At 42.3% G+C, this 57671-nt stretch carries 44 protein-coding genes (1 of these 44 running past the window's edge); 24 read left to right on the top strand and 20 right to left on the bottom strand.

Features of this window, described 5'->3' with window-relative positions:
- On the bottom strand, positions 1 to 527 hold the 5' end (the start) of the coding sequence (trhP, locus tag L884_RS0119700) for a prephenate-dependent tRNA uridine(34) hydroxylase TrhP (protein WP_028769098.1). 850 nt of this gene lie to the left of the window's left edge; 527 of the gene's 1377 nt are visible here — the first part of the coding sequence; the start codon lies at positions 525 to 527; its stop codon lies off the left edge, out of view.
- 282 nt (positions 528 to 809) lie between these two features.
- Between trhP and L884_RS0119695 the strand changes: the two genes are divergently transcribed.
- Together L884_RS0119695 and L884_RS0119690 are read left to right on the top strand one after the other, a co-directional pair.
- Positions 810 to 1652 (top strand): HDOD domain-containing protein, encoded by an 843-nt coding sequence (locus tag L884_RS0119695; protein WP_028769097.1) that lies wholly within the window; start codon positions 810 to 812, stop codon positions 1650 to 1652.
- Between the two features lie 110 nt (positions 1653 to 1762).
- Positions 1763 to 3247 (top strand): putative bifunctional diguanylate cyclase/phosphodiesterase, encoded by a 1485-nt coding sequence (locus L884_RS0119690; RefSeq protein ID WP_028769096.1) that lies wholly within the window; start codon positions 1763 to 1765, stop codon positions 3245 to 3247.
- A 114-nt stretch (positions 3248 to 3361) separates the two neighbouring features.
- Here the strand turns inward: L884_RS0119690 and L884_RS0119685 are convergent, their stop codons facing one another.
- Positions 3362 to 3838, bottom strand: coding sequence for an acyl-CoA thioesterase (locus L884_RS0119685; RefSeq protein ID WP_051435705.1), 477 nt, complete (start codon positions 3836 to 3838; stop codon positions 3362 to 3364).
- Between the two features lie 398 nt (positions 3839 to 4236).
- On the opposite strand from L884_RS0119685, the gene L884_RS0119680 reads away from it, so the two are divergent.
- The 6 genes from L884_RS0119680 to L884_RS0119655 all read left to right on the top strand — a co-directional run bounded on the left by L884_RS0119680 (position 4237) and on the right by L884_RS0119655 (position 13503).
- A complete protein-coding gene (locus L884_RS0119680) occupies positions 4237 to 7296 on the top strand; it encodes an EAL domain-containing protein (RefSeq protein WP_028769094.1) in 3060 nt (1019 codons plus the stop codon).
- Between the two features lie 154 nt (positions 7297 to 7450).
- Positions 7451 to 8788 (top strand): DEAD/DEAH box helicase, encoded by a 1338-nt coding sequence (locus L884_RS22445; RefSeq protein ID WP_037411336.1) that lies wholly within the window; start codon positions 7451 to 7453, stop codon positions 8786 to 8788.
- Positions 8789 to 8988: 200 nt separating this feature from the next.
- Positions 8989 to 9294: a hypothetical protein gene (locus tag L884_RS0119670; RefSeq protein WP_028769093.1), complete on the top strand. Its 306-nt coding sequence runs from the start codon at positions 8989 to 8991 to the stop codon at positions 9292 to 9294.
- Positions 9295 to 9550: 256 nt separating this feature from the next.
- Complete coding sequence (locus L884_RS0119665; protein ID WP_028769092.1) at positions 9551 to 10702, top strand: CobW family GTP-binding protein; 1152 nt, start codon at positions 9551 to 9553, stop codon at positions 10700 to 10702.
- A gap of 175 nt (positions 10703 to 10877) precedes the next feature.
- The gene (locus L884_RS0119660) at positions 10878 to 12194 is read left to right on the top strand and encodes an MATE family efflux transporter (RefSeq protein WP_425423502.1); all 1317 of its coding nucleotides are present in this window, start codon (positions 10878 to 10880) and stop codon (positions 12192 to 12194) included.
- 178 nt (positions 12195 to 12372) lie between these two features.
- Positions 12373 to 13503 carry a TonB family protein gene (locus L884_RS0119655; protein WP_051435704.1) on the top strand — a complete coding sequence of 377 codons (1131 nt, stop codon included), beginning with the start codon at positions 12373 to 12375 and terminating at the stop codon, positions 13501 to 13503.
- A 409-nt stretch (positions 13504 to 13912) separates the two neighbouring features.
- Here the strand turns inward: L884_RS0119655 and L884_RS0119645 are convergent, their stop codons facing one another.
- The 6 genes from L884_RS0119645 to nadK all read right to left on the bottom strand — a co-directional run bounded on the left by L884_RS0119645 (position 13913) and on the right by nadK (position 23122).
- Positions 13913 to 14482 (bottom strand): LutC/YkgG family protein, encoded by a 570-nt coding sequence (locus L884_RS0119645; RefSeq protein WP_028769089.1) that lies wholly within the window; start codon positions 14480 to 14482, stop codon positions 13913 to 13915.
- A 4-nt stretch (positions 14483 to 14486) separates the two neighbouring features.
- On the bottom strand, positions 14487 to 15860 hold the full coding sequence (locus L884_RS0119640; RefSeq protein WP_028769088.1) for a lactate utilization protein B: 1374 nt from the start codon (positions 15858 to 15860) through the stop codon (positions 14487 to 14489).
- A gap of 8 nt (positions 15861 to 15868) precedes the next feature.
- Entirely contained in the window at positions 15869 to 16612 is a 744-nt protein-coding gene (locus L884_RS0119635) for a (Fe-S)-binding protein (RefSeq protein ID WP_028769087.1), read from the bottom strand.
- Positions 16613 to 16993: 381 nt separating this feature from the next.
- Complete coding sequence (locus tag L884_RS0119630) at positions 16994 to 19813, bottom strand: FAD-binding and (Fe-S)-binding domain-containing protein (RefSeq protein ID WP_028769086.1); 2820 nt, start codon at positions 19811 to 19813, stop codon at positions 16994 to 16996.
- A gap of 103 nt (positions 19814 to 19916) precedes the next feature.
- Positions 19917 to 21560 carry an L-lactate permease gene (locus tag L884_RS22440; RefSeq protein ID WP_051435703.1) on the bottom strand — a complete coding sequence of 548 codons (1644 nt, stop codon included), beginning with the start codon at positions 21558 to 21560 and terminating at the stop codon, positions 19917 to 19919.
- A 683-nt stretch (positions 21561 to 22243) separates the two neighbouring features.
- Positions 22244 to 23122, bottom strand: coding sequence for an NAD(+) kinase (nadK, locus tag L884_RS0119620; protein ID WP_028769085.1), 879 nt, complete (start codon positions 23120 to 23122; stop codon positions 22244 to 22246).
- A 100-nt stretch (positions 23123 to 23222) separates the two neighbouring features.
- Between nadK and grpE the strand changes: the two genes are divergently transcribed.
- Complete coding sequence (gene grpE / locus L884_RS0119615) at positions 23223 to 23825, top strand: nucleotide exchange factor GrpE (protein ID WP_028769084.1); 603 nt, start codon at positions 23223 to 23225, stop codon at positions 23823 to 23825.
- An 83-nt stretch (positions 23826 to 23908) separates the two neighbouring features.
- On the opposite strand, the gene dxs is transcribed toward grpE, so the two are convergent.
- Genes dxs through xseB form a run of 3 tightly spaced genes read right to left on the bottom strand, consistent with a single transcriptional unit; the run spans position 23909 to position 26917 of the window.
- On the bottom strand, positions 23909 to 25774 hold the full coding sequence (gene dxs / locus L884_RS0119610) for a 1-deoxy-D-xylulose-5-phosphate synthase (protein ID WP_028769083.1): 1866 nt from the start codon (positions 25772 to 25774) through the stop codon (positions 23909 to 23911).
- A gap of 21 nt (positions 25775 to 25795) precedes the next feature.
- Positions 25796 to 26677 (bottom strand): (2E,6E)-farnesyl diphosphate synthase, encoded by an 882-nt coding sequence (gene ispA / locus L884_RS0119605; protein ID WP_028769082.1) that lies wholly within the window; start codon positions 26675 to 26677, stop codon positions 25796 to 25798.
- Positions 26678 to 26917, bottom strand: coding sequence for an exodeoxyribonuclease VII small subunit (xseB, locus tag L884_RS0119600; protein ID WP_028769081.1), 240 nt, complete (start codon positions 26915 to 26917; stop codon positions 26678 to 26680).
- A 443-nt stretch (positions 26918 to 27360) separates the two neighbouring features.
- On the opposite strand from xseB, the gene pomA reads away from it, so the two are divergent.
- From pomA to thiI, 3 genes are all read left to right on the top strand, one after another.
- On the top strand, positions 27361 to 28128 hold the full coding sequence (gene pomA, locus L884_RS0119595) for a flagellar motor protein PomA (protein WP_028769080.1): 768 nt from the start codon (positions 27361 to 27363) through the stop codon (positions 28126 to 28128).
- A gap of 4 nt (positions 28129 to 28132) precedes the next feature.
- Complete coding sequence (locus tag L884_RS0119590) at positions 28133 to 29101, top strand: flagellar motor protein MotB (RefSeq protein WP_028769079.1); 969 nt, start codon at positions 28133 to 28135, stop codon at positions 29099 to 29101.
- A gap of 199 nt (positions 29102 to 29300) precedes the next feature.
- Complete coding sequence (gene thiI, locus L884_RS0119585) at positions 29301 to 30755, top strand: tRNA uracil 4-sulfurtransferase ThiI (protein WP_028769078.1); 1455 nt, start codon at positions 29301 to 29303, stop codon at positions 30753 to 30755.
- Positions 30756 to 30898: 143 nt separating this feature from the next.
- Here the strand turns inward: thiI and L884_RS0119580 are convergent, their stop codons facing one another.
- Positions 30899 to 31132, bottom strand: coding sequence for a hypothetical protein (locus L884_RS0119580; protein WP_028769077.1), 234 nt, complete (start codon positions 31130 to 31132; stop codon positions 30899 to 30901).
- A 181-nt stretch (positions 31133 to 31313) separates the two neighbouring features.
- On the opposite strand from L884_RS0119580, the gene L884_RS0119575 reads away from it, so the two are divergent.
- The 4 genes from L884_RS0119575 to rlmM all read left to right on the top strand — a co-directional run bounded on the left by L884_RS0119575 (position 31314) and on the right by rlmM (position 34629).
- The gene (locus tag L884_RS0119575) at positions 31314 to 32225 is read left to right on the top strand and encodes a transcriptional regulator GcvA (RefSeq protein ID WP_028769076.1); all 912 of its coding nucleotides are present in this window, start codon (positions 31314 to 31316) and stop codon (positions 32223 to 32225) included.
- An 88-nt stretch (positions 32226 to 32313) separates the two neighbouring features.
- Positions 32314 to 32931, top strand: coding sequence for an alpha/beta family hydrolase (locus L884_RS0119570; RefSeq protein WP_245603175.1), 618 nt, complete (start codon positions 32314 to 32316; stop codon positions 32929 to 32931).
- A 35-nt stretch (positions 32932 to 32966) separates the two neighbouring features.
- A complete protein-coding gene (locus tag L884_RS0119565) occupies positions 32967 to 33353 on the top strand; it encodes a DUF423 domain-containing protein (protein ID WP_028769074.1) in 387 nt (128 codons plus the stop codon).
- A 193-nt stretch (positions 33354 to 33546) separates the two neighbouring features.
- Positions 33547 to 34629 carry a 23S rRNA (cytidine(2498)-2'-O)-methyltransferase RlmM gene (gene rlmM / locus L884_RS0119560; RefSeq protein ID WP_028769073.1) on the top strand — a complete coding sequence of 361 codons (1083 nt, stop codon included), beginning with the start codon at positions 33547 to 33549 and terminating at the stop codon, positions 34627 to 34629.
- 100 nt (positions 34630 to 34729) lie between these two features.
- Here the strand turns inward: rlmM and L884_RS0119555 are convergent, their stop codons facing one another.
- Positions 34730 to 35740 carry an isocitrate dehydrogenase gene (locus L884_RS0119555; RefSeq protein WP_028769072.1) on the bottom strand — a complete coding sequence of 337 codons (1011 nt, stop codon included), beginning with the start codon at positions 35738 to 35740 and terminating at the stop codon, positions 34730 to 34732.
- A 253-nt stretch (positions 35741 to 35993) separates the two neighbouring features.
- Here L884_RS0119555 and L884_RS0119550 point away from each other — a divergent pair, with 253 nt between their 5' ends.
- Positions 35994 to 38789 (top strand): S9 family peptidase, encoded by a 2796-nt coding sequence (locus L884_RS0119550; protein WP_028769071.1) that lies wholly within the window; start codon positions 35994 to 35996, stop codon positions 38787 to 38789.
- Positions 38790 to 38940: 151 nt separating this feature from the next.
- Positions 38941 to 39579: a MarC family protein gene (locus L884_RS0119545; RefSeq protein WP_028769070.1), complete on the top strand. Its 639-nt coding sequence runs from the start codon at positions 38941 to 38943 to the stop codon at positions 39577 to 39579.
- A 126-nt stretch (positions 39580 to 39705) separates the two neighbouring features.
- Here the strand turns inward: L884_RS0119545 and L884_RS0119540 are convergent, their stop codons facing one another.
- From L884_RS0119540 to L884_RS0119520, 5 genes are all read right to left on the bottom strand, one after another.
- On the bottom strand, positions 39706 to 40092 hold the full coding sequence (locus L884_RS0119540) for a DUF3192 domain-containing protein (protein ID WP_028769069.1): 387 nt from the start codon (positions 40090 to 40092) through the stop codon (positions 39706 to 39708).
- A gap of 110 nt (positions 40093 to 40202) precedes the next feature.
- Positions 40203 to 40961 (bottom strand): flap endonuclease Xni, encoded by a 759-nt coding sequence (xni, locus tag L884_RS0119535; RefSeq protein WP_028769068.1) that lies wholly within the window; start codon positions 40959 to 40961, stop codon positions 40203 to 40205.
- Between the two features lie 18 nt (positions 40962 to 40979).
- Positions 40980 to 42332, bottom strand: a complete 1353-nt coding sequence (ppnN, locus tag L884_RS0119530) for a nucleotide 5'-monophosphate nucleosidase PpnN (RefSeq protein WP_028769067.1) — start codon at positions 42330 to 42332, stop codon at positions 40980 to 40982.
- Between the two features lie 75 nt (positions 42333 to 42407).
- Entirely contained in the window at positions 42408 to 43964 is a 1557-nt protein-coding gene (locus tag L884_RS0119525; RefSeq protein WP_028769066.1) for a GGDEF domain-containing protein, read from the bottom strand.
- A gap of 322 nt (positions 43965 to 44286) precedes the next feature.
- Positions 44287 to 46464 (bottom strand): tetratricopeptide repeat protein, encoded by a 2178-nt coding sequence (locus tag L884_RS0119520; protein ID WP_028769065.1) that lies wholly within the window; start codon positions 46462 to 46464, stop codon positions 44287 to 44289.
- A 126-nt stretch (positions 46465 to 46590) separates the two neighbouring features.
- On the opposite strand from L884_RS0119520, the gene L884_RS0119515 reads away from it, so the two are divergent.
- The gene (locus L884_RS0119515; protein ID WP_028769064.1) at positions 46591 to 48396 is read left to right on the top strand and encodes a M61 family metallopeptidase; all 1806 of its coding nucleotides are present in this window, start codon (positions 46591 to 46593) and stop codon (positions 48394 to 48396) included.
- Between the two features lie 47 nt (positions 48397 to 48443).
- On the opposite strand, the gene rdgC is transcribed toward L884_RS0119515, so the two are convergent.
- On the bottom strand, positions 48444 to 49355 hold the full coding sequence (gene rdgC / locus L884_RS0119510) for a recombination-associated protein RdgC (protein ID WP_028769063.1): 912 nt from the start codon (positions 49353 to 49355) through the stop codon (positions 48444 to 48446).
- Positions 49356 to 49646: 291 nt separating this feature from the next.
- Between rdgC and L884_RS0119505 the strand changes: the two genes are divergently transcribed.
- The 4 genes from L884_RS0119505 to L884_RS0119485 all read left to right on the top strand — a co-directional run bounded on the left by L884_RS0119505 (position 49647) and on the right by L884_RS0119485 (position 54368).
- Positions 49647 to 50597, top strand: coding sequence for a porin (locus L884_RS0119505; protein WP_028769062.1), 951 nt, complete (start codon positions 49647 to 49649; stop codon positions 50595 to 50597).
- A 336-nt stretch (positions 50598 to 50933) separates the two neighbouring features.
- On the top strand, positions 50934 to 51623 hold the full coding sequence (gene phoB / locus L884_RS0119495; RefSeq protein WP_028769061.1) for a phosphate regulon transcriptional regulator PhoB: 690 nt from the start codon (positions 50934 to 50936) through the stop codon (positions 51621 to 51623).
- A 290-nt stretch (positions 51624 to 51913) separates the two neighbouring features.
- Entirely contained in the window at positions 51914 to 53212 is a 1299-nt protein-coding gene (gene phoR, locus L884_RS0119490) for a phosphate regulon sensor histidine kinase PhoR (RefSeq protein ID WP_028769060.1), read from the top strand.
- Positions 53213 to 53396: 184 nt separating this feature from the next.
- On the top strand, positions 53397 to 54368 hold the full coding sequence (locus L884_RS0119485) for a PstS family phosphate ABC transporter substrate-binding protein (protein WP_028769059.1): 972 nt from the start codon (positions 53397 to 53399) through the stop codon (positions 54366 to 54368).
- Positions 54369 to 54419: 51 nt separating this feature from the next.
- On the opposite strand, the gene L884_RS0119480 is transcribed toward L884_RS0119485, so the two are convergent.
- A complete protein-coding gene (locus L884_RS0119480) occupies positions 54420 to 55301 on the bottom strand; it encodes a collagenase (protein WP_028769058.1) in 882 nt (293 codons plus the stop codon).
- Between the two features lie 142 nt (positions 55302 to 55443).
- Here L884_RS0119480 and L884_RS0119475 point away from each other — a divergent pair, with 142 nt between their 5' ends.
- Positions 55444 to 57228, top strand: a complete 1785-nt coding sequence (locus L884_RS0119475) for a M1 family metallopeptidase (RefSeq protein WP_028769057.1) — start codon at positions 55444 to 55446, stop codon at positions 57226 to 57228.
- The last annotated feature ends 443 nt before the right edge of the window (positions 57229 to 57671 follow it).

Raw genomic sequence — 57671 nt, 5'->3', positions numbered from 1 at the left:
CGACCTGAGTACGCCATACATAATGCGCCATGTACAAACACTTCAAGTTCGATATCTGGACAGCGTTGGCGGATCTCTTCAATTTCATCCAGTGATAACTCACGGGATAAGATGACACGTTTAATGCCTTGTGATTCCCAAAACTTTACAGATGCCCAGTTAATCGCATTGGCTTGAACTGATAAGTGAACTACTTGATCAGGAAAGGCTTCACGTACCATCATGATTAGACCTGGATCTGACATGATTAATGCATCTGGCTGCATTGCAACCACAGGCTCCATATCTTTGATGTAAGTCTTTAACTTAGCGTTATGTGGTGCAATGTTGCTAACCACATATAGCTTTTTATTAAGGCTATGGGCTTCCTTTATACCAGCAGCTAGGTTTTCCATTTTGAAGTCGTTATTACGTACGCGAAGACTATATCTTGGCTGGCCGGCATAAACAGCATCAGCGCCATAGGCAAAGGCGTAACGCATATTCTTTAATGTACCAGCAGGGGACAATAGCTCAGGTTTAAACATAATAGCTTCTCTGTTAACGGATAAGGATTCGACAATGGGTTACACATTACAAAATGTGCTTGCTCTTGCAAGAAAGTCAGCCGCATATAATAAGTGTCTTTGGGGCGACCAGAATCGTTTATTATAAGATATTGTGATCCAGATAACACTTTTTAGGCGCTTTTTAGACTTTATTGCCTCCTGTTTAAGTATTGATCCATTAATGTTATTTTGCATGCAGCTAAATCGAGCAAATGCTCGACATGAGCTGCTGCAGTTTAATACGCAATTAAAGGAGTAAAGATGTCTACAGAGCATCAAGTATTGGTCGGGTTGTTAAAGAAGTTGAAATCAGATGCTTTAGTTTTACCAACCTTGCCGGAAGTGGCGATGCGTGTGCAAGAAGTCGTAGCAGATAAAGATGCAAGTTTGAAAGATGTTGCCAATATTATCGGCCAAGATGCTGCCATTTCAGCGCGGGTTATCCGGATTGCTAATAGTGCGTTGTATAGTCGAGGGATCCCTGCTGATAATGTCAACGCAGCGATTAATCGCATTGGCTTAGTACAGATTAAATCCATTGTGACTTCAATCGCGATGGAGCAGCTTTTTATCTCAACTAATCAGATGGTTTGGGAAGTGATGGACGAGGTATGGAGTGCCTCTATTGATGTTACCGCTGCGGCATGCGCCATGTTGCAGCAATATAAAGCGCAAAACCCCAATACTCGACTAGACTTTGACACTATGACCCTTGCTGGGCTAGTGCATAATATTGGCGCGTTGCCGGTGCTTACTGAAGCGGAAGCGCAGCCTGATTTATGTGCCAATATAGCGCTTTTACGGACTTTAGTTAAGAAGCTTCAAGGGCCTATAGGGCGAGCGGTATTACAAAGTTGGCAATTCTCGCCGGATGTGATGGAAGTGGTGGAGCGTTGGGCCGATTTAACCTACACATCAACAGATGTGAGTTATTTAGATTTTATCCGTGCGGCTGCATTTTACACTGGCAAGTTACGAGCTGGCGCTGATTTTGACCAGCGGATGCAAGGTTTTATAGAGCGTGGGCTACCTGTTAGTAATGAGCAGCTTAATAGCGAAGAGTTTATTGAAGCTTATCAATCAATTAAAGAAAGTTATCTGTAGTTTATTTTCTCGACAAAGGTTTAATCTCGGTTATATTACTAAGTAGCGCAGTTTTAAGCTGCGCTTTTTAGCAGTGTAATTTTTAAATTTACTTAGGGATAAACCACTCTTTGGATAGTTTTTGGCTCGTCTTTATAAGCTGTTTATTACTTATTATCTTGTTAATAGTTGTATTGTTGCGCCATAAAAAACTGTCAAACGAACTTGATAACCTCTGCAACTCTTTAGCCAAAGATGGAGAGCAAAGCAGTCTTACTGGTGTCAATATATTAGTTAAGTTTGCCTTTATTAAGCAGCAAGTTGCAGAGCTGATAATTAAAGGTCGTCAAGTGGAGCAAGATAAGTTAACTGAGTTAGATAACCGCTTGAGTATGAAGCGTAAACTGGCACAACTTATGCCCTTAGATAAGGGCAGCCTAGTGTTACTCGATATCTATCGCTTTCGCTATGTTAACGACTTATTCGGCTTTAATTTTGGTGATGAGTTATTGAAGCAGATGGCTGCAAGAGTAAAAAGCTTGTCGCCTGATGGCTCGTTAATAGCCAGAATGAATGAAGATGAGTTCCTTATTTATTTTGAAAGTCCGATGCTCGCATCACAGCTACAGCAGTTAATAGACAAGTTACAATTACCTTATGATATTTTCGGCAGCATAATCACCACCCGGGTGCAAATGGGCCACTTAGCGCTAGAGCCTTTTCATAGTGACATTAGTACCATGCTACGTCGACTTGATTTAGCTCTTAAAAAAGCCAAGACCCATGATATTGCCTTGGCTGAGTATGTACTGGGTGATGATGTTGTGCAGCTGCGTGAAGTTTCTATTATCAATAGCTTAGCAAAAGCACTCCGTGATGGTGAGCTATACATGGTGTACCAGCCTAAGCAGAGTTTGCCACAAGGTAATTGTCAACAGGTTGAAGCGTTAATGCGTTGGCAACACCCTCAATTAGGCTCTATTTCTCCCGCAGAGTTTATTCCATTAGCCGAGTACTCCGGCATGATAGATATTGTAAGTCAATGGGCGCTAGATGAAGTATTTGCGCAGCAATCACTTTGGCAAAAGATGGACATAAGGCTTCAAGTTGCGGTTAATTTATCGAGCCAAGATTTACGTAACGCAGGGCTTATTACCGGGATCAAAGCAAGGTTAGAACAGTACGAACTTACAGCCGACTCATTGTCTATTGAAATTACAGAAAGTAAGTTAATGCAAGATTTAGACGGCGCAGTAGCAACGATTAACGAACTTAGAGGGTTAGGAGTTGATGTGGCTATTGATGATTTTGGTACCGGTCATTCTTCATTGGCTTATTTGAAATACTTGCCAGTAGATGAAGTAAAAATTGATAAGGCATTTTTAGATGGTTTGACTATAGATAGCAGAGCGCATCACATCATGGAGACCAGTATCCGATTGGCTAAAGGGTTAGGCTTTAAGGTGACGGTTGAAGGTGTAGAAACCTATGATGTCATGCAAGTGTTGTCGACAATGGGTGTTGATAAAATTCAGGGAGATATTTTTTCTAAACCGATAAAAGCACAAGAATTAGAAACCCGTTGGCATCAATTGAGTACAGCCAGCTACCAGTAACGTTAGTATTATTGGTAGTAGGCAACTAAGCCTGCTTTAAAGATTTCAGGCTTAGTTACATTCATATTAGTTACATTAAAATACGAGCAATGAACTTGCTATCCTAGCCTTTCTTTAGAATATTACCGGTTCAGAAAACGCCTCGCCTAAACGCGCAATAAGTTGCTGTGGCATAGGGCTTAATTGGCGTTTTTTATTCATGCAAACCATCTCTATTTGCGCGGTTACCGCAGGCTTTTTAGCATTCGGCCGCCAGATCTCTTGAAACCAAACCGTACGGTATTTACTCTCAAAATAGAAACGCGTACGCACATCGATAATATCGGCAAACTCCACACCGTCATGGCACTGCATATCAGTACGGTACACGGCAAAACCTAAATCATGTTCATCCCACAGACTCGCTAAACTATTGGCACCGATAACGTGTTCACGCGCTCGTTCAAAATATTTTAAAAAGTTTGGATGATAAACCACGCCTGAAAAATCAGTGTCTTCATAATAAATTTGTACGGGGAAGTGGTAATTCTTGCTGTATTGAATAGGTTTTGCTTCATTTGTTTTAGTGTTTATAAGGGATGATTGCGGCATGAGAATAGGGTTTGCTTTTTAAATGAGGTGAGTCGTTTCAATACAGTCTACCTTAATTCCTAGTAAAAAGAGATCGGCTCAGTGCTCCTGTTACCAACTAAATACAACATGAGTTATTGCTTAAGTCATTGATGAAAATTTTGTTGCAATTTTTTAAGGTAAGACTTTGAGTTTTGATGATTTATTCTCTATCTTTAGGTTAAGCTAAAGTACCCTTTAATGAAAAGGGGGGGATGATGCCGCTTGTTTAGTGGTTTCAGTTTTTCAACAAGGTTTATGACAAGGTGTTTTAGGCATAAATTGGCGCATAATTTAGTTACTCAAACATTGGCGAGTATCGTCTGCCATTTTCATAGCCTTGTTATTAAAAGTTATTTCTCAAGGAAGATTTGCGTCTAATGGAACAAGGTTTATTACTTTCTTTTATTCAGAATTCGGCATTACTACTGGCGATAGTGCTGATCTATGATGCATTGCCTCGGCGATATAAGCATAAGAAAGATGTGATGGCCCGTGTTGGAGTTGGACTACTTGTTGGAGGCATTACCATTGTCTTGATGCTGATGCCTTGGGAGTATAGTGAAGGGGTCTTTTTTGATTCACGAACAGTAATCCTCAGTATATGCGGTATTTTCTTTGGGGGGATAGCCACGTTTGTTGCCGTGGCAGTGAGTGCTGTATACCGGCTAGTTGAAGGCGGCGCAACGCTTGTGCCTGGGATTGGCGCTATCGTCACATCTGGTTTGCTGGGTTATGTATGGGGCCGTTACCGTAAAGGAAAACTGAGTGATGTTGGTTTTAGTGAGTTATTCTTTTTTGGACTGTTCTGTAACGCTATTATTTTGCTTTGGGGATTAAGCTTACCTGCGGAGTTCGCAATAACTCTTTTAAAACAAGTCACTATTCCATTCTTAGTTATTTTTCCTATCACTACAGCTTTGCTCGGGCTACTGCTATCTCGGCGTATTGAAATTAGACGAGATCAGAAAATCAAACTGCAAGATCACCTGTTATTTAAGTCTCATTTCCAGTCTGGAAATATGGGGATTGCGATCACCGATAAACAACATCAATGGATAAAGGTGAACCCCAACTTGTGTGAAATGCTCAACTATAGTGAATCCGAATTGTTGCAACTATCTTGGCCAGAGCTGATGCAAACTCAAGATTATTTCATTTTTAAGCATCACTTTAATCAGATGCTTGATGGCGAGATCAACGAGTTCGAATTGGATATTCGCTTAAAAGCAAAACATGACGTTATGGTATACACCCATATGACTGTTGCCTGCCAGCGCTCGCAAACCAAAGTGGATTTAGTGATAACCGGTTTACTCAATCGCACGACTCAAAAGCAGGCTGAACTTGAAAAGAATGCCAGCCAAGAACAACTTAGACTAGTTTTAGCAAGCAGCGCGCTGGGTTTTTGGGATTGGGATATTAGTAAAGATGAAATCGAGCGTAATGAGCACAGTGCAGCAATACTAGGCTGCGATTTAGACAGTTTAAATCGTAACCCTAAATTATGGGTAAATGCTATTCATACTGATGATCGTGTGACAGTGCTGAAATCGATAGATGCTCATCTCAATGGCGAGACTGAACAATATCGGGCCGAGTACCGGATTCAAAATCAGTCTGGCGACTACCTATGGCTGTTAGATACAGGCAAAGTGATGAGCCGAGATGAAAAAGGTCGGCCATTGCGGATGTGTGGGATCTATACCGATATTACTGAGCAAAAGCGCATCGAAGAGTCATTAACACTAGCGGCATCGGTTTACAATAACAGCAGCGAAGCGATGAGTGTGCAAGATGAGCAAGGCTTTATCATTAATATTAATGCGGCCTTTACTAATATTACTGGTTATAGCGAAGCCGAAGTTAAAAATAAAAATATCAGAGTGTTGCAATGTAACCGTAATAGCCGCAATGCATACCGGCAGATGAGTAATGCCGTTGAGGAATTAGGCTGTTGGCAAGGTGAAGTATGGTTGAGGCGCAAAAATGGCGAAGAGTTTGTTGTGTGGTTAACGCTAAATGCGCTGGTGGATGACAAAGGTAACTCTAAGCGCCGGGTGGCCTTATTCAGTGATATTACTGATAAAAAGCAAGCTGAACAGATTATCTGGAAGCAGGCTAATTACGACCCGCTGACAGGGTTACCTAATCGTCGTATGTTACTCGACTGCTTGTCGACGGAGATGATAAAAGCCGATAGTCGTGAGCAACATTTTGCATTGATGTTTTTAGATTTAGACTACTTTAAAGAGGTGAATGATACTTTAGGGCATGATATGGGCGATCGTTTGCTCTCTGAAGCCGCTAAACGGCTAAAAGCTTGTATTCGTGAAACTGATGTTGTGGCTCGCTTAGGCGGGGATGAGTTTACTGTCGTATTGTCTGGGATCACTGATATTAAAGGTGTCGATAAAGTCGCTAAACATATTTTAACCCGCCTTGCGGAGCCATTTAATCTTGGAGATGAAACCGCTTATATCAGTGCTAGTATCGGCATTACATTATACCCAGATGATGCTTCCACTATCGAAGGTATGTTAAAGCATGCTGATCAAGCTATGTACGCTGCTAAAGGCGAAGGGCGTAATCGGTTCCATTACTTTACGCCTTCAATGCAGCGTGATGCCAAGTATAGGATGCGCTTAATTCAAGATCTACGCCATGCCATAGCTGAGCAAGAGTTCGAGCTTTATTACCAGCCGATTGTTGGCTTACAACAAGATGAGTGTTTAAAGGTTGAAGCTTTGATCCGTTGGCGTCATCCAAAGCGTGGTTTGGTGTCACCGATTGAGTTTATATCGGTAGCAGAAGAAACGGGTCTTATTATTGATATTGGTAATTGGGTATTTCAGCAAGCGGCAAGGCAAAGTGCACTGTGGCGGGACCGCTTTGGCGTAGAAGTACAGATAAGTATCAACAAATCACCAGTTCAATTTCGTGATGAAGGGGAGTGCTTTGATACTTGGGTGTCGTTACTCAACAACCTAGCCCTGACCAATAATAGTATTTGTATCGAAATCACAGAAGGCTTATTACTTGACGGCAATGAAGCAATAGCGGCAACCCTTGAGCGGTATCGCGATGCGGGGATCCAAGTATCGTTAGATGATTTTGGTACAGGCTACTCATCATTGGCATATTTGAAGCGCTTTAAAATAGACTTTTTGAAAATTGATCAATCATTTACTCGAAACTTAGATAGCCAAAATAGTGATTTTACGTTGTGCGAAGCGATTATTGTGATGGCACATAAGTTAGGGATGAAAGTGATTGCTGAAGGGGTAGAAACTGAATATCAGCGCAAGGTATTAGCAGAAGCTGGCTGTGACTATGGTCAGGGCTATCTATTCTCGCGGCCTTTGCCTGTAGAAGAATTTGAACAGCGCTTCATTGAGACCGCTGTGATGCACAAAAACAGCGAAATAAGCGATGCTTGATTTTAACGATTCTTCAAAATGATATTGCCTTAGTATCGCTAGACTCTCGTCTAGCGATTAAATGTTTATACTGATTGGTATTATCTCGCGGTGTATTTTGCTAGACTCCGCGCTCACTTTTATTCCCTGTATTGATATCAGTATTGAGCCGACCATGAACTTTGATGCATTCGATTTACACCGCAAAATTTTAGATGCAGTTTCTGCGCGTGGATACCAGCAATTAACACAAGTGCAGTCGCAAGTGCTGCCGCTTGCTATGGCTGGTAAAGATATTATGGCTTGTGCACAAACCGGGACAGGTAAAACAGCTGCGTTTGCATTACCACTGCTTAATCGTTTAATTCAAGAGTATGGCTTTTTTGGTGCAGATGAAGCTGAGTTGACTCACCAATCAAGTTTAAAAGTGCTTGTACTTACGCCTACTCGTGAGTTAGCGATTCAGGTCGCCGAGAATATCACTGCTTATGCGCAGTTTTTGCCGTTAAAAACGGTTGCGGTATACGGCGGTTCAAACATGAACCCGCAGCGCAAAGCGGTGCAAGCTGGAGTTGATATTTTAGTTGCAACTCCGGGACGTCTGTTCGACTTGATTGGTCAGTTTGGCCTAGATCTATCTAATGTGACACACCTAGTGGTTGATGAAGCAGATCGCATGTTGGATTTAGGCTTTGTTCGCGATATTGAAAAAGTGAAGAAGCTGGTGGCAAAAAGTCATCAAACACTGTTTTTCTCAGCAACTTATAGCGATGCGGTTAAAACGCTAGCGGAGAAAATGCTTGTTAAACCTGAATGGATAAATGTCGCCACAGCTGCCACTGCAAGCCTGATCACTCAAGAAGTTTACCTTGTAGATACACGCCGTAAGGCTGAGCTATTGTCAGAACTTATTGGTCGCAATAATTGGCAACAAGTGTTGGTGTTTGTTAGCACCCGTGAAAGTGCCGAGCATTTACACACCGAGCTCAAACTCGATGGTGTTAAGAATGCGGTATTCCACGGTGAGAAAACCCAAGGTGCGCGTAACCGTGCATTGGAAGAATTCAAATCAGGTAAGCTACGGGTGATGGTTGCGACAGATGTTGCTGCTCGTGGTCTTGATATTGAAGCATTGCCGTTAGTTATTAACCTTGAGCTACCTTTTGCTGCTGAAGATTATGTACATCGTGTAGGTCGTACTGGCCGTGCAGGATTAGCAGGTCACGCTATATCATTTGTGTCACCACAAGATCGCGCCATGATGCAAGAAATCGAAGTGTTAATTGAGCAAACATTACCACGAATTACTATGGCAGGTTATGAAGAAGGCGCACCTTTACCTGCACGTTACCGTGACGTGGTGGCTAAACCTGTAAAAGAGAAAAGCCATAATAAACGTAAGTACCAAGATAAAAACCGTGGTGCTAAAAATGCTGTCGGTAAAAGTCATTTTCGTGGCGCAGCGTCAGGTAAAAGCAGTTATGGTCGTTCAAAAGATAAAGCTAAAAAATAGCTTTGCTGCGAACTAAATAGCGGATCTATCCATAGGGTAGGTTCGCTTTTTTTTATGAGTAATACAGTATTGTTCAGCGAGGTTTTTTGGCACACTCATTCAAGGTTAATAACGGCAAGTGGGAGTGACGCGTATACTAACGAGCCTAACCTATGTTTGTCAGTAGGTTATAAAAGCCAATCTTTTATAGGAGATAGAAAGTGAATAAACTATTGATTTTTATTATGACTTTCATGCTAATAAGTGTCGTTGGCTGTGGTGAGGATATTGAACCTTCTACAGCGGCCAAAAATACAGAAAGTCTTTGTCAGCAAGCTTGGTTTGAGCGAGTAGAACAGCAAATTTCCTCAGGTGATGGTCAAGGGCATGGTCCTGATCTTGGCTCGATAGAGTGGCGTTCAGTGGTAGAGTTCAAGTTAGGTATAAGAGGACAAGCTGGATTGCCAGAAAAAGATTCAGATTTATGGTGTGAATACATTAATAAGCACTTTATCGCTGTGCAATGACTACTGAAAGCGGTAGTAGGAGTGCGCAGGGCTTTATCGTAGCAATAGCGGGTGTTTTGACTGTGAAGCACGAGATAATAAATTTAAGGCCAACTTTTAACCACACATCTTTGATTACCTTCAATCTGCATTTAGAGCACGACTGAATATCCAGCGCTTAAAATACTTGTTTAAGCCACTATTCCTAGGGAGAGTCGTGACTTGTATGACTGTTACCGATTAGAATCTTGGGGCAATCCATAATAGAGTTGACCAAATGATTCAAAAACCGATCACAACAAATATTATTACGGGCTTTTTAGGCGTAGGAAAGACCTCTTTTATCAAAAGCTTATTAAAGAATAAGCCGCAAGGGGAAGTGTGGGCGGTACTGGTTAATGAATTTGGTGAGATAGGCCTTGATAGCGGCTTAATGGGCGACTCGCAAGAACAAGTGCAAATAAAGCAAGTTGCTGGTGGATGTATGTGCTGTGCTGCTGGCGTGCCAATGCAGGTAGCAATTAATCAGTTAATTGCTAAAGCGAAACCCGATCGTTTGCTGATTGAACCAACGGGGTTAGGGCATCCAAAAGAGGTGCTAAAGGTATTGACTCAGCCTCACTATCAACAGGTTTTATCTATGAAGGCGTGTGTGACTTTAGTTGACGCCAGAAAGCTTGATGATAGTCGCTATACCGAGCATGAGATTTTTAACCAACAATTACAGGTTGCTGATGTTGTGTTGGCAAGTAAATCTGATTGTTATGACGCGGGTGTTTTTAAAAAGCTAGCTGATTATGTTGCCAACTTTAAAAGTTTGAATAGCACCACTGACGGCGCTGCAACTAAGCCGCCAATGGTGCCTATTGCACAGTGGAGCACGAGTGCGTCAACTGAATTACATGCAAGTATGGGTAATTTACTTGAGTTACCTCATGTTAGTTTAAGTAATAAGGTTACTGCTATCCAAGCTATTGCAAAACCCAGTGTGCAGCAAGGCGAACCACAGTCAAATAATGTCACTCGTCCGCGTTTACTTGAGCCTAATCAGGGTTCACTATTTTTTAATTCGAATGCTTCAACTCAGCAAGAAGTATTACAAACCGTTGAATTCGATGAACGTGGGATAATGTTCCGCCATAAGCAAGCTGATGGCTTTTATAGCTGTGGATGGGTGTTTGACCCAAGCTACGAATTTGATTTTGATAAGCTGTTAGTTTTTATTAAAAGTAGCAAGGTTATGCGTCTAAAAGCTGTGATGATCACCGAAGAGGGGATTGCAGGTTTTAACTGTGTAGAGTCAGAGTTGTCGGTTATTGAACTTGATGATGCAATGGACTCACGCATAGAGCTGATTGCTATTAATGAAATCGATGCCAACGAGATTGAAGCTGAATTATTACAAATGAGTCAGCGTTTAGGTTATTAGCAGCGACAACCTATTGAATGGTGATTGAGCTAGCGAAGCTGATGACTTTAAATGATTAGCTGAAATACGTCATATATTGAGTGACACAATAATAACTAGAATAGAAGTTGAGAACACTATGACACAAGTCGTGCAACCCAAAGGTGAAGCTGAAGCAGCAACCAGTGAATCGCCAATGGTGAACGAGCCAATTAACAAACTATTTTGGCGTTATAGTATTCCAACAATTTTATCTATGTTGGTTACTGGCATATACGTCACTATTGACGGTATGTTTATTGGTCACTACCTCGGTGAAGTTGGTTTAGCGGGAATGATCTTGGCTTACCCGATTGCCGCGATTCTATATGCCATTGGTGCAACGCTAGGTATGGGGGGCGCGGCACTTGTGTCAATTCACCAAGGTCAAGGTGAGCCAAAGATTGCTCGCAAGATCTTAGGCAATACCTTTAGCTTATGTTTAATCTCCGGCGCTATCACTACCATACTGGGCTGCTATTTTTCCCGCGATATTTTGCTATTGTTAGGAGCTGAAGGTGAGGTTCTTAGCAGCGCTGATGACTACCTATTTTGGTACTTTGCGCTCGGCACATTTCCAATAGTATCTATGGCGTTCACTGCACTTTTACGTAACGACGGTCGTCCAGGTTTTGTTACCTTTGTGCTGATCTTGGGCGGTGTGCTTAATACGATTCTTGATTGGTTGCTTATTGTGGTTTTTCCATACGGTTTAATGGGCGCTGCAATTGCTACTATGATCTCCCAAGCTGTAACTGGTGCACTTTGTTTACAGCACTTCTTTTCAAGCCGAACAAAGCTAGGTATCAATTTTGAACAGATGAAGCTTAAGTGGGATCACTGCATCAATATTATTCGTGTCGGTATTCCAAGTTTTTTAATGAATATGTATCTGACAGTGGTACTGACATTACACAACGTGGCATTTTTAAAAGTCGGCACCTCTTTGCATGTTGCTGCCTATAGTGTGGTTAGCTATACCGAAGCTTTTTTCTATTTATTGTTTGAAGGTATTGCTTTTGGTGTGCAGCCGATTTTAAGTTTTAATGCCGGTGCTAAACGTTTCGATAGAGTGAAGCAAACCCTTAAAATGGCGTTTTCAGTTACATTAATCTGCGCAGCACTGGGGCTGGTATTTATCTACTCAGTACCGCAACTATTTGTGTATATTTTTGCTGGCGATAACAGCTTACTGACGCCGATTGCGACCGAGGGCATGCGTTGGTATTTTTGGGGATTACCGATGGAAGGCATGTTGCTGATCGGTGCATCTTTCTTCCAGGCAATTAATTATTCGAAAGAAGCATCTATTTTAACCGGTGCAAAACTGATCTTATTTAGTGCCATTTTGTATGTGTTTGCTTGGGCTTTCGGTGTCACAGGAGTGTGGATTTCACTTGCAACCTGTAGCACGATTTTAGTGGTGTGGATGGCATGGGTAATGAAACGAACCAATAGTAAGTTAATGGCGTAGACGGAAAGTTAACATGCCATATAAGAGACAAAATCATTTTGTGTCATCGCTAACGGTCGTTGATTTTCATAGGCTGTCATGGGAAAGTTGTCGGATAAAATTTGCACTGTTGATAGAAGAATAAGCATAACCAATAGCAACAGTACTAATTGATATATCGATGAAATAAGGATTTTTCATGTTTAACACTTCAATAAAATCTAAGCTATTTAACGCTGTTATATTAACGAGTGCAGTCACAGTCTCTGCCGCGACTTATGCGGTTGAATTTAATGAGGCTTATTCAGCCTACCAAGCAGCGGTTACTGATAAAAATAATGCAGATATCGAGCGCTACGCCATACAGTCTTATGAGTTAGGTAAGGAAAAGTTTGGTGCTGACAGTATTAATACCGGTAATTTGGCGCTAAATGCTGCCAATGCGCTTATTGCGAATATGCCTAAAAATAACTTTGATAAAGAGGTAAAACAGAAAGTAAAACTGCTACAACCGCAGGCATTTGAGCTTTACCAAGAGACATTAAAAATTTACCGTGAGCGTTATGGTGACGATGGCATCGAGCTTATTGATCCACTTTTGGGTTTAAGTGACGCCAGCAGTCAAAAATATGCGCGTGAATATCTCGATGACGCACTCGATATCGCTGAAGATTCTGAAAATGCAATGGTAATAGCTGATACTAAGATGGCTTATTTTGAGCGTTTAGTTAACTCGCGCTATTACACACGAAAAGTACGTAACTATGCGTTTGATGCCCATGAAATATACAGTGAGTTACTACCTGAAGATGCGATGAAGCGGGTACTCAATAGCTTTAGGGTAGCCAATGTACGTTTCGCCGAAAAAGATTATGATGAATCCGAAGCGCTATTTTTAGGTGTTATCAAACAATTTCAAAAGCTTGATTATAACCACCCCTATGAGTTGGCTGCCCATGCCAAGTTAGTACAGATTTATGAACTTGAAGGCGAAAGCGATAAGTCCACCCAGCATTGTATTGCCATTGGTAGCATGAAGCCTTGGCAGGACGATATTGAACCAACACCGCTATTTCGTAAAAATCCCGATTTCCCGATATCTTACGCTAAAGCGGGTAAGAGTGGCTCCGTTCAGCTGAGCTTTACTATAGATAAAATGGGTTTCGTGAAAAATGCTGTTGTTCTAGATACAGTTGGCGGGGCAAAGTTTGCCAAAGAATCACTATTGGCATTAAAGCAGTGGCGTTATGCGCCTAAGTTTGTTGATGGTAAAGCCGTTGAAGCCAAAGAGCTAAAGGTGCAGTTAGACTACTATATCGATAAAAGGTAAAGCTGGATCTAATACCAATTAGTACAAAGATTTGGTCGCTCAGCGAGAAGTTAGCGGCACTGAGACAAGGTCATTAAGTGCTCCTGCTTTAATGACATTCGCTGCATCCATGCAGCTCGTAACGAGTGAAGAGCATAGTAATTCTACGTTCAAGCTTCCTCTTTATTATCAAGAGTCGCAGTATCAGAGCCGCTAAAACTCGCCATTCTGGAGCGTTTTTGGCTGCCTACTTCTGCGTTGAATAACTTCACAAGGGAGCAACCATTCTTTCAGTTATTCGCCTTGAATTAGTTTGCCAAAAACGCTCTGAGTAGATCAACTTCTTATACTAATTGGTATAAGTGTGTATTGTTTTCTGTCACTGTATGAAAAGCCCTAATTAAAGTTAGGGCTTTTTTAATTCTTTTAATTAAATCAAATACACGTTGAGGCTACATGCGCCGTGGGCACCAACCACTAGTGCTTGTTCAATATCTGCGGTTTTTGATGGCCCAGCGATAAAGGTACCAAACTCACCAGGAGCTAAGGTTATACGGCTAGCTGCTTGATGCATATTGGCCACAATATTGTTTGCATCGACCACTAGAAATAGATTCTCACAGATAAATGGTGTGACGCGGTGGCCAAGATTTTTATTGTTGACCCAAATTGCGCCGTTCTCGGCAACCGCTAGATCTCCCGAGATCACCGCATAATCAATATCTTTTAGCTGGTGTGCTGTCTCAGTAACTTGGCGGTTAGCCTTAATACCATCAACCATAGAGATAATTTGCATGCCGTTAGCAATATGCTCATCAACTTGTGCTTGCAGTTTAGCTAAGCCGCCATCACGGTGCAAAGTGCCTGCAACTGTATTTAAGCTTGTTTCAAACTGACCAACTAAATCATCAATACGTGGACTGATGTTAATAACTGGCATAGCTTGCGGGGCAATAGCCGCGCTTTTTAGCGCGTTAAGAATATCGTGTTTACTAGACATAGTATTAACCTCTGTTTTTCTTAAACCAAGCTTCAAAGCTTGAGTTTGGTGCTATTGGTAATTCGCGGTACTTGCCCCATGCGCCAGAAAAAGGCTTCAATAAACTGCCTGGCAATATTTTTAGCGCTGTTCGAGCCATGCTCATCGAGCAATTTAGTGCTGTTTCGCTGGCCATAAATTTGCCAACTAACGGCATATAGCTGGCTTTACCGTATGGTAACTTACCCGCTTCGGCTTTTAGTCGGCGGTGATGATGAATGATTTTATCTAGCGGCACCTTGGTTGGGCATACATAAGAGCAACTACCACATAAAGTACAGGCCCACGGAATTGAGTTAGTGTCATCACTCTTCGCACCAACCGCAATGCCAATTGGGCCGGGGATGGTGTAGTTATAGCTATAACCACCAGAGCGGCGGTAAACCGGACAAGTATTTAGGCAGCCACCGCAGCGAATGCACTTTAGCGATTCTGCTAATATTTTGTCTTTGAGCATATCTGTACGGCCGTTATCGACAATAATCACATGCATCTCGCCGCCCTCTTGTGGGCCGCGATAAAAAGAACTGTAAGTGGTGACAGGCTGGCCAGTGGCATTTCTAGCAAGTGTGCGCAGCAGTACTGCAGCGCTATCAATATTTGGCACTATCTTGTCTATGCCCATCGAGTGTAGTTGTAGCTTAGGTAGGTTAGCGCCCATATCAGCGTTACCTTCGTTGGTGCACACAACCACCGCGCCTTTATCGGCAACCGCCATGTTTACCCCCGTCATAGCCGCATCGGCAGACAAGAATTGTTGACGCAGGTGAGCGCGGGCGGCACGAGTTAGATAGAGCGGATCAGAAGCACCAGCATCTGTGCCCAATTTGTCATGAAATAGTTCACCCACTTCCTCTTTTTTTAGGTGAATAGCAGGGACAACAATGTGCGATGGTGGCTGCTTAGCTAGCTGGATAATCCGTTCGCCTAAGTCAGTATCGATTACTTCAATGCCACGTTGTTCCAAATAGGGATTCATATGGCACTCTTCAGTGAGCATCGACTTAGATTTCACTAGCTTTTTGACATCATGTTTAGCAAGAATGTCGTGCACAATACGGTTGTGCTCGGCGCCGTCTTTGGCCCAGTGAACTTGAATATTGTTCTGTATGCAGTTTTGCTCAAATTCTTCGAGGTATTGCGCTAAATGGGTTAGTGTATGTAGCTTCATCTCTGAACCTATTTGGCGCAGTTGTTCCCATTCAGGTAAGCTACCCGCAGCGCGGTCACGCTTTTCTCTGAGCACCCAAAGTGCTTTAGAGTGCCAATCAACTCGGGCTTCATCTTGGCAAAATATCTCAGCTTTTTGAGCATGTATCGCAGGTGTTGAAGTAGACATATTAACTCCTAAAGCGCAGCGTTGATGATTTGAGCGATATGACGAGTTTCAATCGGCAGTTTCTGCCTTCTCACCATGCCATCAATATGCAGTAAGCAAGATGGGTCGAATCCAACGGCATAAGCTGCTCCGGTTTCTGCATGCGCTTGAGCTTTATCTTTGCCCATTTTGGCTGATACGGCACCTTCATCTAGGGCAAAAGTTCCACCAAAACCACAGCACTCATCGCGGCGTTCAGGATAAACAATTTCGATTTCTGGTATCGCAGCAAGCACGGCCTCAAATTTATTTGTTCGTGGTCCCATCTGCTCGCTAGGGGTTGCTAAGTCAAGCATGCGAATACCATGACAGCTCATTTGTAGGCTGATTTTGTGCGGAAAAGGTTTGTTAAATGCAGGGATTGGAGACACATCATGCAGAAACTCTGTGAGTTCGTACAACTTATCAATCACAGCTTGTGCTTCTGGGCTTGAGTCAAACTCATGAAAATTCTCTTTCGCGGCAACAAGACAAGAGGCGGCAGGACAGACGATAGCGTCGCACTCGACACCTTTAAATGCATTAAGCAGCTTTAAGGTGGTTTTTTTGGCTTCGTTGTAACAGCCGGAGTTAGTCATTGGTTGGCCACAACATGTTTGCCCTTTTGGCAGTATGACTTGGTGTCCGAGTTTTTCGAGTAGCTCTAAGGTTGCGATCCCAACCTCTGGCACCATTTGATTGACTAGACATGGAATGAAAAGTGCTATCTTCATTGTGTTTCTCTCATCTATTCGGGCTGACATTATTAGCGATCTCTTACTCTAGTTGTTGAGTATGAAAAGTAACCACAAAAAGTCCGGCTCGATGAGCAGACACTGGTTATTCGCTTTTATTTATTGTTCAAATATAGGCCGATAACCTTGTAAAAAGTAGTGCTAATTTAGTAAATAAGAACTATGATTTTTGCAAAAATGAAAATAGTTTATCTAACTGTATTTTAAGACTAATTTCTATTTGTAAGAGGGGCGGTGTACAAAAGTATCTAAAAGTGGGTAGCTAAAGAAGAGTGAGCAGAAGTGTCAATTCTGCTAAAGAAGGTTAGGGGCAAAACTTGCCCCTAACAGGATGTTGATGTGGTTATATTAAGTTGATTATCAACGAGTGCACTCTTCTAAAAGATAGGCAAGGTGACGATAAGAGATGCCACTATGCTGAGTTAAACCCACTTCGCACATGCGGTTGGCGTAATAGCCTTCGCTTACATCCACAGGAATGAGCTTTTTAATATTGCGCAGTGCGCTGGCATTAATCTCTGGTTTATATAAGCCTTTTTCTCCGGCATAACCACAGCAATCGATGCCCGCAGGGCGGACGACTTGGTTGCTACAGGCGTCGATAATGGCTTCCATTTTCGGTTCAATGTGCATTTTGCGAGCGCTGCAACCTAAATGCAGGGCTACAGCTGGCTTTTTATGATTAATGGTGAGTTTATTAAGCAGTTTGTCATGGATGAAATCCACCATATCAACAATTTCAACTTTATCTGTTAGTGATTTATCACCGGCCAACGTGCGGTAGGTACACGAAAGTGCATCGATAATCACAGGTAGTTTGCCACCTTGTGTCATGGCCGCTACTGCTTCAATTAACTCTTTACGTTTGCCATCGGCATTTTTAAAGTCACCTTTTGACTCCCACATTTGTCCGCAACATAAATCACGGGCTTTCTCTGGGGTGACAACGTTATAACCTGAGCGCTCGAGCAAGGTTACCACGACTTCTGGTAAGCTGCGGTTATCGGGATCTTTTGGCGTTGGACCAAAAGTACGGCCACCACAGGCTGGGAAATAAACCACAGTTTCTTGCCCTGGAATTGGTGCTCTAAGTGTCGGCAGTTTGCCACCTTTTGGAAAATCTGGATTCCAATAAGGCACTTCTTTACTGACTACTCGTCCGGCTTTCATTATTGCGCCAGTAATGGCGCTGCCAGTAATTTTGTGGATTGTACCAAGGGCGTTAAATCCAGTGCTAATAACTTGATTTACTGCGCCAAAATGTTTGGCTTGAAAATCTAGAACTTTCTGTTCCGTAGTGCTGATATACGGTGTTCTAAGTTTGCGTACGAGGTTGCCCATACTGTTATCAACCGGACAGGCGATAGTACAAAGCTGACAAGCCGCACAAGTGTCGATAACATCATATTTGGCGGCTGCGCGCATCTCACTCGCAGCTTGTTTATCACCAGACTGCTCTAGTCGCTCAATTTCACGCAAGGTGGCGATGCGCTGACGCGGTGACATATTCAGTGCGGATGTTGGACAGGTTTTCTCGCAAAAACCGCATTCAATACATTTATCGACTAAGTCATCGACGACAGGGCAGGGCTTGATATTTTTAACGTGAATTTGTTGATCGTCGTTAAGAATAACTCCTGGGTTTAATAATCCTTCAGGATCAAAGATCTGCTTAATTCGTTTCATTAAGGTATAAGCATCGCTACCCCATTCCATTTCAACAAATGGCGCGACAGCGCGGCCAGTACCATGTTCCGCCTTCATTGAGCCGTCGTACTTATTAATGACCATCTCGGCTACATCTTGCATAAAGGCATGGAAGCGCTCGATGTCAGCTTGCGAATTGAAGGTAGGTGTGATGATGAAATGGAAATTACCCGCGAGGGCATGGCCGTAGATCACCCCTTCAGGGTAATTATGCTTATGGAATAACTCGGTTAAATCATTGGCAGCGGCGGCTAAGTGTTCTAGCTCAAACGCCACATCTTCGATAATCACTGACGTGCCCTTAGGGCGCTCACCACCAATAATTGGGAACAAGCCTGAGCGCATTGCCCAGTATTGGCCAAACACTGCTGGGTCGTCACTGAAGCTAATTGGACGTTCTGTTTCAATGTGAGCAAGCTTTGCTATTACATCTTGTGTGTAACTGTCTAAGGTTGATTTATCATTGGCACGAGATTCAATCAGTAGAATAGATGCGCCTTGCGGTAATTCAGAAAGCCATAATGGCATGCCAGCTTTACCTGTGACGGCCTTAATTGACGCCCAGTCTAGTAACTCTGCCGCAGCAACGCTATCGCCAACGAGCGGTGGAATGGCTCTCGCTGCATCTTCCATATTGAAAAATACCGCCATGGCAGAAGCTTTAAAGCGTGCCTCGTCAACGGTGTGATAGGTCACTTCTTCAACAAAAGCGAGTGTACCTTCAGCGCCGACTATTAAATGGTTAATCAGCTCGAAGGGATCGCTAAAATCCACTAAGGCATTAAGGCTGTAGCCTGTGGTGTTTTTTATAGAGAATTTTTTGCGGATCCTTGCTGCAAGCGTGGTGTTATTAACTGTTAGCTGAGCAAGCTCTGAGAGATCTTGTAACAGTTGTGAGTGTGACTGGCTAAATGCCGCTTTTGATGTTTCACTGCCGGTGTCTAGCTCAGTACCGTCAGCAAACAGTAATTTTGCAGAGGCGATTGTTTGGTAGCTGTTTTGTGCTGTACCACAACACATACCTGAGGCATTGTTTGATACTATGCCGCCAATTTTAGCTGAGGCAAGTGTCGCAGGATCTGGACCAATCTTTTTATTTAATGGCTTTAATACGGCGTTGGCATCACTGCCAATTACGGCGGTGCCTAAGGTAATTTTACTGGCGTCATCATTAACGGTTAAAGTTCTAAAACCATCATGGCCAAGAATGAGTAAGATCCCTTCACCAATTGCTTGGCCTGAAAGGCTAGTACCTGCAGCGCGAAAAGTGACTGTCGCACCATAGGTGCGAGCGATAGCTAAGGTACGCTTGGCTTGTTCTAAGGTATCAGCGTGCACCACAATTTCAGGCACGATACGGAAATAACTGGCATCGGTTGACCAAGCAAAGCGACGCACAGGATCATTGGTAGCTGCGTTTTCACCGACTTGTTTACGTAAATCTCTTAATACTGCTTCATAATTAATCGACATTAACTTTTCTCACACACTTTATTTTGGGTGAATAAAGCCGCTGCTCATACGGCTTTTCGATATTATTATTTTGTTTTAAATTTATATTGCTGGGCTTGGGTGACTAAAAGCCACCCCAAAGCGCTGCAATCGTGCCTGCGACTAAAGCATAGCCTAATGCGACAGGCATGGTTTTACGGATGATCTCTGATTCTCGCCCAGCCATACCAACGACCGTTGCAGCGGCCACAACATTCATTACACACATCATGTTTCCTGCATTCGCGCCAATGCCTTGCATAGCCAAAATAAGGGCATGATTAGCGCCAATATTGTCGGCAACACTGTATTGCAGCCCAGAGAACATCATGTTGGAGAAGGTGGCTGAACCAGATAGGAAAGCACCAAATATGCCAACAATCGGTGAGACCCATGCCCAAACAGCCCCCATGCTGCTGGCTAGCGTATCGGCAAGAGCCACAGGCATAGAGGCTAAACCTGATGCGTTTTCGCCTGAGTTAAGGAAGATTTTTACCATGGGCACAGATGCGCCTAGGGAGATAATGGTTGGCACCATAGACTTACATGATACTGAGATAGACTCTTTTATTGCAGGCGACTTCATTTTAAATAGGAAGAAACCTAAAATACACACGAGTACGAAGAAGGCGCCTGGCGCATATAGAGTCGCAAAGCCAGCTTTTAGCTCAGTGCCAAGTAACCCTGTCCAGCTCAGATTAAAGCTAGATAACCAAGCTTTAAGTGGCGCAACGGTACGAGAAAGTACCAGTAGTGCCGCCATAATCAGGTAAGGTGCCCAAGCCGCAAGCTGAGAGAATTTCACTTCGGCATTTAACTCTTCACGTTTTTGACCATCATTTTCAGCAAAGTCATTCCATTGCTCTTTTGGTAACAAGTAACCTTTTTTAGCAACCGGAATAACCAGTGCCATACCGACAAGAGCACCAATTACTGATGGGAACTCAGGTCCGGCAAAGTAGTTAATTAACCAAGCAGGAACAGTAAACGCAAGGCCTGCAAATAGGGCAAATTTCCAAATAGCTAAGCCCTCTTTGAATGACTTATTACGGCCAAAAAAACCGGTGAGTATCGCTACCATAACCAATGGAATGAGGGTGCCAGTAAATAAATCTATGGTGATCATGTGCATGGCAATATATTGGGCAAAGTCAGCAAAACTGCCACCATGTTGAGCAATTTGCTCGGCCGCCATATTGCTGCCGCCTTGAGTTAACCCTTGCTCAATACCAAATAATACCGGTAGACCAATTGCGCCAAATGATACTGCGGTAGAGTCGGCAATAAGCGCCACAACCGCAGCGGCAATCGGTGGTACGCCGAGCAGTACTAGTAGTGGAGCGCCAATAGCAGCGGGGGTACCAAAGCCAGCAGAGCCTTCAATAAATGAGCCGAATAACCAACAGATGATAATGACTTGTACTCGAGCGTCACCACTAATATTGGTAAAACCTGCGCGAATGGTGTCCATGGCACCGGAGTATTTAAGGGTATTGAGCAGGAATACTGCGCCAAAAATAATCGTCAGTGGTGTTAACGCAGACAGTAGCCCTTCAACAACGGAGGCTGCGACAAAAGTGGTGTCCATCTGCCAGATAAATACCGCTGCAAGGCCGGTAAATACCATAGAAATGGGCATAGCTTTTGATGCAGGCATCCGCAGGAGGACGAGAAACAGCATTACGCTGATAATTGGAGTTAAGCTGGCGAGTAGTTGAATAAAGGTCATGCTTGCCTCGTTTATGTAAAATTTGCGTGCTTTCGTTTTGACTACCTAAACAGCTTTTATGTTGTCGTTATTATCGGCAGCGTGTGTACTAAACGGCATATTAGATTTAACAAAGATGATCTGGATCATATTGATACCCGATAGCAAGGGATAATGCCATTTGTGAGATCTGTCACAATTATCATTTCGCGACTTATGTGATCTCGATCGCGCTTTATCAAGTGCTAATTGTAGCTTGGGATAGGTTTTTACCAAAAAACGGCTAATTTCGTACAAAAAGCTAATGTTATGTAGCATGTTTGACGTGAAAAAGTGCCAATTTGATCTAAATGTTTCAGCTGTGATGAAAAACAAGCCTAAGAAGTGATATCTCATCCGTGACGTGCATCACGTTTGGTTTTGGTGGTACTAGGCCATCGATAGCAAGATTTTTAAATAAGTTACTGTTTTATGGTAAATACTACAGATTCTAGAGTAGCCATAGTGTGGGCGAGGTTTCTATGGCTCACTGAATGGTCTTATTGACAGTAAGTATGTTGCTAACAGGCAGCTGTTTGAAATTTACTTAATAAATGAGAATAAAAAAACGACAACAGCTGGCTGATGTCGGTTTTATGTATGCAACTTTACTCACTCGCGTATTATTCAAAAATCGGATTTTAAATATGCCAGTTAGCACTGAGTCAGAATAACTTACTGCCCCAGCCTAGCTTAGTACGCAATACGTGGAAATAATTATGACCTTTTGGATGGATCAGCCTTAAGGTTTCTTCGCTACGTTTAATGATGATTTCATCACCTGGTAATACAGAGAGATGCACGTGGCCGTCGCAGCTAACCTCTAGGTTATCACCATTATGTGGTGATACTTTGAGTTTAATGATACTGGCTGCATCGACAACAATAGGTCTGCAAGAAAGTGTATGCGGGAACATTGGCACTAAGATCATTGCTGCCAAATTAGGAGTCAATATTGCACCGCCAGCAGAAAGCGAGTAGGCGGTTGAACCGGTAGGGGTTGAAACAATCATACCGTCAGCTCGTTGGCTATACATGAATTTATCGTCAATATAGACTTCAAACTCAATCATATGGGCAATTTTACCCGGATGAAGTACCGCTTCGTTCACTGCGGTATTGCTTGATTTGAGCTCACCGTGGCGATGTACTTCAGCTTCGAGTAAGAAGCGCTGTTCAACTTCAAATTCACCGTCGAGCACTTTCGACAAAGCTTCTTCAAATGAATCTGGTGGTAGATCTGTTAAAAAACCTAGATTGCCTCGGTTTACACCAATTACACCAATATTGAATCTAGCAAGCACACGCGCAGCGCCCAACATATTACCGTCACCACCAACAACGATGGCTAAGTCGCATTGTTTGCCTATTTCAAGTAGTTCGACAGAATGGGCGAGAGGACCAAGCTCACCAGCCACTCGTTCTTCAACGAGTATTTTGTAACCTTGCATACTCAGCCAATGGTGCAATCTTTTTAAGGTCTGAGTCGTCCCTTTATGGTTAGGTTTACCGATGAGACCAATTGTGTGAAACGTATTGCTCATAATTTATGTTAGATCCAGCTTTAGGCCTTGAAACCTCAAATTTGATCCCCATAATATGCCCAGAGCATGCAGAAACAAAGCATTTTTAGCTGGAGCAAAAATGAGCAACGAAACAAATAAAGCACAAGATAACCAAGTTGAAGAGATCGTCGAAGGCGAATTGCTTAACGAGAATGGCGTAGAAGCCACTGATGAAGCGTCTTTGATGGATGAGCTAACTCAAGCTAATTTCCGTGTTGAAGAGCTAGAAAAAGCATTACAAGAAGCTGAAGCTAAAGTTGAAGCGCAAAAAGATTCTGTGATCCGTGCAGCGGCTGAAGTTGATAATATTCGTCGTCGTTCTGCAATGGATGTTGAGAAAGCGCATAAATTTGCGTTAGAAAAGTTTATCAACGAATTACTACCTGTTTTAGATAACATGGAGCGTGCACTGCAAGGTACAGATGCAGAAGCTGAAGCGACTAAAGCTATCTATGAAGGTGTTGAATTAACGGCGAAGAGTTTTGTTAGCGCGGTTGAGAAGTTTGGTTTAGTTCAAGTTGACCCACAAGGTGATGCATTTAACCCTGAATTGCACCAAGCAATCGGTATGCAGCCAAGTGCCGATTTCCCTGCAAACACAGTAATGATGGTGATGCAAAAGGGTTACACCTTGAATGAGCGTTTATTACGCCCTGCTATGGTCATGGTTTCACAAGGTTAATCGTGAACTTGTAACATCTGCCCATCTAAGCTGATGCTGAGCATGGGTTATAAAAAAGGACTGCCTAGGCAGTCCTTTTTAATTTAAGCAATAAAATCTTCAATTTGCTTTTGAATGCCTGCAGCATCTAAGCCTAGCTCACTGATGATTTCATCAGGTGCGCCATGTTTAATAAACTCATCAGGCAAGCCAATCAGTAATACCGGTTTTGGTATCTTAAGGGTTTGTAGTAACTCAAGTACACCTGAACCAGCACCGCCCATAATCGCGTTCTCTTCGACGGTCACTAACACATCGTGTTCGCTTGCTAGCTGCTTAACTAGCTCAGTATCAAGTGGCTTTACAAAGCGCATATCAGCAACTGTGGCATCGAGTGCTTCGGCAGCAACTAACGAGCTGGCTAAAGTGGTACCAAAGTTTAGAATCGCAATCTTGTTACCTTGACGTTTAATCAAGCCTTTACCAATTGGTAAGGCCGTCATGGTTTCGACTTGCTCTGCACCGGTGGCACTGCCACGTGGATATCGTACTGCGGTTGGGCCATCGTTATAGCAATAGCCGGTATAAAGCATTTGACGACACTCGTTTTCGTCAGATGGTGCCATAATCACCATATTAGGCACAGTGCGCATAAAGCTTAAATCGAATGCACCTTGGTGAGTCGGACCGTCAGCTCCCACAATACCACCACGGTCGATGGCGAATAGAACCGGAAGTCTTTGCAATGCAACGTCATGGATCAGCTGATCATAACCGCGTTGCAAGAAAGTGGAGTAGATAGCGACGACAGGCTTATAACCTTCACAGGCAAATCCTGCGCCTAATGTCACAGCGTGCTGCTCAGCAATGGCTGCGTCAAAGTACTGCTTAGGGAAGCGCTGAGAGAACTCAACCATGCCAGAGCCTTCGCGCATTGCAGGGGTAATACCGAGCAGTTTTTCATCTTTTTCGGCAACATCACATAACCACTTACCAAACACTTCAGAGAAAGTCGGGTCAGCAGGTTTTGCTGCAGGTTTTTCAAAGGTTGACGGATCAAACTTTGGTACAGCGTGCCAGCCAATAGGGTCTTTTTCTGCTGGCTCATAACCACGACCTTTTTTGGTCATGATATGCAGAATTTGTGGGCCGCTTAAATTGCGCATATTGCGCATAGTTTCAACGAGCGCATCGACATCATGGCCATCAATTGGGCCAATGTAATTAAAGCCAAGCTCTTCAAATAAGGTGCCAGGCACTACCATGCCTTTAAGGTGCTCTTCAGTGCGCTTAGCCATCTCTTTGATAACAGGCATACCTTTGAGCACTTTCTTGCTGTTCTCGCGGATAGTGGTATAGAAGCGGCCTGACATTAGCTGAGCTAAATGGTTGTTTAGTGCGCCAACGTTTTCAGAGATAGACATCTCATTATCGTTTAGCACCACTAACATATCATTATGTAAGTCGCCGGCATGGTTCATCGCTTCAAACACCATACCGCCAGTCATAGCACCATCACCAATAACGGCAACAACCTTACGACCAGCTTGCTCTTTTTCTGCAGCAACAGCCATAGCGAGTGCCGCACTGATAGAAGTACCAGAGTGACCAACGCTGAAAGTGTCATATTCACTTTCTTCGCGCCATGGGAATGGGTGCACACCGCCTTTTTGGCGAATAGTGTGCATTTTTTCACGGCGACCCGTTAATATTTTATGCGGATAGGCTTGATGCCCCACGTCCCAAACGAGTCGGTCAAATGGGGTGTTATAAACATAATGAAGGGCCACGGTCAGTTCCACCGTGCCAAGACCTGATGCAAAGTGACCGCTCGATTTACCCACAGACTTCAATAAGAAACCTCTAAGTTCATCTGCCAATTGTGGCAGAACGGCTTGAGGGAGCTGTCGTAGCTCATCTGGCGTATTAGCCTGTGCTAACACAGGAAATTGAGAAATATCAAAACTCATATTGAGATTCTTTGTCTCTTATTAAACTCTTCGCTCAATGATGTAACGGGCGAATTCTGCAATTAACTGGCTATTGTATGGTAATTTAGCCAGCGCTGATAGTGCGTCCTCAATCAAACTCGCTGCAGTTTGTTGGGCGCCTTCTAGTCCAAGCAACTTAGGATAGGTGCTTTTGTTTGAATCTGTATCTGAGCCTTGTGGTTTACCTAGCTCTTCTGTGCTTGCGATAATATCGAGCACATCATCTTGTACTTGAAAAGCCAAACCAATAGCGTCGGCGAAGTCGAGCAGCGCTTGTCGTTCTTGTTGATTAATTTTAGCGGCAATAATAGCAAACTCGACCGAACAACGAATAAGCGCACCGGTTTTTAGTTTGTGTAGCTTAATTAAGGTGTCTAATTCAATCTGCTTGTCGGTGGCATTTAGATCCATCGCTTGACCACCACACATACCACTATAACCAGAGGCTTTAGCTAAGGCTTTAACTAAGCTTAGGTTTTGTGATGGAGTGATATCTTCAATGGGCTCGCTGATAATTTCGAAAGCTAATGCTTGTAATGCATCGCCAGCTAAAATGGCGGTTGCTTCATTAAATGCAATATGTACTGTTGGTTGACCACGGCGCAGTGCGTCGTCATCCATAGCCGGTAAGTCATCGTGAATGAGTGAGTAGGCATGAATACATTCAACTGCAGCTGCACAGGAGTCTAGGGTGGAAAGTTTGACACCTAGCATGTCGCCAATAGCGTACACTAAAAACGGTCTTACACGCTTACCACCAATAAGCGCACCATGTTTCATGGCTGCTTTTAGGCTAGGCTCGATATCAGCTAGCGCATCAATACGTGTAGCGAGTAACTGATTAATTCGCTGCTGGTATTGTTTTAGTGACTCTTCTAACAATTACTCACCCTCAATATCATAAGGTTTGAGAGTGTCACCACCCTCTTGTTGCATAAGTACTGATACTTTTTGTTGTGCGTTTTCTAATTTATTTTGGCTATTGCGCACAAGTTTTATACCACGCTCAAATTGCTTCAGTGCATCATCGAGGGAAACGTCGCCGTGCTCTAAGTCGGTTACGATTTTTTCTAACTCGGAGAGTGAATCTTCAAAAGAGAGATTTTCTGGTTTTTTTGCCACGATATTCATTCCTAGAAATAAGCGGTACACAAAGTATATCAGCAGGGCACATGGGTCAAATGAAGCCGTTGACTATTTGCGCAAAAGCACGCTTTCAATATCAAATAGATCAAATCACTACATAAAGCATACGTCAAAATATGCTTTATCGATCAGTTGTACATCACAAGATAGTGATCATCATCTTGTCGATGGGCGACTATTTTAACGGAAACGCAAACGGATTTGCGGGAAAATATCACTCAAGAGATCTTTTATTTGGTCGTTATATAGTGTGAAACACAAAAATATGGCCTCCCTAAAGAGGTTTAGTGACATCTTACTTGCCGTAATGCAAAAGGCGTAATATTGTCGCTACTGAATTTATTCCAATCATCTTATCGGGCATTCGGAATTCGAGACTATCGATAAATTAAGTATTGATAGGTATTTGAGGAGCAGTTTTGGATTTAGCAACCTTAATCGGACTTATTGGCGCATTTGTCTTTATTATTATGGCGATGGTCAGTAGTGGTGGTATCGCCATTTTTATCAATGTGCCATCGATTTTAATTGTACTTATTGGCTCAATGTTCGTAGTGATGATGAAGTACAACCTGAAACAGTTTTTAGGTTCTGCCAAGATCGCAGCTAAAGCCTTTATGTTTAAAATTGATAAGCCTGAAGATCTTATTGAGCAATCTATCACTATGGCCGATGCGGCGCGCAAAGGCGGCTTTTTGGCATTGGAGGAAGCTGAGATCAGTAATAGCTTTATGCAAAAAGCGGTGGATATGTTGGTTGATGGCCACGATGGTGATGTTGTTCGTGATGCACTAGAAAAAGATATTGCTCTGACAGAAGAGCGTCACAAAACCGGCATCGGGATCTTTAAAGCGATTGGTGACGTTGCTCCCGCGATGGGAATGATTGGTACCTTGATTGGTCTTGTTGGCATGTTATCGAACATGGATGATCCAAAGTCAATTGGCCCAGCAATGGCCGTTGCATTATTAACCACCCTTTATGGCGCAGTTATAGCTAACATGGTGGCGTTACCTATTGCTGATAAATTGGCGTTACGTATGAGCGAAGAGATGCTTAACCGTAACCTAATTATGGATGCGGTACTGGCCATTCAAGATGGACAAAACCCACGAGTTATTGAAGGTTTCCTTAAAAATTATCTGAGTGAGAAAGCACGTAAAATAGATACCCTAGGCGGGGCGTAAGCGAATGGCTAAAAAGGTCAAATGCGACTGTCCTCCACCGGGGGCGCCAATGTGGCTGGCTACATTTGCTGACTTAATGTCACTGCTGATGTGCTTTTTCGTGCTACTGCTCGCGTTTTCAGAAATGGACGTGATGAAGTTTAAGCAGATCGCGGGCTCAATGAAATACGCTTTTGGGGTGCAAAATAAGGTTGAAGTTAAAGACATCCCCAAGGGCACATCTGTGATTGCGCTTGAGTTTAGGCCGGGCAGACCCGAGCCGACTCCTATTGAAGTGATTAATCAGCAAACTAATGAAATGACCGAACCTATGCTTGAGTTTCAAGAAGGTGATGACGCTAGTGCTGGCGGTATTCAGCAGCAACGGGGTGAGCAGCGTGGTGGTCAAGCTTCGGCAACAGCTGTAGAGCCTAAAGAGGCTGAAGTAAGGGCTGAGTCTGCTGCTAAAGCGGAAACTGAATTAACTAAGACGCAGGCATCGGCGCAAGATAAAATTAATGAGCAAGTCAAAAAGATGGCTCAGGAGCTCAATAAAGAGATTGTTGATGGTGCGATTGAAATTGAATCGTTAGGACAACAAATTATTATTCGAATTCGTGAAAAGGGCGCATTTGCTTCCGGCTCAGGCTTTTTGCAACCAAGGTTTAAGCCTGTAGTGCGCCGAGTTGCAGAGTTACTCAAAGATGTGCCAGGTATTGTGACAGTATCAGGGCATACAGATAACTGGAATATCTCTAATGAACTTTATAGCTCAAATTGGGATCTTTCGAGTAAACGTGCAGTCGCTGTTGCCCATGAGCTAATTAAGGTGAAAGGCTTTGATCAGCAGCGAATGAAGGTAGTTGGCATGGCGTCATCGGATCCACTGGTGAAAAATGACTCAGCAGCTAACCGAGCACGCAATCGACGAGTTGAGATTGCCATAGAGCAAGGTAAAGCAAAAGAGTCTGATGAGATCCAAGTCAGTCAATAATCATTTTATCTGAACATTTAATGGCCCCTATGAAGTTATCTTAATAGGGGGTTTTTATTTTTATGGGTCTTAATAAGTGAGCGCAAACTACAATATTTACGCTTTTGTTGAGACAAACAGAGATTGCTTATACGCAATTGGCTTTCGATCTTGTTATAATCACTCAATTGCTGTTTAAACAACCCCTCGCGGAAGACCAATGAAATTTATCGTAAAACTGTTTCCTGAAATCATGATGAAAAGCAAGCCGGTAAGAATGCGCTTTACCAAAATGCTTGAAACCAACATTCGTAACGTACTGAAGAAAGTCGATGAGACCGCTAAAGTGCAGCGCCAGTGGGACAAAATCATGGTTATGGTGCCTGATGATAGACCTGATCTGGTTGAAGCGTTCGCAGAGCGTTTAGCATGTATTCCGGGGATTGCCCATGTACTGCAAGTTAATGTGAGCACCTTTACCTCGGTTGATGACATCTATAAGCAAACTTTAGCTGTGTATAAAGATCAGCTTGCGGGCAAGACCTTTTGTGTACGGGTGAAGCGTGCCGGCAAACATGACTTTAATTCAATTGAAGTTGAACGTTATGTAGGTGGTGGTTTAAACCAATTTACTGAAGCTGCAGGCGTTCGCCTAAAAGATCCTGATATGACGGTTCATCTGGAGATTGATAATGAACAACTGTATCTGATTGATAAGCGTATTGAAGGTTTGGGCGGCTTTCCTATGGCAACTCAAGAAGACGTGCTGTCGTTGATCTCTGGCGGCTTCGACTCAGGCGTATCAAGTTACCAGTTTATTAAACGTGGTTCGCGTACCCACTTCTGTTTCTTTAATCTTGGTGGTGATCAACACGAGATCGGCGTTAAACAAGTGGCTTATCACTTATGGCAAAAATACAGTGAGTCACATAAAGTTAAGTTTATTTCTGTTCCTTTTGATCCTGTGGTTAAAGAGATCCTAGAACGTGTTGATAACGGTCAAATGGGCGTAGTGCTTAAGCGTATGATGATGCGTGCTGCAGCGCGAGTAGCAGATAAAATGGGCATTCAAGCGCTAGTCACTGGTGAAGCAATGGGCCAAGTATCGAGTCAGACATTGACCAACCTGAATGTTATTGACCGTAGTACCGAGCAATTGATTTTACGTCCGCTTATCGCTATGGATAAGCAAGACATTATTAATTTAAGTCGCCAAATTGGTACTGAGGATTTCGCTAAATCGATTCCTGAATATTGTGGCGTGATTTCACAGAAGCCAACCGTTAAAGCGGTACTATCGAAAGTTGAAGCCGAGGAAGCTAAGTTCTCAGAAGATCTGCTTGATCGTGTAATTGCTAACGCTGAAATAATTGATATTAGGGAGATTGCTGCGCAGATGGATACTAAGATCACTGAAACTGAAACCGTAGATGCGATCAACTCTGGAGAGATCATCATTGATGTTCGTGCGCCAGAAGAGGAAGAGAAGTCGCCGCTTGAAGTTGCAGGCGTAGAGGTGAAAGCGATTCCGTTTTATAAGTTAGCGACTCAGTTCGCCGACTTAGACAAAGAAAAGAACTACCTGCTGTATTGTGATCGCGGCGTAATGAGCAAGCTGCAAGCGCTTTATCTGCAAGAGCAAGGTTACACTAATGTTAAGGTTTACCGCCCTTAATCGTGGTGACCAGCAACTGATTAGTTAAAGTATGACAAAGGCGACTTATAAAAGTCGCCTTTTTTGTATTCAACAGAGGTTTTGCCATAAGCATAAAAAAGCCACCTTGAAGGTGGCTTAAAAAAGGGAGAAGCACAATGAGCTTAGTCAGCGAGTAATACCTTAGCTGTTGCCTCTTCGTTCTTCTTTTGTTCGTCAATAGCCAGTATAGTATCTAGCTCTGCAGAGAGTTGCTCCTGCATTAATTCCATACTTTCTGCTAAGTTAGCAGTTAATGTTGCTTCAACATCTTTAGTGTTAATCTGGGTATCGTCAGCCATCGCTGATGCTGAGACAGAAAGAATAGCAAGAACAAATACTGATTTTAGGTTTAACATACGCGCTAGCCTCCAGGCTGAAAATCGGGTTGTTAGACATTCCCCAATTACGTCGTAGAGGTTGTCCAACTAGTGTCTGTTTGTTGGCGCAAATTTTGACCAAAAGGACTGGCCTTTACAAACGATAAAATGTAACAATAGCCATTAGAAAAACTAATAAAAAATCGGGATCTGTATCACTATGGCAAGACGATTACCTCCACTGAATGCGGTTAAAGCATTTGAGGCAGCAGCAAGGCATTTGAGCTTTACTCGAGCGGCTGAAGAACTGTTTGTTACCCAAGCTGCGGTGAGTCACCAAATTAAGGCTTTAGAAGAGTATCTCGGATTAAAATTATTCCGTCGTAAGAACCGTTCTTTATTGCTTACCGAAGAAGGCCAGAGCTACTTTCTCGATATTAAAGACATCTTTACTCAACTTGCTGATGCCACAGATAGATTGCTAGCAAGAAGCGCGATTGGATCGCTTACAGTGGCGACCTCGCCTAGCTTTGCTATTCAGTGGTTAGTGCCGAGACTTGCTAAGTTTAGTGAGAAAAACCCCGAGATTGACGTACGAATTAAAGCGGTTGATGACGAAGATGGGTCGTTAACGGATGATGTTGATGTCGCTATCTATTATGGCATGGGAAATTGGCAGGGGATGCGTGCCGATAAGCTAAGAAATGAAGTCTTAATTCCTGTATGTTCGCCGCTTTTACTCAATGGTCCAAAGCCGTTAGAAAAACCAAGTGATTTGCGAAATCACACCCTATTACATGACTCAAGCCGCCAAGATTGGCAAGCTTGGTTTAGGCAATGTGGAATTACTGATATTAATGTGAACCAAGGTCCAATATTTAGTCATTCCTCGCTTGTTCTACAAGCAGCCGCTCATGGTCAAGGTGTGGCGTTAGGCTACAGTGTGCTTGCAAGACCAGATATTAAAGCTGGTCGACTGGTTTGTCCGTTCCCTGAAGTTTTAGTCAGTAAAAATGCATATTACTTAGTGTGTCAGCAGAACCATGCTGAGATAGGTAAAGTTGCTGCTTTTCGTGAGTGGATGCTAGATATGTTTGAAGAGGAGACGCGCAGTGAGCTGCTTACAGGATAGCTTGAAGCAAGCTTATTTAGATGGCGAGTTAGCTGCTGCCGTCGCAGCATTGAAAGCAGATGACTTAGTGTTTGCTGCCGAGCAATTCGTGATAGATAAAGGCGAGGGCACTAATGAGTGTGACACCTTAATCGTGCTAACCCATGGCGCCGGTGCCAACATGCATCATGAGTTTATGCAAACAATGGCAAATGGCCTTGTTGCCAGCAATGTTGTGGTGGCACGTTTTAACTTTCCCTATATGCGCGCTAATGCCCTTGATGGGAAACGTCGGCCGCCAGATAGAGCGCCAAAGCTCATTGCTGATTATGCATTACAGCTGAGCGTCTTAAGCAAACAATTTCAACCTAAACGTATATTCCTTGTAGGTAAGTCTATGGGCGGTCGCATGTCTGCCATATTGGCTGAAACTATGCCAGTTGATGGGGTAATTTGTTTAGGTTATCCGTTTATTCCATTAAGCGGTGGCGAACCGCGTTTAGAGCCGATAGAGCGCTGTGCTGCTCCGGTTATGATAATCCAAGGGGAGCGCGATAAGTTTGGCCACAAAGGCTTAGTTGAGACTTGGCCGGCAATGGATAAAGTGCAACTGCATTGGTTAACTGATGGTGATCATAGTTTTAAACCAAGAAAGTCGTCAGGTGCCACATTAACCTCTAACCTAGAGCAGGCGATTGCGGTTGCTAAACAGTTTATGGGGATCTGATTGCTACAACTATTAATTTTAGAGGGGAGAGGTCAATGCGTAAGGGATTTTTGCTACTTGCAGCATTAAGCGGCTTTATTGCTGTTGCATTGGGGGCATTTGGGGCTCATGGGCTTAAAAATGTCGCGCCAGCGGAACTAATTGCGATTTTTAACTTAGGGGTCGAATACCAGTTTTACCATACCTTTGCCTTAATTGCGGTGGCTTTTGCTGGACATTGGATAAAGTCTAGATTGCTTGATTGGGCGGGCTATTTGTTTCTTGTTGGTATAGTACTGTTTTCTGGCTCGCTATATATGTACGCACTTATCGGTGCCAAATGGACAGGTCCAGTCACGCCAATGGGCGGTGTATGTTTCTTGCTTGGCTGGATTTTCATTGCACTGGCGGTGTGGAGAAATAGAGTTAAAGAACTAGACTAGGTACTTGTTAGCTGATAATTAAAAATTAGACAGTACACAGCTAAGCTTGAACAGTGTAAAATAGCGGACAACAACTTTGTTGGCCGCTTTTTTATATCAATTATTCATTGCACGAGCTTGGTGCTTTGAAGCATGTGTCAGAGATTTAGTCGCGACACTTTAATTGATACTATTTTTATCTTCAGGAAATTCAATGATAAACCTATTTTTATTTTGCCGTGCTGGTTATGAGAAAGATTGCGCAGCAGAGATCCAAGTGCGTGCGGCTGAGCTCGATATTGGTGGATTTGTAAAAACCAATAACAACGATGCTTATGTGATTTTTCAATGCTTCCAAGCTGGTGATGCAGAAGTTTTGGCGAAAAATATCAGCTTAGACTCTCTTATTTTTACCAGACAGATGTTTGCTGCAAAAGAGTTGCTAAAAGGTTTACCTGAGCAAGATAGAATTAGTCCAATTGTTGCTGCACTAGAGCAAGTCAATAAAGCAGGCGAGTTACGGGTGGAAACGCCTGATACTAACGAAGCAAAAGAGCTATCGAACTTTTGCCGCAAGTTCACTGTGCCGCTTCGTCAAGCATTGAAAAAGTCTGGCACGCTGCTTGAGAAAGAAAACCCTAAGCGTCCAATTATTCATGTTTGCTTTGTTGGCTCTGGACAAGCCTATGTTGGCTACTCATTGAGTAACAACAGTTCGCCATACTTTATGGGGATCCCAAGGCTGAAGATCCCAGCTGATGCGCCAAGCCGCTCAACGCTTAAATTGGATGAAGCCTTTATTCACTTTATTCCTAAAGACCAGCAGGAAACCCGTCTTAGCAGTGGTATGAAAGCGGTTGATTTAGGCGCTTGCCCTGGTGGTTGGACTTATCAATTAGTTCGTCGCGGTATGTTTGTTGCTGCGGTTGATAATGGACCTATGGATCAAGGTTTAATGGATACCGGACAAGTAAAGCACTATCAAGCTGATGGTTTCAGATTTGAGCCACCAAGAAAGAATATTACTTGGCTAGTTTGCGACATGATTGAAAAGCCATCACGTGTAGCAGAGCTTATTGAAGCATGGGCGATCAATGGTTGGTTTAAAGAAGCAATTTTTAACCTTAAACTACCGATGAAAGCACGTTACAAAGAAGTTTCAACCATTCTTGAAACTATGGCTGAGATCTTAAAAGAAAACGGCGTAGATGACTTCACTATGGCGGCTAAACATCTTTACCATGATCGTGATGAAGTAACTGTGCATCTTTGCTTGCGACCAACACAGCCTTGGTAACGACTATAGATTAATTGGTTACAGATAAAAAAAGACCCCATGTGAAAACATGGGGTCTTTTTGATTATCCAACTAAATTAACTCAGCCGGATAAGTGCGATTAAGATAAACGGTCGATCACAGCTTGAGTGAAGTCAGTTGTACCGTGAGTACCACCAAGATCGCGTGTAGTACGATCACCTTCTTCAATTACTGCGGTAATTGCATTGCGAATAAGCTCTGCTTTATCAGACATACCTAAGTATTCAAGCATCTGGATTGAAGCAAGTACCACAGATGTTGGGTTTGCTAAGTTCTTACCGGCAATATCAGGTGCGCTACCGTGTACAGCTTCAAAGATTGCTGCATCGCTACCAATATTGGCGCCAGGTGCCATACCTAGGCCGCCAACGAGACCTGCACATAGATCAGATAGGATGTCACCAAATAGGTTTGTGGTTACGATTACATCGAAGTTCTCTGGGTTCATTACCAGCTTCATGCATGTAGCGTCAACAATCATCTCTTCTGTAGTGATATCTGGGTAACGTTGACTGACTTCACGAGCAACTTTAAGGAATAAACCTGAAGTTGATTTCATGATGTTAGCTTTATGCACAATAGTGACCTTTTTACGGCCTTCTTTGCGAGCAAGCTCATAAGCAAAAGTCGTGATCTGCTCAGCGCCTTGACGAGTGATAATACTGGTCGCTTCAGCGGTTGCACCATCATCTGAAACAGTTTGACCTAAGCCTGAGTACATACCTTCAGTATTTTCACGTACAGTGATGATATCAATGTTGTCGTAACGTGCTTGTGTGCCTTTAAAAGACAGAACCGGACGTACGTTTGCGTATAGGCTGAATTGTTTACGTAGGCTTACGTTAATAGAGGTAAAGCCTTCACCAACAGGAGTTGTTAGTGGACCTTTCAGTGTAATGCGGTTTTTTTCGATAAGCTCTAGTGTGCGCTGTGGCAGAAGTTCGCCGTGTTTCTCTAGTGCTACTAGGCCAGCATCGGCAAACTCATATTCGAAATCACAACCGGCTTTATCAAGAATTTTTAATGCTGAGTCGATAATGCTTGGGCCAATCCCATCACCAGGGATAACGGTTATAGTTCTTTTTGTCATGGATAGTCCTACCAAGGTTAGGCGTTACTGCAATTGTCTAACCATGCCACTCGGCATGATAAGTAACTTTTTATATTTTCTTTTTATGCGAGGTATTTTAAACACTTTTAAACAATTTTCACAGCAAATAGTGAGCAATCTCACGTTTTTTTCTGTAGGGTATCTTGCATAAATAACCGCTTATGACGATGATTGTTCGCCAGAAGGTTAAAAAGTCTACTTTAGTCTAATAAAATTAATAATGAGGAAGACCTTGAAGTCACTACCAGTAAAGTCATTATTGCTATTCTCGACGAGTTTGTTATCAGCAAACTTATTTGCCGCGACCAATAGCATCACCCCCGACGATATTATGCGATTCGAGTCGCTAAATAAGCCTGTTATATCAGACAACGGTAAGATATTGGCCGTTGAAGTTGAGCCCGATCGTGGTGACAGCCATGGCTTTGTTAAGAGCTTAATTGCGAATAAACAGTTTAATGTTGCCGGTGGCACTAAGCCTAAAATAAGCCATGATGGGCGCTTTGTTGCTTTTATCGATGCCGTGCCGTTACTTGATTTAGAGAAAGCGAGTAAAAAAGCCAAAAAGAAATTAAAGTCAGGCTTGATATTGCTTGATACTAATACAGGGCTTGAAACCCGTTATGAACGAGTTAAGTCATTTGAATTTAATGAAACCGGCAGCCATTTAGCGATTTGGTTTGAAGCTGACGAAAAGAAAAAAGATGAAAAATCAGCCGATGAAGCTAAAAGTAGCAAAAGTGCTGTAAAAGTAGATGATTTTGACAAAGGAACATTAGTCGAGCTTGTTGACCTTAAAAGCAATAAATCAATTAAGTTTAATGATGTTACTGGCTTTAACTTCGATAAATCTGGACTGCATTTAGCGTTAGCAATAAATAATATCGAAGCAAATAAACATGAATTGCGTTTGGTCAAACTTGCTAATAACACAGCTAAGATAGTAAAGAGTTTTAAACAGCAACAGCTTGGCTCGCTTGCGTTAAGTCATGACGGTAAATATTTAGGCTTCACTTCTGGCAATGCTAATGAGCTGCCATATGGCCGTGAATATCAATTATCTTTATTGAACCTAGAAACAAACAAGCTGATTGCTGCGCCAACGTCAAAGGATTGGACCTTAAATCGTTACGCTGAACTGCGTTTCTCAGACGATAGCCAGCGATTATTCTTTGGTCGCGTACCGCAGGTTAGTCAGCAAATTGAATTGGCTAAAGTAGAGTCAAAGTCGGACTTATTTGATCAAGGTGTTATTACTGCTGGTCGTGAGCTAAGAATATGGCATGGCGACGACCCGCGTATTAAGCCTCATGAAGTTAAGCAATATAAGAAAGAACAAAAACGGACTTACTTAGCTGTATTACATGTTAACGGTAATAATTTAGTTCAGCTTGCCGATCTACAAGTACCTGATGTTGAGGTACAACAGCAAAAGCGTTATGTATTGGCAAGCTCTGATCTGCCTTATCGTAAGATGATCACTTGGGCTGGTTTTTACCGTGATTACTACCTTGTTGATTTAAATACAGGACGCAAAATTCCATTACTGACTCAGCAAAGTAGCGCTGATGATCCGGTATTATCGCCGGCTGAGAAGTATGTTGTTTACTATTTGCAGGGTAACGTTTTTCTTTATGAAATTGGTCAGGACAGACGCACTAACCTTACCAAAAGTTTAGCTGTGCCATTTGCAAATGAAGACCATGATTATCCGTCAAATGCCCCAGGTTATGGATTCGGACCTTGGATAGCGGATGATACAGGCTTACTGATTTATGACAAATTTGATATTTGGCAAGTCGATACCACGTCACATGACGCCTTTATGCTAACTGCAGGTAAGGGGCGTGAAGAGGGGATCCAATATCGAGTAACAGGCCTAGTTGAAGATAAAGATAAGCCAAGTGTTTTATCAAGCGGTCAAAAATTATTGGTGCAAGGCTACAATGACAAAACCAAAGGTGATGGATTTTATCAGGTACAGTTAGGCGTAGCGGGCGTTAGCTCATTCATGGATGGTGACTATAAGCTTAAAATGTTAGCTCGCAGTAAAGATGCCAACACCATCATTTACTCGAAAGAGCGCTATGATCAATTCCCAGATCTTTACAGTGCTGACTACGCAAGCCCACAAGACGCAACTCGCCAAACTGACTTAGACAAGCAGCGCGATAGTTTTAATTGGGCTCACTCTGAGTTAGTTCACTGGACTAATGGAGACGGGAAACAACTAGATGGCGTGTTAATTAAGCCAACTAATTATGTTGAAGGTCAACGTTATCCGGTACTGGTTTATTTTTATCGCTTTATGAGCGATAGATTGCATGCGTTCCCACAGATGAAAATCAACCATAGACCAAACTTTGCTTGGTTTGCTGATAATGGTTATGCCATCTTCCTGCCGGATATCCGCTTTGAGGTAGGTTACCCTGGTGACTCATCAGTACAAGCGTTAACTTCAGGTGTGCAGCACTTAATTGATATTGGTGTAGCAGATCCTGATGCAGTTGGTATTCAAGGTCACTCGTGGGGCGGCTATCAAACCGCATTTGCTGTGACCAAAACCAATATCTTTAAAGCCGCAGTGACCGGTGCGCCTGTATCGAACATGACCAGTGCTTATAGTGGTATTCGTCACGGTAGTGGATTAGCGCGTCAGTTCCAGTATGAAACGGGACAAAGTCGTATTGGTGAAAGCCTGTTTAAATCACCGCAAAAGTATATCGAGAACTCGCCAGTGTTTTATGTAGAGCGCATGAAAACGCCTATGATGATTATGTTTGGTGATAAAGACGATGCGGTGCCTTGGGAGCAAGGGGTTGAGCTTTATTTAGCAATGCGCAGAGCGGGTAAAGATGTGGTGTTTTTGCAGTATCAAGATGAACCACATCATTTAAAGAAATATCCAAATAAACTCGATTACAGCATTCGCATGATGGAGTACTTTGATCATTATCTGAAGGGTAAACCTGCACCAAAATGGTTAACTCAAGGCGAAGCTTATACTGAGTATAAGAAAGCCGAGTAGTCATCAGCTTTAGGTTAATTGATTGTTGATTACAAAGTGTCGAGCTAATAGCTCGGCATTTTTGTTTCATACTTGGCGATACTAAATGTTCGTAATTGGTATAAAACGCTGCATAATGAATAACTCGCTAGGAAATATAAGGAAGTGACAAATGGACGGAATATGGATGCATGTTGGAGCGGTATTTATGGGCTTTTTTGCCATTATGAATCCGATTGCCAATGTGCCTATCTTTTTGGGGTTAACCTCTGATTACGATGAGAAAACCACTCGTTTGATCGCTTTTAGGGCACTTATCATTGCCTTTTTGATCATTAGCTTATTTGCGATATCCGGTCAGTTTATATTTAACTTGTTTGGCATATCACTACCGGCTTTTAGAATTACCGGTGGACTATTGGTGTTTCTAATCGGTTTCCATATGCTGCAAGGTAATCAGTCAACTGTACACCATGATAAAGATAAACCAGACGATGACACCTTGGAAGCTAAGCTTAGTGTGGCAGTATCTCCGCTCGCTTTACCTATCCTTGCCGGTCCCGGCACTATCGCGACGGCAATGAATTACACCGCTGCTGGCGGAGTACCTGAGTTAATTAGCACTATCGGCTCATTCGGTGTCTTATGTGTGATTACTTATGTGTGTTTCATTTCTGGCGGTCGACTAGTGAGCTATTTAGGCACAGCTGCACTTGGCGCGATTACACGTATGATGGGGCTTATTTTGGCGGTAATTGGCACCCAAATGGCGGTAGAAGGGCTGCAAGGGGCGTTTAAGGTACTCAGTTAAGCATCTGCGAGTTTAGCTTTTTACACGCTGATAAAACGCTTCACTTCATCGAAGTGAAGTTCATAACAGCAGCGATGATAGTCACTGCTGTTACTGTTTAACTGCAACTTAAATTACTGGTTGCGATTAACTGTCAATATGGCTCTCAAGATACTGTTTATAACTGCTTTCGCCCCAAGCAATAAGCTTTCCTTGCTTGAAGAGTAAGGGAGTGCATTCCTCTTTTGAAGTTTCTCCATCTGATGTTTTATGGTGGGTTCGATAAAAAAGGATTTGCAAAGTATCGTTGTCAGACACTTTTGCCTCACTAAAGTCTGCTTTACCAAAGATCACCTTGATATCTTCGATTGGCTGGCCAATGCTGAGATCTGTCAACATTGCTTGATTGTATGCTTGCCTATCTTCCCAATCCATCTCATCTGGTGTTGGTTTATAGAACACCATGATCACAGCGACAAACGCAACATAGGTGATAAACAAACCAATAATCACTTTTGGGAGCCGAGATTTCATTGTTACATTATCCTTAACGCATTACTCATGGAGTCACGATACTACTAGAATGCGCTGGGGTAAATGTGATAAATGCAACTTTATGTTAACAACTGTTCGTTGGTTAACGTTTAGCTCGATACCCTAAACTGTTTTAGATTGACGTTTAGCGGAATTTCAACCTGCAATTGGACGAGTTTATAGCTTAATCTCGCCATCTGTTTACCAGCGACGAGTTTGTTGGCTTGCTTAGCACCGATTTTATCAATTGAATTATAAATGTTGGCAAGAGAGCGAAATATTTTTAGTAGCTCAACGGCTGATTTCGGCCCGATGCCCGGAACGCCGGGAATTTTATTGCCACTATCGCCTGCGAGTGCGAGGTAATCGATTAATTGGCTGCGCTCGATATGAAGCTTCTGCTCCATCTCTTCAATCGTTAAATAGTGCTGATTAAAGTGATCCCACTGTTTTATTGCGGGGTGGAGCAGCTGGCAAAAACCTTTATCGGTCGAGACTATGATAGCCTCACCATTGCTGTTTGCTAATTTGGTCGCTAACGTTGCAATGACATCGTCCGCTTCGGATTCAGCCTCGATAGAGTTAATTTTTTGCTCTGCTAAATAGGCTTTTAAACTTGGTAGTGTGTTAGCCAATGCTTCAGGCATCGGCTTGCGGCCTTTCTTGTAATCGTCAAATAAGGTTTTACGCCAAGAGATGGCATCGCCATCCCATACCATTGCTACATGTGTGGGTTGATGGAATTTTAGCAGTTTGCGGCAAGCGCCGTTAACACGTTCTTTTAAGCCGGAGACATCAGACTCATTTGGTTGTGCGGCGTGGATCCGCCGCACTAAGTTCATGCCATCGATAATGAGAAATTTATTCATCTTGCCGCTTTTTTGGGTTTATTTAATAACTTTATAGCAAGGAACATAAGCACTGCCTGGCAGCTTCATTCTTTGCTGGGTGACAAATGCTGACAGTAAATCATCCATAAGCGCCATGAGTTTAGGATCACCTTTGAGCTCAAATGGGCCATTTGCTTCAATAGCCTTAATGGTATCCATTTTTACGTTACCAGCAACAATACCGGAAAAGGCTTTACGTAAGTTAGCTGCAAGTTCTGCTTTATTGGCTTGAAAGTGCAGATCTAAGTTACTCATTACCTCATGAGTCGGCTCGAATGGTAATTGGAACTCAGGCTCAATTTTTAGCGACCATTGATACTGGTATGAGTCACCGTTTTCTTTACGGAACTTTTTAATATCAGCCATGGCTTGCTTTTGAATACGAGCAACTTTTACAGGATCATCAATAACAATTTGATATTTACTTTGTGCTTCTTTGCCTAATGTTGCACCGATAAACTCATCAATTTTTAAGAAGTAATCTTCACTTTCTTTAGGGCCTGTAAGCACTAATGGGAAAGGAATATCTTGGTTATCCTTATTGAGTAAAATCCCCAATAAATACAGTAGCTCTTCTGCTGTGCCAGCACCACCGGGAAAAATAATAATACCGTGACCAAGGCGTACAAAGGCTTCAAGGCGTTTTTCAATGTCCGGTAAGATCACCAATTCGTTGACTATCTGATTTGGTGGCTCGGCAGCAATAATACTTGGCTCAGTTAAACCGATATAGCGCGCATGATTGATCCGTTGTTTAGCGTGACCAATAGCCGCGCCTTTCATCGGTCCTTCCATCGCTCCTGGGCCGCAACCTGTACAGATATCAAGTTTGCGTAAGCCTAACTCGTAACCGACTTCGCGGGTGTATTGATATTCAGTTGTATTAATACTGTGGCCACCCCAGCAAACCACAATATTTGGATCAAGTAGCGGCATAGAACGCGCATTACGCAAGATATCAAATACCACGTTGGTGATGTGATTAGCGTTGGTTAGATTAATGTGTTTAAGGTTGTCATATTTATCGTTGATATAGACGATATCCCTAAGCACTGAAAAAAGGTGTTCTTGGATCCCTGCAATGATTTCACCATCAACAAAAGCTTCTTGTGGTGGGTTAGTGAGCTCTATTTTTATGCCGCGTTCTCGACGTAACACGTTAATGTTAAAATCACTGAATTGATTAAATAAGCCTTCAGCATTATCGCTTTGTAAACCTGATGCGAGAACGGCAAGTGAGCAACTGCGATAAAGTTGGTAAAGCTCACTCTTTGCGTTTTGTTTTAGACGATCAACTTCTAATTGGGATAATTGATCTAGGCTTCCGCGGGGACTAATTTTTACTATCATAGCAACTCCTTAAGCAGTGATAGACTGCTTGCCCACAAATGCATAACGGCAGTGAATACTACCTTGGAGCAAGTTTTAAAAGTCTACGATGACTCTATCTCTGCTTTCGTTTTTGGCTTTATATAGCGCAGCGTCAGCTCTGTCGAAGGTTTCTGTTATGAGCTCGTTTTCAATTATTTGCGCTGCGCCTATAGATACTGTAACTGTAATTCTCTGATTTTTAAACTTAAAGGGGATACTTTTTACTTTTTCTCTTACTCGATTAAGCAAAGGGAGGATATCGCTTTCAGCAATATTAGGTAGCAGGAGTACAAACTCTTCCCCGCCGTAACGGGCAACAAATTCAGATTCGCGTAATGAATTTTTTAATGCCATAGCAATGACTTGCAAGGTTTTATCACCAGTACTGTGGCCAAAACTATCGTTGATCGTTTTAAAGTGATCTATGTCAGCAACAGCGACCCATAATGGCTGCTTTGAACGCTGGAAATTACGGTACTCGATATCCATACGCTCTTCTAGGGCGCTACGGTTTGGCAGCTGTGTCAGTGAGTCGAGTAGATTCAGCTTTTGCTGTTCAAATAGCCTTTCTTTGTAAGAGTCAGTTTCTTTTGCAAGCTCTCTAAGTTCTTGGCGCAAAGCCTCTACTGACTGCTTTAATTGTGCTTGTTCTCTATTTTCGAGCAGTTCTTTACGGCCTAGCGCTTTACGCAGTGATGCAAGATGCCCGGTAATTTGGTGTTTTAACTCTTCGATATCATCCAGTTTAGTCACAGCCTCATCGACATTATCGACTTGGCCATTGATATCTCGGTTAAGCTGTTTAGCAACTTGAAAGCTTTTAATTGAATGGCTATAGGATTCGGTCACAACGTCTTGCACGTTGCTTAATGCATTATTTAAAACATACAAGAACTCTTGCGATGCTGTTTTTTCACGGGCAATGTTGTCAAGTAGCAGTCCAAGCACAATTTGATAAGCGTCAAGCAGATTGTTGAGCTCAAAATCTTCTGTTAACGAGCGTTTAATTTGTGAAACCTGTTCACGTTGCTCTTTCTTAAACTCTATTTCCGACAACATCTGTGCTAGCTCATGCGCTGCTTGACGGTGGCGGGGTAAGATCTCAAATTGCTCGCCTAAGTTTAATTGCTCTTTTAAGATTTCATCATAGAAGTTAACTATTTTTTCTACTTTGGGAATGTAATCCCAATAAGTATGGAAGGGTTTAGCTAGCTCTTTTTTAAAATAGCTTATCTCTAGTTTTAGCTTACTGGGTAATGATTGGATCCGCTGGATTTGCCCAACCATATTGTTTAAGGCTTGGCGACTATCTTCAAGTTGCAACATGATGCGAGCATATTGTTGCTTTAAAATCGTATCGGCTTCATTTAGTTCTGCTAACGAATCTTCAACCTGACTAAAGCTGGCTAACTTATGACGTAATTTAGCCAGTTTGTTATCAAGTTCTAAATTCTGTCCTTTGCAGGCGAGGCTAAGCTGTCCAATGAATTGCATAAGGATCTGCAGTTTCTCGTTTTGCGCTTCGTTCATCTCATCAATAGCTAGCCTTGCAGAATGAAGCTTCTGCTGCAGCATACGGACTTGAGATGTACTGATGGCTGCATCCTTCATGCTTTGATCTACCCCTATAAATAAAAATAAGCAGCTTTGCTAAATGGTTATCTTAACAGTAGTTTACTAAAAGAGAAATCAACATCAGCCTTGGTTTAGACCTATCAGTATCAACATTAGCCGATCTGGTAGAGTTTAGTGCTTCTAATGCCAATAAGTATAAGAATTTGAGTAGCTCAGAACGGTTTATAGCTGTTTACTTCAGTGTCGAATAAGATCACAAGGAAGCTGCATTGTTTCAGTAATTGCCTCTGAGTTAGTCTGCCAAAAAATACGCTAAGTAGCGTCACTCCTGCTCCACATCTACAGCAGGAGTGAGCATTTAGCTGGCTACTTTGTCATCGTTAATATCGATGTTTTGATGATTTTTCCATTTTGGCCATAGGATATCGTCTTTATTGCCATTGGTTTCGATCTTAACTATTCCCCGCACAATACTTTTTTCAATATTGAGATAGATAGGTTTGCTAAAGATGCCCGCTGAAGCAAAATTTAATGTTTTCATGGTGACGAAGTAATCTTGATTAAAGCCTAATGTTCTTGCGCCATAGAGCATCATTTGCAGGGTGGTAAAGTGTTGTGAAGCTGTCAGTTTAATAGCGGGATCGGCTAAAAGTGGTAGGTGTAAGATCCCCATATGTAGATTGGTTTGCCACTGATTTTTATCTAAGCTCTCTCTAAGTTGTGCCAGTAATTGCGGTGCAGCGATATTATTATCAAAACTCAATAAGAACATGCCCGGCCTGATAAGGTAACCTTGGCAATTTAAGCTACTTTTAAAGGCCAATAGCTGTCGTTTATGCATATTGGCACAACCTTCGTAACCTTGGTATAGGTCATCATTTACTTGGTCAGATAAGCAAATAAGCGCTAGCGTCTTAATTTGTGTTTGAGAAGCGTTATTGTAGTCATATTTAAAACTCAAAAAGTTAGGCAACTGGGTAAACGGCTCTAATAGTCGGGTTTGTTGTAACGTATCGTTGAGCTGGTTAGCTTTATTTTTGAGGCGCCACTGTTTAACGAGCAAAAGTCCTAATAAGCTCAATAAGAACATACAAATAAGGCTGGTTAAATGAGCAATATTGAGTTGTTCAGCTTTTTGCTGTAACTGCTTTTCCACTTGGCTTAGCTTTAGATTGAGCTTTTGTTGTTTTATTTTTGACTGCTTAAGATCCAGCTCATTTTCTGAAGGTGTCGCGACACTGCGAATCGAATTGAGTTTAAGCATATTTTTATACGCTTGCTCATATTTCCCTAAATGCTCTTGGGCTGTTGCTATGCGTTCTAGTGCTTCGCTTTGCTCTTTTGGCAACTGTTTGGCTTCTGCTATTCTTTCAGCCTTTGTGGCGTATTCTTCAACATCTCGCCAGTTACCTTTACTGGCACTGACTTCAGCGATAAGTAGATCGTTATAAACTAGGTAATGCTCGCTATTTTTTTTGGTAAAAATGGTGTTTGCGAGCTTAAGGTGTGAAAGTGAGTTATCAATGTCACCAATTTTAAAATAGACTTCACCAAGATTATGTTGGTTTAAGGCTAGGCCGGTTTCATTCCCAAGTCTTATCTCTATTTGTTGTGCATTAAGATAGTAATCGATGGCTTGGTACCACTGCTCTTGGTTGGCATAAATCATCGCAATAACGGTCATTGCTGATGATACGTAGTTGTCATTACCTAATAGAGTGAAAGACTCCACTGCATTATTGGCAGATGTTAATGCTTCATCCCATGACTCAATATCTCGATAAACTCTGGCAAGTTGTAATTCGATATGGGCATTTTGCGAGGGGTTATTTCCACCGCGGGAATATTTGATAGCAGCGGTGTAGTGGGATAGCGCTTTGCCAATTTGATTTTGCTTATAAAAAAACTTACCTAATACTGATTCCGCATGGGCAATTAAATAATCGTTTTCGATTTTTTGGGCTGTTGCGGATAGCTTTTGTAAATACTTCAGTGCGGTGTCAGTTTCGCGCATAATCATATGTATCACACTGATATGTTCATACAGGGTATAGAGTAATACTTGATCCGCGCTTTTACTTGACAGTTCTACAAGGGGAATAGCTTGTTGATAATATTCAATTGCCTGTTTGAAATCCTGTTGGCTGCGGCCAACATAGCGGCCTTTCAGCATGAGCAAGTAGCTCTTATCAAAATCGCTGTGACTGATATGTTCTAGTTGTTGGATTAAGTTATTGGCAACTAAATAACGGTCTTTACTTTTATCGGAAAGATCCATTTTAAGCCTTGCAGCTAATTGAATATTACGTTGTAGATCAGCTGCAGATAATAGGTGTCTTTTCGCAAATGCATTAAATTGCGCTAGGTCTGTAAACCCGGGCAGAGATGGGATCGTGTTTTCTATGTTTTGTGCCAGTACTTTGGGATTTTCACGAAATTGTATTTCTGCGAGTACGTCATCATTGGTGCTGGCACTTACCGTGTTACTTAACAGCGACAGGGTTAATGAAAAGAGTAGGGTGATGAAAATATGCATCAAAATGCCGTTCCTTGTACTTAATCGTTAGATTAAGTGACTATTTTGTAATTATATTGGCCTAATTAAGCCTAATGTTATATTTTTCTGGCCTAACGAAAACAATAATAACAGAAGGACGAGATAGTGAAACCTGTAGTTCCCTTTATCCTAACTTTTAGTGCTTTAGCTTGTTCTAACGCATTGGCCGATGTTAATTACGCAATTGACCTAACATCTCCTGAACATCATTTAGCTAAAGTAGAAGTTACCTTTCCTGAAACAACAGCTGATACTTTAGTGGTGAATTTACCTGTATGGCGTACGGGTAAATACCAAGTTTTACCTTTAGGTGATGCCGTTAGACGCTTTGTTGCAACCGATGAGAAGGGCCAAACATTACCTTGGTCAAGAACGGCAAGCGGCGAGTGGACGGTCAAGTTAAGCGAACCGAGTGCAGTAACGGTTAATTATCAACTTTATGCTAATAAACTGGGGCAACGGGTTAATCATATCGATGCTTCACATGCATTTCTTGATGCCAGTGGTACGTTTGTTTACAGCCCTGAATTTAGACAAGAGCCAATTAATGTTGCCTTGAAGGTTCCAAATAGTTGGAAGAGCTATTCAGGTATGCCAAGTGGAAGTAGTGAGCATACTTTTAAAGCTGATAATTATGACATCTTAGTTGACTCGCCTATTGAGACTGGTATTAGCCAGCACAGAAGTTTTACCGCTGATGGCCGCCAGTATGAATTGGTGGTCTGGGGTGAAGGTAATTATGACATTGAACAGATGGTTACTGATCTGACTAAGTTAAGTGGTCAGGCTGAAGTTATCTGGGATGATTACCCGTTTGAACGTTATGTTTATATGGTACATGCAACCAGCGGTGCTCGCGGTGCAACCGAGCATTTAAATTCGACAATTATCCAACGACCGCGTTTTAGTTATCGCGAGCGTGATGATTATTTAGGTTTTATTAAAACAGCTTCCCATGAGTTTATTCATACATGGAATGTTAAGGCATATAGACCGGAAGGCTTAGTGCCATATAACTACCAAGATGAAGAGATCACCGAGTTACTTTGGATAGCTGAAGGTTCAACCAGTTATTTCCAAAGCCAACTTTTGTTACGTGCAGGTGTGATGACGCCGAAAGAGTTTTTTGCCGACTTAGCTAAACGGATTGCGCAAAACCTGAAAACACCAGGTCGAGAAGTACAATCTATTGCTAGTGCAAGTGCTAACCAGTGGGCGAGTAGCGGCGGTGATTATGCGGTAAACCACAGTACTAATATTTATTCTGAAGGCTATTTAACATCGCTCGCGTTAGACTTCTCGTTAATTACAGACACCAAGCTGAAAGGTTCATATCGAGACGTTCACCGTAAACTTTATAACGAGCATAAGTTGCCTGCAGGTTTTACTATTGCTGATGTCAAAAAGATTTTAGAAGATGTGTCAGGAACAAGTTATGAAGATTGGTGGCAGCAATATGTTAATTCGCCAGTTAGCCTAGACTTCGATGGCATGTTGGCTAAAGCTGGTTTAGCGCTAACCTACGGTAAAAATGCCAAAACGGAGGCGTTTACAGGAGTGACCTTAAAGTCTGATTCTTTGGTGTTGTCTCATGTATTGCGTGATGGCCCAGCTTGGAATGCCGGTATTGTGCTTGCTGATGAGATAGTGGCTATTAATGGCTTAAAGGTAACCGCGAAAGGTTTTGCAGCCCGCATTAATGATTTTAAACCCGGTGATAGCATTACTGTCACCTTGTTTAGCAATGACAAGCTTAAAGACGTTGAGCTAAAGCTAGGTGAAAAGCAAACTGGTAAGTTAGCTATTAAGGGAGTTAACAAGCCGAGCCGAGCGCAAAAAGCATTTTTGAAAGCTTGGTTAGGGATTGACTGGCCATTTGATAAAAACGGTCAGTTTAAAGCGGCTGAATAATAAAAAAATAAGGCGCCGATAGGCGCCTTATTTATTAGAGTGATAATTTAAATCGAGTCTTCTAGACCGCCTAAAGCTTCAACAGTTGCATTAATTAATGCAATCAGTTCACTACTCATTAATGCAAAATCGGCGTCGAGTCTTGCCATAGGATCATCATTACCTAGGTCATCGTTGCCCGCTCTAAACTCTTCAGAGAACTTAAGACGTTTAATTGCCGCATCAGATTGTAGTAAGAATGCAATCGATTGGCCGAAGTGTAACGCAAGCTTATGCACTTGCTTGCCCACTTCAATATGAGCAAGTACTTCGTTTTCACTGAGATCTTGTTGTTTAAAGCGTACAATACCACCTTCATCTGAGTCGCTCTTAAGCTCAGCCTCATCTTGCATTTCGAAGGCCGCTGGGGTTTTGCCCTCTTTAAGCCATTCAGTAAGCTGAGTTTCAATTGGTGTTTTAAAGCTCATTGGAATAATAGGTAAGGTACCAATTGCTTTGCGCAATAGTGCCATTAACTCTTCAGATTTCGCTGCACTTGAGCTATCAACAAGTACCATTTGAATTTCAGGTAAAATTAACGCTCGAATTTGGCTACGACGAGAGAATGCTCTTGGTAGCAATGTCGTGGTGATCTCATCTTTTAGTGCATCTTTCTCTTTTTTAGCAAGCTTACGGTTCTCTTCAGCTTCAATTTGATTAACTTTTTCTTCAAGTGCTTCTTTAACAACTTGCGATGGCAGAATTTTTTCTTCTTTAGTGGCACAAATAAGGTGACGTTCACCAGCGGTATGAACCAAGGTTTCGCCGTGTTTACCCATAGCCTTAGAGAAGCCAAATTTACTAATATCTTGGCTTGAGCAAGGAGAGAAAGTGAAGTCTTCCAGTGATTTTTCTAATGACTCAGGGTCAACGGAGAAAGGCTTATTAAAGCGGTATACAGTTAGATTTTTAAACCACATAGATTTAGTGCTCAGTCAAAATTAAAGCCGCAGTGTAAGCCATTGTGGGGTTCGGGTAAACCGCCAAATAGATTGCCTAAATTGAATTGAAATGACATTTCATCAAAGTGTCATATTTCTATAGCTTATTCTCAAAGCCTTGATAGCACTAGGTTGTGGCATATTTGTCCCTCTGCTTCTAAGCGTTATCAACTTGATTCATGTTTTACTGAAATAAAAATGCAACATTCCATCTTCATTATGGCGCTCGTCCAAACCAATAACCAAGACGAATAACGTCAAAAGGATTAAATGATGAACGTTTTTTGTAAAACTCTGATCGCTTCTGCGCTAACTGCAGCAACTCTTTCTTCAGCTTACGCTGCCGATCCATTAACGGTATATGGCAAGCTAAATGTTACAGCACAGTCAAATGATGTGAATGATGAGTCAACGACAACAATTCAATCAAATGCTTCTCGTTTTGGTGTTAAGGGGGCGTTTGAACTAAGCAGTTCATTAGAAGCGTTTTACACTGTTGAATATGAAGTCGATACGGGTGATGAGTCGAAAGATAACTTTGAAGCACGTAATCAATTTGTAGGCCTAAGAGGTAACTTCGGTGCATTCTCTGTTGGTCGTAACGACACCATGCTTAAAGTATCACAAGGTAAAGTTGACCAGTTTAATGATTTATCAGGTGATTTGAAAAACCTATTTAAAGGTGAAAACCGCATCGAGCAAACAGCAACTTACATTACGCCGTCATTTAGTGGTTTTAAAGTGGGTGTAACATATGCTGCCGATGGCGCTGGTTCACAATACTCACAAGATGGTTTTAGTGTTGCCGCTATGTATGGTGACTCTGGTCTTAAAAAATCACCGATTTACGCTTCTGTTGCTTACGATTCAGACGTAAAGGGTTATGAAGTTGTGCGTGCAACGGTTCAAGGTAAAATTGCAGGACTTAAGCTAGGTGGTATGTATCAGCAGCAAGAAGCAACTTATGCATCAGATGGCACTGCTATCGTGGGTGCTGAAAGCAAAACAGGTTACTTGCTTAGCGCGGCATACCAAATAGATGCGATTGTGCTTAAAGCTCAGTTCCAAGATATGGAAGATAAAGGCGACTCTTGGTCTATTGGCGGTGATTACAAGTTAGGTAAACCAACTAAGCTATTTGCTTTTTACACTAGCCGTTCTTATGAAAACCTTGATAACGACGACAGCTACGTTGGTTTAGGACTTGAGCATAAGTTCTAAGCTCAACGCTAAGATATGTTAAAGGGGCTAATTAGCCCCTTTTTTGTGGCTAACCAATGGCGTGTTAAGCTGGCTATCAATCAAGGGGATAAGGCGTTGTTGCTAATATTAACCTTGAAGCTAAGTCATAAAATTAGTTATAGCTGCTAGGGCTGGCTGTGATAGCTTGATGATAGAATAAACTAATATTAAGGGCATTAAAGATATATATAAGCGACCAATAATAATTATGACAAAAATAGTTATTAATATGGCAAAATATCTTGGTGTTTCATATTAATGTCATAAAAGTGACCAATAATAGTATCGTAGAAATTCACTGATAGAAGATCGATTATGACTGCACGGATTTTGATAGTTGAAGATGAGTTAGCCATCCGCGAGATGTTGACTTTTGTTTTGGAGCAGCACGGTTATACCACAGTGGCTGCCGAGGATTATGACTCAGCATTAGATATGCTAACAGAGCCGTATCCAGATCTAGTATTGCTTGATTGGATGTTCCCTGGTGGCAGTGGCATTCAACTAGCTAAGCGCTTGCGTCAAGATGAATTTACTCGTCATATACCGATCATAATGTTGACTGCTCGTGGTGAAGAGGAAGATAAAGTCCGTGGGCTCGAAGTCGGGGCAGACGATTTTATTACTAAGCCGTTCTCGCCTAAAGAGCTAGTCGCTCGAATTAAAGCGGTTATGCGCCGCAGTGCACCAACATGTTTAGAAGATCCAATTGATGTACAAGGGCTGCAATTAGATCCTGTTAGTCATCGTGTAACTGTTGGCGACCAAGTGCTAGATATGGGACCGACAGAGTTTCGCTTACTGCACTTTTTTATGACTCACCAAGAGCGAGTGTATAGCCGCGAACAATTACTCGATAATGTGTGGGGGACTAATGTGTATGTTGAAGATCGTACTGTTGATGTGCATATCAGGCGTTTACGTAAAGCAGTTACTCATTCTGGACATGACAGATTGATTCAGACTGTTCGTGGCGCGGGCTATCGTTTTTCAACCAGACTTTAGTTTTACAAGTACAAGTATTTAATTGAGTTAGAGAGTAGAGCCTCATTGATGTTGTTTTAAAATAATGACACAGAGGCTCTTAATGTATGAGTGCTACAAGTTCATTTTCACTCTAAGCTGAGAGTGTAACAGAGGCGCTATACAAGCATTAGCAGGTTACAGATTAACGTTTGAGTGCTAACTTAATGAATAGTGTAAAAAATATGATTATTATTGCTCTCATATGCATGAGTTTGCTTTTACGCTATCTTGTGCCTATTCCTCCTATATGGTCGTGATATTGGTTTAATATGTTTGATTCATATTCTGGGTACCGCTTAGTTTCTCATTTAGCAATTTATTTAACACTTTGCTTAGCCGTTGGGCTATTACTCGGAGAAGTGTTGTGGATATTGCTATTTGGCTGTGTTTGTCTATTAGTTTGGCATTATCGTCAGCTTTCAAGGTTAAATTTTTGGCTCTGGCATGACCGTCGCTTAACGCCACCTAATGGCAAAGGCAGCTGGGAAGGGGTGTTTAACGGTATATATCGCTTACAAGGTAAAAACCGTAAACGCGTTTCGCAATTAGCTTTTTTGCTGGGGCGCTTTAGACAGGGCGCAGAAGCCTTACCCGATGCTGCCGTGGTGCTAGATTCAGAGCATAATATTCTGTGGTGTAATAAGCTCGCTCAGTTGCTATTAGGCTTTGTCTGGCCTCAAGATAACGGCCAACGTATTGATAATCTAATTCGCCATCCTGACTTTTCTGCTTATCTAAAAAATAATGAATATCAAGAACCACTGGAATTACCATCACCGCAATCAGATGGTCATATTCTTGAGATCCGGATTATGGGTTATGGTGCTGGGCAGTTATTGCTTATTGCCCGTGATATCACCAGAGTTAGGCAACTTGAAGGCATGCGAAAAGAGTTCGTCGCTAATGTGTCCCATGAGCTAAAAACCCCGTTAACTGTGCTACAAGGTTACTTGGAGATGATGCAGTCAATGGCTGAGCCTGATTCACCAAATTTACGTGCTATGGAGCAGATGCAGCAGCAAACGACACGTATGCGCTCTATGGTTGAGCAGTTATTGGCGTTGTCACGAATTGAAGATGCCAGTGATGTTAACTTAGAAACCAAAGTAAACATGTCACAAATGATGAACATTTTACGAGATGAGGCGCTTGCACTGGCGCAAGATCAATATGAGGTGACTTTCTATTGTGAGCCGGGCTTAGACGTTTATGGTAATGAGTTGCAGCTCAGAAGTGTGTGTTCAAACTTAATATCTAATGCTATTCGTTATACTGAGCCTGGCGGTAAAGTTGATATTAGTTGGCGCAAAATAGCTTCAGGTGGTTTGTTTAGCGTGAAAGATACTGGCGAGGGGATTGCGCCGCAACACATTGGTCGTTTAACGGAGCGCTTCTATCGAGTCGACAGCGCACGCTCAAGACAAAGTGGTGGCACAGGCCTTGGGCTGGCAATCACTAAGCATGCGTTGAATAATCATCAAAGTGAACTAAATATTGCCAGCCAACTGGGCAAGGGGAGTACTTTTAGCTTTGTTATTTCCCCGAACCTGATCGACTATAACCCTTAAGACGACATTAAGCGTTAAAATAAATTTCATATAAAAACAGGCTTTTGCCTGTTTTTTTATAAATAAGCTGAAATTAGTTAAGTTTGTCATCGAAGTGTCATTTATGAGTAATAGACTTGTCATCAAGCAAGTCAATACTGACAGCGTTTTAAGAAACCAAGATAGATAAACACTGGAGCAAAGAATGAAACTGAAACAACTTGTTGGCGCGGTAAGCTTTACTGCAGCGACTGTATTTTCTGCAGCATCAATGGCTGAAATCGACCAGTCTTTACCAACTTATGAAAAGACAAGTGGTGTGTCTGGTAACTTATCTTCTGTTGGCTCTGATACGCTGGCGAATATGATGACGTTATGGGCGGAAGATTTTAAGCAGCTTTATCCAAACGTAAATATCCAGATCCAAGCTGCAGGCTCTTCAACTGCGCCACCAGCTTTGACTGAAGGTACTTCTCAGTTCGGCCCAATGAGCCGCAAGATGAAGCCAAATGAAGTTGAAGCATTTGAAAAACATTATGGCTATCAGCCAACAGCAATTCGCGTTGCAATCGATGCACTAGCTGTTTTTGTTCATAAAGATAACCCAATTGAAGGGATGAGCATCGAGCAAATTGATGGCATCTTCTCTTCAACTGATAAATGTGGTGGCGGCGATATTACTCGCTGGGGTGAAGCAGGGTTAGATGGAAACTGGGCTGCTAAAGATATTCAGCTTTATGGTCGTAACTCTGTATCTGGAACTTACGGTTACTTTAAGAAAAAAGCACTTTGCAAAGGTGACTTTAAAGCGAACGTCAATGAGCAACCGGGTTCTGCATCTGTAGTTCAGTCAGTATCTCAGTCATTAAACGCGATTGGCTACTCAGGGATTGGTTATAAAACTGCGGGCGTTAAAGCGGTTGCAGTTTCTAAGAAGGGTACCAACTATGTTGCAGCAACAGCTGAAAATGCTGCAACAGGTAAATACCCGCTATCTCGTTACCTATATGTGTACGTAAACAAGCACCCGAACAAAGATTTAGCACCAATGGATCGTGAGTTCATTCGTTACGTGCTATCTAAGCAAGGTCAGCAAATTGTAGAAAAAGACGGATACGTAGCACTGCCACGTAGCGTAATTGCAAAAGATTTAGAAAAAGCAGGTATTCGCCTTTAAAGGGTAATACTTTGTCATTAAAAAGGCCTCAATAGAGGCCTTTTTAGTTAGTTATTTATTATTCGCTTTTAGTTGTTTTAACCACGCATCAAACTCGGCATCCATACTGGTGCCCCAGCTTGTTAGTAGTGCTTGATACCTTGGGTAATCACCGGTTCGAGTAAAGCCTAGCATAGTGTCAACTTTGTCTTTGTGCTGTTCAATCAAAAAGCGTACAGCTAAATATCCCCAGCGGTAGACTCTGTCTGTGCCGCCATTATGCTCATAACTGGTATTAAAAATTTCACTTAATGGATATTGAGTGCCATTGCCAATTAATGCGATAGCTTTAGGGTTGTTGTCACCTGCAGAGATATATTCTGCTATACCTTCACTCCACCAAACCGTGTGGGGATAGAGTGGTGCAGGTTTAGGGCAATACTCAGGACCAGAGTGTGAGTCGTGTAATGATAGGCAAAAATCGCCATAGAGATTAAAGCGTCCATCAAGATAATGTACATATTCATGGGCTAAGTTCCATACTTGGCCTTTTTTCTCATAGGCTACAAACTCTGCTTGGTTGCCTTCCTTCCAAGGTAATCCCTCTAAATACATGCCGCCGTTGTCACTAGGCACATCAAAGTGATTGGTTACATGCTCGACATAATCTTCTCTCGAGTGGTAAACATTAGCACGCATGCTGTGGTTATTATCATTAGCAACCGGTTTATTTAGGGTGCCGAACAGCTGGTGGAAGTTAGCCTCTTGTGTTTGCAGTAACTTACAAGCGGCATTGATTTGTGCTTTAGTTAAGGCTTGAGAGCGAATAACTATGGTATCGCTACAGGCGTGATTTTGGCTAAGGACATCCTCTATGCTGTTTTGCTGTGCTTGCGCATCGATAGAGGTTAATGAAACAAACGCCAGTGCTGTTATGCTGAATTGAGTTTTCATCTAGGGTTTCTCTAATTTATTATTTTGCATACAATATCCACAAGTGTTTCATTTCGCTCGGTTGAAGTCAAACTAGGCTTTTTTCCGCTCAAAAAATCGCGGTAAAATCTGACCCAAAACTTATTAATTATAAGGATGTACCATGTTGAAGCTGTGGGATAATAACCATGATTATCACTCGTTTGCTAATTCTGATCAGGTGAAAGTAACTCACTTGTCGTTATTGCTTGATGTCGATTTTGCTGCAAAGCAGTTAGTTGGCCAAGTTGAATTACAACTGGAGTTCATTGATAAGAAAACAACTGAACTGTGGTTAGATAGTCGAGATCTCCTTATCGAAGTTGTGTATGGCAATGGTGAGCAGCAACTTGAATATAGTATTGATAAACATGATGTAACTTTAGGTCAGCGCCTCAACATTCAATTATTACCAGCAACTCAATCAGTCACTATTCGCTATCGTACTTCGGTAAATGCTCAAGGGTTACAGTGGTTAACACCACAGCAAACCAGTGGTAAATCTTTACCATTTCTTTTTAGTCAATCGCAGCCAATTAACGCCCGTAGTTGGATCCCGCTGCAAGATACGCCGAAAGCACGGATAACTTTCGATGCTGTTATTACCGCGCCAAAAGGCATGCGAGTGGTGATGAGTGCATTGAATGATGCAGAGGTAGAGTTAACTGGTCAATTCACATTCTCTATGGAAAAACCGATGCCGACGCACCTGTTAGCGATCGCCGTTGGTGAGTTAGCATTCGCAAAGCTAGGGTCAAGAACAGGTGTTTATGCCGAGCCAGAGATTATAGACAGTGCCGCTATTGAGTTTGAAGACACTGAAAGCATGGTTGAAGTCGCAGAGTCTCTATTAGGGCCTTATCCGTGGGGGCGCTATGACATGATAGTACTGCCGCCAAGTTTTCCTTTTGGGGGAATGGAAAACCCAAGGCTTGCGTTTATGACGCCGACATTGATTGCAGGTGATAAGAGTTTAGTATCAACCGTAGCACATGAACTTGCGCATTCGTGGACCGGTAACTTGGTCAGCAATGCGACGTGGCGTGATCTTTGGCTTAATGAAGGTTTTACTACCTACTTTACCAATCGCATTGTTGAAGCTGTTTATGGCAAAGAGCAGGCTGAGCTAGAAGTGGTATTAGAACATGGTCGCTTATATGAGGCTATAGCGAGTACCGCGCTTACTGCGCAGACACTGCCAGCCAATATGCAGCAGCAAGATCCGAATGAAGCTTTTAACCGTTTTACTTATGATAAAGCCTCCATGTTTGTACATGATTTAGAACGACGCCTTGGTCGTGAAGCTTTCGATAAGTTTCTATTCCAATATGTGCAAAGATTTGCATTTGAAGCCATCACTACTGAAACGTTTGTGAGTTACGCCAAGCAGACATTGTTACTTGAGCATGCTGACAAGATCACTGAAGCAGAGTTACTTGAGTGGATATATGGTGAAGGGATGCCAAGCTGGTATGTAGAGCCAACATCTACCAGTTTAGATAAAGTGATTATGGCATTAAAAGCGTTTGATGATGGGGCATCGGCTGCGAGTCTAATGACGCAAGGTTGGCGAGTTCACCACTGGCAGTATTTTTTAACTCATTTGCCGCAGAAGTTATCTCATCAAGCACTGGTCGACTTAGATAATCAGTTTAACTTTACTCAATCAACTAATGCCGAAATCGCTTGCGATTGGTTTAGGGTCGCTATTCGTAATGAATATCAAGTGGTGCTCGAAGCTGTTGCGGCTTACTTAGTAAAAATTGGTCGTGGCAAGTTTGTTAAGCCACTTTATGCAGAGTTATTAAAAGCGGGCTTTGAAGTACAGGCTAAGCAAATCTATGCTAAAGCGCGTGAAGGCTATCACCCATCGATTGTGGTGATGCTAGATCAGCAGTTATTGCAGTAACAGAGAAGATAAAAAAATGGCAACCTAATCAGGTTGCCATAACAATTTAAAATAGAGATAAAGGGTTGCGCTAGCTGACAATTTATCTCTAAAGGTAAACCTAATTGGAGTACCAAGGGAATGATGATGAACAATGAAACTTAGCTAGTGTTAAGCAAGATACCTCAGTTTTGAAACCTCGTAGCCCGCTTAACCAGAATCGGTTCATATATTCAGAGTCGATAAATCTTAGTTAGTTCCCAACTTTAGTAAAAAAATCGAAATTTAATTTTATAAACTTAGTAACCGTCTGCTTTTAGTGGTTTTTATTAGGTGAAATTGTAAAGTCGTTGCGCTTATATCGATGGCTAAATCAGCATAAAAAAATGGCGACCTAATGAGGTCGCCATAAGAATGTGCAAATAGAGATAAATAGTTGCGCTAGCTAATAATTTATCTCCGAG

Origin of the sequence: Shewanella fidelis ATCC BAA-318, assembly GCF_000518605.1 — a bacterium.
GTDB classification, from domain to species: domain Bacteria; phylum Pseudomonadota; class Gammaproteobacteria; order Enterobacterales; family Shewanellaceae; genus Shewanella; species Shewanella fidelis.
This window is presented reverse-complemented; position numbering and strand designations above follow the sequence as displayed.

Bases quoted from the DNA above. Each gene is read 5' to 3' on its own strand.
- L884_RS0119695 (WP_028769097.1), top strand. From the start codon at position 810: ATGTCTACAGAGCATCAAGTATTGGTCGGGTTGTTAAAGAAGTTGAAA.
- L884_RS0119685 (WP_051435705.1), bottom strand. From the start codon at position 3,838: ATGCCGCAATCATCCCTTATAAACACTAAAACAAATGAAGCAAAACCT.
- L884_RS0119680 (WP_028769094.1), top strand. From the start codon at position 4,237: ATGGAACAAGGTTTATTACTTTCTTTTATTCAGAATTCGGCATTACTA.
- L884_RS22445 (WP_037411336.1), top strand. From the start codon at position 7,451: ATGAACTTTGATGCATTCGATTTACACCGCAAAATTTTAGATGCAGTT.
- L884_RS0119665 (WP_028769092.1), top strand. From the start codon at position 9,551: ATGATTCAAAAACCGATCACAACAAATATTATTACGGGCTTTTTAGGC.
- L884_RS0119660 (WP_425423502.1), top strand. From the start codon at position 10,878: ATGGTGAACGAGCCAATTAACAAACTATTTTGGCGTTATAGTATTCCA.
- L884_RS0119655 (WP_051435704.1), top strand. From the start codon at position 12,373: ATGTTTAACACTTCAATAAAATCTAAGCTATTTAACGCTGTTATATTA.
- L884_RS0119645 (WP_028769089.1), bottom strand. From the start codon at position 14,482: ATGTCTAGTAAACACGATATTCTTAACGCGCTAAAAAGCGCGGCTATT.
- L884_RS0119640 (WP_028769088.1), bottom strand. From the start codon at position 15,860: ATGTCTACTTCAACACCTGCGATACATGCTCAAAAAGCTGAGATATTT.
- L884_RS0119635 (WP_028769087.1), bottom strand. From the start codon at position 16,612: ATGAAGATAGCACTTTTCATTCCATGTCTAGTCAATCAAATGGTGCCA.
- L884_RS0119630 (WP_028769086.1), bottom strand. From the start codon at position 19,813: ATGTCGATTAATTATGAAGCAGTATTAAGAGATTTACGTAAACAAGTC.
- L884_RS22440 (WP_051435703.1), bottom strand. From the start codon at position 21,560: ATGACCTTTATTCAACTACTCGCCAGCTTAACTCCAATTATCAGCGTA.
- nadK (WP_028769085.1), bottom strand. From the start codon at position 23,122: ATGAGCAATACGTTTCACACAATTGGTCTCATCGGTAAACCTAACCAT.
- grpE (WP_028769084.1), top strand. From the start codon at position 23,223: ATGAGCAACGAAACAAATAAAGCACAAGATAACCAAGTTGAAGAGATC.
- dxs (WP_028769083.1), bottom strand. From the start codon at position 25,774: ATGAGTTTTGATATTTCTCAATTTCCTGTGTTAGCACAGGCTAATACG.
- L884_RS0119590 (WP_028769079.1), top strand. From the start codon at position 28,133: ATGGCTAAAAAGGTCAAATGCGACTGTCCTCCACCGGGGGCGCCAATG.
- thiI (WP_028769078.1), top strand. From the start codon at position 29,301: ATGAAATTTATCGTAAAACTGTTTCCTGAAATCATGATGAAAAGCAAG.
- L884_RS0119580 (WP_028769077.1), bottom strand. From the start codon at position 31,132: ATGTTAAACCTAAAATCAGTATTTGTTCTTGCTATTCTTTCTGTCTCA.
- L884_RS0119575 (WP_028769076.1), top strand. From the start codon at position 31,314: ATGGCAAGACGATTACCTCCACTGAATGCGGTTAAAGCATTTGAGGCA.
- L884_RS0119565 (WP_028769074.1), top strand. From the start codon at position 32,967: ATGCGTAAGGGATTTTTGCTACTTGCAGCATTAAGCGGCTTTATTGCT.
- rlmM (WP_028769073.1), top strand. From the start codon at position 33,547: ATGATAAACCTATTTTTATTTTGCCGTGCTGGTTATGAGAAAGATTGC.
- L884_RS0119555 (WP_028769072.1), bottom strand. From the start codon at position 35,740: ATGACAAAAAGAACTATAACCGTTATCCCTGGTGATGGGATTGGCCCA.
- L884_RS0119545 (WP_028769070.1), top strand. From the start codon at position 38,941: ATGGACGGAATATGGATGCATGTTGGAGCGGTATTTATGGGCTTTTTT.
- L884_RS0119540 (WP_028769069.1), bottom strand. From the start codon at position 40,092: ATGAAATCTCGGCTCCCAAAAGTGATTATTGGTTTGTTTATCACCTAT.
- xni (WP_028769068.1), bottom strand. From the start codon at position 40,961: ATGAATAAATTTCTCATTATCGATGGCATGAACTTAGTGCGGCGGATC.
- ppnN (WP_028769067.1), bottom strand. From the start codon at position 42,332: ATGATAGTAAAAATTAGTCCCCGCGGAAGCCTAGATCAATTATCCCAA.
- L884_RS0119525 (WP_028769066.1), bottom strand. From the start codon at position 43,964: ATGAAGGATGCAGCCATCAGTACATCTCAAGTCCGTATGCTGCAGCAG.
- L884_RS0119520 (WP_028769065.1), bottom strand. From the start codon at position 46,464: ATGCATATTTTCATCACCCTACTCTTTTCATTAACCCTGTCGCTGTTA.
- rdgC (WP_028769063.1), bottom strand. From the start codon at position 49,355: ATGTGGTTTAAAAATCTAACTGTATACCGCTTTAATAAGCCTTTCTCC.
- L884_RS0119505 (WP_028769062.1), top strand. From the start codon at position 49,647: ATGATGAACGTTTTTTGTAAAACTCTGATCGCTTCTGCGCTAACTGCA.
- phoB (WP_028769061.1), top strand. From the start codon at position 50,934: ATGACTGCACGGATTTTGATAGTTGAAGATGAGTTAGCCATCCGCGAG.
- phoR (WP_028769060.1), top strand. From the start codon at position 51,914: ATGTTTGATTCATATTCTGGGTACCGCTTAGTTTCTCATTTAGCAATT.
- L884_RS0119485 (WP_028769059.1), top strand. From the start codon at position 53,397: ATGAAACTGAAACAACTTGTTGGCGCGGTAAGCTTTACTGCAGCGACT.
- L884_RS0119480 (WP_028769058.1), bottom strand. From the start codon at position 55,301: ATGAAAACTCAATTCAGCATAACAGCACTGGCGTTTGTTTCATTAACC.
- L884_RS0119475 (WP_028769057.1), top strand. From the start codon at position 55,444: ATGTTGAAGCTGTGGGATAATAACCATGATTATCACTCGTTTGCTAAT.